The organism is Deltaproteobacteria bacterium (genome assembly GCA_013151915.1).
Taxonomy (GTDB): Bacteria; BMS3Abin14; BMS3Abin14; order BMS3Abin14; family BMS3Abin14; genus BMS3ABIN14.
In genome coordinates, this window is the sequence record JAADHJ010000032.1 from 1 (window position 1) to 56,151 (window position 56,151).

Annotated in this window: 52 protein-coding genes, 1 tRNA gene and 1 riboswitch; of the genes, 6 read left to right on the top strand and 47 right to left on the bottom strand. The window is 55.0% G+C overall.

The window, feature by feature from the left end; all coding sequences use genetic code 11:
* Window positions 1-322 precede the first annotated feature (322 nt).
* The 4 genes from GXP52_06405 to GXP52_06420 all read right to left on the bottom strand — a co-directional run bounded on the left by GXP52_06405 (window position 323) and on the right by GXP52_06420 (window position 4,594).
* Window positions 323-475, bottom strand: a complete 153-nt coding sequence (locus GXP52_06405) for a hypothetical protein (GenBank protein NOY86915.1) — start codon at window positions 473-475, stop codon at window positions 323-325.
* A 183-nt stretch (window positions 476-658) separates the two neighbouring features.
* On the bottom strand, window positions 659-2,389 hold the full coding sequence (gene ade / locus GXP52_06410) for an adenine deaminase (GenBank protein NOY86916.1): 1,731 nt from the start codon (window positions 2,387-2,389) through the stop codon (window positions 659-661).
* Window positions 2,389-3,411, bottom strand: coding sequence for an AmmeMemoRadiSam system radical SAM enzyme (gene amrS, locus GXP52_06415; GenBank protein NOY86917.1), 1,023 nt, complete (start codon window positions 3,409-3,411; stop codon window positions 2,389-2,391). Before amrS ends, ade begins: the two co-directional genes overlap by 1 nt.
* Before the next feature lie 13 nt (window positions 3,412-3,424).
* Complete coding sequence (locus tag GXP52_06420) at window positions 3,425-4,594, bottom strand: FHA domain-containing protein (GenBank protein NOY86918.1); 1,170 nt, start codon at window positions 4,592-4,594, stop codon at window positions 3,425-3,427.
* Window positions 4,595-4,677: 83 nt separating this feature from the next.
* Between GXP52_06420 and GXP52_06425 the strand changes: the two genes are divergently transcribed.
* Entirely contained in the window at window positions 4,678-5,769 is a 1,092-nt protein-coding gene (locus GXP52_06425) for a pentapeptide repeat-containing protein (protein ID NOY86919.1), read from the top strand.
* 258 nt (window positions 5,770-6,027) lie between these two features.
* Here GXP52_06425 and GXP52_06430 read toward each other — a convergent pair whose 3' ends face one another.
* The 37 genes from GXP52_06430 to mtnP form a co-directional block, all read right to left on the bottom strand.
* Complete coding sequence (locus GXP52_06430) at window positions 6,028-8,466, bottom strand: protein kinase (GenBank protein NOY86920.1); 2,439 nt, start codon at window positions 8,464-8,466, stop codon at window positions 6,028-6,030.
* 516 nt (window positions 8,467-8,982) lie between these two features.
* A complete protein-coding gene (locus GXP52_06435; GenBank protein ID NOY86921.1) occupies window positions 8,983-9,666 on the bottom strand; it encodes a PHP domain-containing protein in 684 nt (227 codons plus the stop codon).
* A gap of 92 nt (window positions 9,667-9,758) precedes the next feature.
* Window positions 9,759-10,268, bottom strand: a complete 510-nt coding sequence (locus GXP52_06440; GenBank protein NOY86922.1) for an SH3 domain-containing protein — start codon at window positions 10,266-10,268, stop codon at window positions 9,759-9,761.
* Window positions 10,269-10,281: 13 nt separating this feature from the next.
* Window positions 10,282-11,484 carry an MFS transporter gene (locus tag GXP52_06445; protein ID NOY86923.1) on the bottom strand — a complete coding sequence of 401 codons (1,203 nt, stop codon included), beginning with the start codon at window positions 11,482-11,484 and terminating at the stop codon, window positions 10,282-10,284.
* 5 nt (window positions 11,485-11,489) lie between these two features.
* Entirely contained in the window at window positions 11,490-12,215 is a 726-nt protein-coding gene (locus tag GXP52_06450; GenBank protein NOY86924.1) for a 1-acyl-sn-glycerol-3-phosphate acyltransferase, read from the bottom strand.
* Between the two features lie 64 nt (window positions 12,216-12,279).
* Window positions 12,280-12,645, bottom strand: coding sequence for a response regulator (locus GXP52_06455; protein NOY86925.1), 366 nt, complete (start codon window positions 12,643-12,645; stop codon window positions 12,280-12,282).
* 211 nt (window positions 12,646-12,856) lie between these two features.
* On the bottom strand, window positions 12,857-13,801 hold the full coding sequence (locus tag GXP52_06460; protein ID NOY86926.1) for a hypothetical protein: 945 nt from the start codon (window positions 13,799-13,801) through the stop codon (window positions 12,857-12,859).
* A gap of 255 nt (window positions 13,802-14,056) precedes the next feature.
* Window positions 14,057-14,440, bottom strand: a complete 384-nt coding sequence (locus GXP52_06465) for a response regulator (GenBank protein ID NOY86927.1) — start codon at window positions 14,438-14,440, stop codon at window positions 14,057-14,059.
* On the bottom strand, window positions 14,437-15,927 hold the full coding sequence (locus GXP52_06470; GenBank protein NOY86928.1) for a response regulator: 1,491 nt from the start codon (window positions 15,925-15,927) through the stop codon (window positions 14,437-14,439). Before GXP52_06470 ends, GXP52_06465 begins: the two co-directional genes overlap by 4 nt.
* Window positions 15,927-17,366, bottom strand: coding sequence for a diguanylate cyclase (locus tag GXP52_06475; GenBank protein NOY86929.1), 1,440 nt, complete (start codon window positions 17,364-17,366; stop codon window positions 15,927-15,929). Before GXP52_06475 ends, GXP52_06470 begins: the two co-directional genes overlap by 1 nt.
* Window positions 17,363-17,788 (bottom strand): VanZ family protein, encoded by a 426-nt coding sequence (locus GXP52_06480; GenBank protein NOY86930.1) that lies wholly within the window; start codon window positions 17,786-17,788, stop codon window positions 17,363-17,365. The genes GXP52_06475 and GXP52_06480 overlap by 4 nt, the downstream gene beginning before the upstream one ends.
* Window positions 17,789-17,882: 94 nt before the next feature.
* Window positions 17,883-18,389, bottom strand: coding sequence for a bifunctional nuclease family protein (locus tag GXP52_06485; protein NOY86931.1), 507 nt, complete (start codon window positions 18,387-18,389; stop codon window positions 17,883-17,885).
* Entirely contained in the window at window positions 18,389-19,738 is a 1,350-nt protein-coding gene (gene miaB, locus GXP52_06490; protein ID NOY86932.1) for a tRNA (N6-isopentenyl adenosine(37)-C2)-methylthiotransferase MiaB, read from the bottom strand. Before miaB ends, GXP52_06485 begins: the two co-directional genes overlap by 1 nt.
* Window positions 19,739-19,749: 11 nt before the next feature.
* Window positions 19,750-20,214, bottom strand: a complete 465-nt coding sequence (locus tag GXP52_06495; GenBank protein NOY86933.1) for a TIGR00725 family protein — start codon at window positions 20,212-20,214, stop codon at window positions 19,750-19,752.
* Between the two features lie 3 nt (window positions 20,215-20,217).
* The gene (locus GXP52_06500) at window positions 20,218-20,307 is read right to left on the bottom strand and encodes an AURKAIP1/COX24 domain-containing protein (protein NOY86934.1); all 90 of its coding nucleotides are present in this window, start codon (window positions 20,305-20,307) and stop codon (window positions 20,218-20,220) included.
* Between the two features lie 309 nt (window positions 20,308-20,616).
* Entirely contained in the window at window positions 20,617-21,450 is an 834-nt protein-coding gene (locus tag GXP52_06505; protein NOY86935.1) for a hydroxymethylpyrimidine/phosphomethylpyrimidine kinase, read from the bottom strand.
* Window positions 21,428-22,438, bottom strand: coding sequence for a thiamine-phosphate kinase (thiL, locus tag GXP52_06510; GenBank protein ID NOY86936.1), 1,011 nt, complete (start codon window positions 22,436-22,438; stop codon window positions 21,428-21,430). Before thiL ends, GXP52_06505 begins: the two co-directional genes overlap by 23 nt.
* A complete protein-coding gene (gene thiE / locus GXP52_06515; GenBank protein ID NOY86937.1) occupies window positions 22,435-23,088 on the bottom strand; it encodes a thiamine phosphate synthase in 654 nt (217 codons plus the stop codon). The genes thiL and thiE overlap by 4 nt, the downstream gene beginning before the upstream one ends.
* 19 nt (window positions 23,089-23,107) lie before the next feature.
* Window positions 23,108-23,917, bottom strand: coding sequence for a hydroxyethylthiazole kinase (gene thiM / locus GXP52_06520; GenBank protein NOY86938.1), 810 nt, complete (start codon window positions 23,915-23,917; stop codon window positions 23,108-23,110).
* A gap of 60 nt (window positions 23,918-23,977) precedes the next feature.
* A riboswitch (TPP riboswitch) is annotated at window positions 23,978-24,076 on the bottom strand.
* 195 nt (window positions 24,077-24,271) lie between these two features.
* Window positions 24,272-25,291, bottom strand: coding sequence for a hydrogenase expression/formation protein HypE (gene hypE / locus GXP52_06525; protein ID NOY86939.1), 1,020 nt, complete (start codon window positions 25,289-25,291; stop codon window positions 24,272-24,274).
* Between the two features lie 122 nt (window positions 25,292-25,413).
* A complete protein-coding gene (gene hypD, locus GXP52_06530; GenBank protein NOY86940.1) occupies window positions 25,414-26,523 on the bottom strand; it encodes a hydrogenase formation protein HypD in 1,110 nt (369 codons plus the stop codon).
* Window positions 26,524-26,672: 149 nt separating this feature from the next.
* The gene (locus GXP52_06535; protein ID NOY86941.1) at window positions 26,673-26,894 is read right to left on the bottom strand and encodes a HypC/HybG/HupF family hydrogenase formation chaperone; all 222 of its coding nucleotides are present in this window, start codon (window positions 26,892-26,894) and stop codon (window positions 26,673-26,675) included.
* A 1-nt stretch (window position 26,895) separates the two neighbouring features.
* Window positions 26,896-29,232: a carbamoyltransferase HypF gene (gene hypF, locus GXP52_06540; GenBank protein ID NOY86942.1), complete on the bottom strand. Its 2,337-nt coding sequence runs from the start codon at window positions 29,230-29,232 to the stop codon at window positions 26,896-26,898.
* 3 nt (window positions 29,233-29,235) lie between these two features.
* The gene (hypB, locus tag GXP52_06545) at window positions 29,236-29,886 is read right to left on the bottom strand and encodes a hydrogenase nickel incorporation protein HypB (GenBank protein ID NOY86943.1); all 651 of its coding nucleotides are present in this window, start codon (window positions 29,884-29,886) and stop codon (window positions 29,236-29,238) included.
* Window positions 29,887-29,928: 42 nt separating this feature from the next.
* Window positions 29,929-30,273, bottom strand: a complete 345-nt coding sequence (hypA, locus tag GXP52_06550) for a hydrogenase maturation nickel metallochaperone HypA (GenBank protein NOY86944.1) — start codon at window positions 30,271-30,273, stop codon at window positions 29,929-29,931.
* Window positions 30,274-30,296: 23 nt separating this feature from the next.
* Window positions 30,297-30,845: a hydrogenase maturation protease gene (locus GXP52_06555; GenBank protein ID NOY86945.1), complete on the bottom strand. Its 549-nt coding sequence runs from the start codon at window positions 30,843-30,845 to the stop codon at window positions 30,297-30,299.
* A 35-nt stretch (window positions 30,846-30,880) separates the two neighbouring features.
* Window positions 30,881-31,501, bottom strand: a complete 621-nt coding sequence (locus tag GXP52_06560; GenBank protein NOY86946.1) for a hypothetical protein — start codon at window positions 31,499-31,501, stop codon at window positions 30,881-30,883.
* Window positions 31,502-31,516: 15 nt separating this feature from the next.
* Window positions 31,517-33,076, bottom strand: coding sequence for a nickel-dependent hydrogenase large subunit (locus GXP52_06565; GenBank protein ID NOY86947.1), 1,560 nt, complete (start codon window positions 33,074-33,076; stop codon window positions 31,517-31,519).
* Window positions 33,076-34,134, bottom strand: a complete 1,059-nt coding sequence (locus GXP52_06570; protein NOY86948.1) for a hydrogenase small subunit — start codon at window positions 34,132-34,134, stop codon at window positions 33,076-33,078. The genes GXP52_06565 and GXP52_06570 overlap by 1 nt, the downstream gene beginning before the upstream one ends.
* 284 nt (window positions 34,135-34,418) lie before the next feature.
* Window positions 34,419-35,144, bottom strand: a complete 726-nt coding sequence (locus GXP52_06575; GenBank protein ID NOY86949.1) for an rRNA pseudouridine synthase — start codon at window positions 35,142-35,144, stop codon at window positions 34,419-34,421.
* 83 nt (window positions 35,145-35,227) lie between these two features.
* The gene (gene scpB, locus GXP52_06580) at window positions 35,228-35,776 is read right to left on the bottom strand and encodes an SMC-Scp complex subunit ScpB (GenBank protein NOY86950.1); all 549 of its coding nucleotides are present in this window, start codon (window positions 35,774-35,776) and stop codon (window positions 35,228-35,230) included.
* A complete protein-coding gene (locus GXP52_06585; GenBank protein NOY86951.1) occupies window positions 35,769-36,572 on the bottom strand; it encodes a segregation/condensation protein A in 804 nt (267 codons plus the stop codon). The genes scpB and GXP52_06585 overlap by 8 nt, the downstream gene beginning before the upstream one ends.
* 3 nt (window positions 36,573-36,575) lie before the next feature.
* Entirely contained in the window at window positions 36,576-37,595 is a 1,020-nt protein-coding gene (gene trpS / locus GXP52_06590; GenBank protein NOY86952.1) for a tryptophan--tRNA ligase, read from the bottom strand.
* 14 nt (window positions 37,596-37,609) lie between these two features.
* A complete protein-coding gene (locus GXP52_06595) occupies window positions 37,610-38,275 on the bottom strand; it encodes a site-2 protease family protein (protein NOY86953.1) in 666 nt (221 codons plus the stop codon).
* A 164-nt stretch (window positions 38,276-38,439) separates the two neighbouring features.
* Entirely contained in the window at window positions 38,440-41,082 is a 2,643-nt protein-coding gene (locus GXP52_06600) for a CBS domain-containing protein (GenBank protein NOY86954.1), read from the bottom strand.
* A gap of 2 nt (window positions 41,083-41,084) precedes the next feature.
* A complete protein-coding gene (xerD, locus tag GXP52_06605) occupies window positions 41,085-41,975 on the bottom strand; it encodes a site-specific tyrosine recombinase XerD (protein NOY86955.1) in 891 nt (296 codons plus the stop codon).
* A 33-nt stretch (window positions 41,976-42,008) separates the two neighbouring features.
* Window positions 42,009-42,869, bottom strand: a complete 861-nt coding sequence (gene mtnP / locus GXP52_06610) for an S-methyl-5'-thioadenosine phosphorylase (protein ID NOY86956.1) — start codon at window positions 42,867-42,869, stop codon at window positions 42,009-42,011.
* A gap of 437 nt (window positions 42,870-43,306) precedes the next feature.
* On the opposite strand from mtnP, the gene GXP52_06615 reads away from it, so the two are divergent.
* Genes GXP52_06615 through GXP52_06625 form a run of 3 tightly spaced genes read left to right on the top strand, consistent with a single transcriptional unit; the run spans window position 43,307 to window position 44,773 of the window.
* Window positions 43,307-43,741: a PaaI family thioesterase gene (locus GXP52_06615; protein NOY86957.1), complete on the top strand. Its 435-nt coding sequence runs from the start codon at window positions 43,307-43,309 to the stop codon at window positions 43,739-43,741.
* A gap of 1 nt (window position 43,742) precedes the next feature.
* Window positions 43,743-44,192 (top strand): PaaI family thioesterase, encoded by a 450-nt coding sequence (locus GXP52_06620; GenBank protein NOY86958.1) that lies wholly within the window; start codon window positions 43,743-43,745, stop codon window positions 44,190-44,192.
* Window positions 44,193-44,194: 2 nt separating this feature from the next.
* Complete coding sequence (locus tag GXP52_06625; protein ID NOY86959.1) at window positions 44,195-44,773, top strand: QueT transporter family protein; 579 nt, start codon at window positions 44,195-44,197, stop codon at window positions 44,771-44,773.
* 137 nt (window positions 44,774-44,910) lie between these two features.
* On the opposite strand, the gene GXP52_06630 is transcribed toward GXP52_06625, so the two are convergent.
* Window positions 44,911-45,183, bottom strand: coding sequence for an HU family DNA-binding protein (locus tag GXP52_06630; protein ID NOY86960.1), 273 nt, complete (start codon window positions 45,181-45,183; stop codon window positions 44,911-44,913).
* A gap of 220 nt (window positions 45,184-45,403) precedes the next feature.
* On the opposite strand from GXP52_06630, the gene GXP52_06635 reads away from it, so the two are divergent.
* Complete coding sequence (locus GXP52_06635) at window positions 45,404-46,924, top strand: cell wall metabolism sensor histidine kinase WalK (protein NOY86961.1); 1,521 nt, start codon at window positions 45,404-45,406, stop codon at window positions 46,922-46,924.
* Window positions 46,925-47,260: 336 nt separating this feature from the next.
* On the opposite strand, the gene GXP52_06640 is transcribed toward GXP52_06635, so the two are convergent.
* The 5 genes from GXP52_06640 to pckA form a co-directional block, all read right to left on the bottom strand.
* On the bottom strand, window positions 47,261-49,546 hold the full coding sequence (locus GXP52_06640; protein NOY86962.1) for a pyruvate synthase: 2,286 nt from the start codon (window positions 49,544-49,546) through the stop codon (window positions 47,261-47,263).
* A complete protein-coding gene (locus tag GXP52_06645; GenBank protein ID NOY86963.1) occupies window positions 49,543-50,544 on the bottom strand; it encodes a 4Fe-4S dicluster domain-containing protein in 1,002 nt (333 codons plus the stop codon). Before GXP52_06645 ends, GXP52_06640 begins: the two co-directional genes overlap by 4 nt.
* 156 nt (window positions 50,545-50,700) lie before the next feature.
* Window positions 50,701-50,787: transfer RNA gene (locus tag GXP52_06650), tRNA-Leu, on the bottom strand.
* A 126-nt stretch (window positions 50,788-50,913) separates the two neighbouring features.
* On the bottom strand, window positions 50,914-51,810 hold the full coding sequence (locus GXP52_06655) for a lysophospholipid acyltransferase family protein (GenBank protein NOY86964.1): 897 nt from the start codon (window positions 51,808-51,810) through the stop codon (window positions 50,914-50,916).
* A 7-nt stretch (window positions 51,811-51,817) separates the two neighbouring features.
* Window positions 51,818-53,422, bottom strand: a complete 1,605-nt coding sequence (gene pckA / locus GXP52_06660; GenBank protein NOY86965.1) for a phosphoenolpyruvate carboxykinase (ATP) — start codon at window positions 53,420-53,422, stop codon at window positions 51,818-51,820.
* Between the two features lie 358 nt (window positions 53,423-53,780).
* On the opposite strand from pckA, the gene GXP52_06665 reads away from it, so the two are divergent.
* Window positions 53,781-56,006 carry a response regulator gene (locus GXP52_06665; GenBank protein NOY86966.1) on the top strand — a complete coding sequence of 742 codons (2,226 nt, stop codon included), beginning with the start codon at window positions 53,781-53,783 and terminating at the stop codon, window positions 56,004-56,006.
* Window positions 56,007-56,151: the final 145 nt, after the last annotated feature.

Genomic DNA, 56,151 nt, shown 5'->3' on the forward strand with positions numbered 1-56,151 from the left:
CAGGTCAGGTGGTAAGGATATTCAGTCTGGAGTATACGAAGCGGTCTTCCCATACACGGGTACTATCACAATTCGTGCCAACTGCTCCGTGTGGGAAGAAAAGAAAAAAGGTGTCAGAGACAGGGGTGGGGGGTTCTTTTGTAAGTGTGAGGGAATCCAAGACCGTATGTCTGAACAGATTTTTGTTCGCATAAGATATATTATGTAAAGTCAAAGACACGTTCGCTGAGAAAACCTTAAGTTCTTGGGTTCATCCTGTATGAGTACCAGGATAAGAACCATACCCCACCATTCGTCATCGCGAACCGTATCCCGCCATCTGTCATCGTGCCTGTCCGCCATAGCCCGTAGGGCGACGGCGGAAGCGATCCCATGGGCGGCCGGCGGGCGCTGCTATGACCCTTTCGGCTCCGCCCGGGATTGCCGCGTCACTCTCGTCTATCTCGATGTTCCTCGCAATGACTTCGCTGGTCATTGAACGTTGAACATTGAACCTTGAACCTGTTTTACCTTATAGCCCATAGCCTATTGTCCGCTCTTCCCCTCTGGACACTGGACTCTGGACTGCTCTTCTTCTCTGGACACTGGACTGACGACTTACCGCGTTGAACATTGAACGTTGAACGTTGGACCTGTTTCATCCCGTTGAACCTTTTTATTATTCCCTCACTTCCAATTCCACCGGGGAAAAGGCCGTGACGTCAAAGAGACCCCTATCGGTGAGTTTCAGCTCCGGAATTACCGGCAGGGCGAGAAAAGACAGGATCATGAAAGGGTCTTCAAGCCGACACCCGGTTTTTCGTGCCCCCGATTTTACCTCCTTCAGTTCCATCATAAGGGAATCGGCATTCCCGTCGTAAAGAAGCCCCGATATGGGCAAAGGAAGCACGGTCACAGAGTCCCCATCAACCGCGACGGACAATCCGCCTCCATTATCGATAAGCGCGTTCACGGCCGCAGCAGCGCTGTGTGAATCAGCTGATACACAGATGATGTTGTGGGAGTCGTGTGCCACGCTGGACGCGATGGCCCCTCTCCTGAGGCCAAAACCCCTTACGAGTCCCATACCGCATCTGCCGCTGCCGTGGTGCCTTTCAAGGACAAACAATGACGCAAGGTCTTTTGAGGAATCGTGAAGAAAGAACCGATCCTGATCGGTCCTTATCTCTTCTATGGAACCTTTTGTCAGGAGCGAACCCGGGACAACCTCCATAACCCGTGCCATTGGGTTGGGGACTGAGAATAAAATCCTTAAATAATCATTGGTTATCATCTTTAAATTAATGGAGTTTCTCAATTTACTCCGGACCGATGCCTGCTCCATGGCGGGGAAAAACTCCCCATCCGATGACACCTGCTTACCGGACTTGAATACGGTCTTTATCTGGAATGATTTCATATCATCGAAAACCACCAGATCCGCCAGGTATCCCGGCGCCACCGCCCCCCGGTCACTTAAACCGAAGTGCTCCGCCGGATTAATGGTGATCATCCTTATTGCCTCAACCGGGTCGAGCCCACATTTGACGGCCTTTCTTAATAAAAGGTCCATATGTCCCGACTCCATGAGTTCATCCGGGTGACGGTCGTCCGTGACCAGCATGAAACGGTTGAAGTTTAGCGGCGTAACGGCTGGAAGAAGGTTTTCAAGGTCATGGGCGCTTGTTCCCTCTCTCATCATGATCCGTAATCCCAGGCGGACCTTCTCCCGGGCTTCCTCCGCATTTGTACATTCGTGGTCAGACCGTATCCCCGCGGCGGCGTAGGCGTTCAGAGGTTTGCCTGAGAGCATGGGGGCATGGCCGTCGATTGGTCTCCCTGCACTGGAAAGGATCTTTGCGATAACCGAATCATCGCCGTTGACCACACCTGGGAAATTCATGACCTCCGCCAATCCAATGACCCTTGGATGGTTGAAAAGGCGTTTTATTTCCCTGACGCCGATTACGGCGCCTGATGTTTCGAAGGTGGTTGCCGGAACGCACGAGGGGGCCATGAGATAAAGGTCAAGAGGGATCCCCTCACTGTCGGCCAGGATAAATTTGATCCCTTCCAGGCCCGATACATTGGCGATTTCATGGGGGTCCGCCACCATGCAGGTGGTTCCCCGCGGGACGATCAGCCTGGCCAACTCGCTTGGCCTGAGCATGGTGCTTTCGATGTGGAAGTGAGCCTCGATGAACCCGGGGGCAACGTACGAGCCTTCGAGGTCGATGACCTCATCCGCATCATATTCACCCAGACCGGCAATCCTGTCGTCCATAACAGCGATATCCGTTTTTTGGATCTCGCCCGTGAAGGTATTGATTAACCTTGCGTTTTTCAGGAGCAGGTGTGCCGGTTCATCCCCGCGGGAAACAGCCAGGAGTTTTTTCAGAAAGTCATCCATCAACTCCCCTCCCCCGGCACGCCGTAAAATGCCGTACCGCATTTTGGGCAGGCGCCGTCCTGTGAAAGGTTCGAGCTTATGAGGGTAAAACCGCTTCGTTCAAGGAGAAGATGACCGCAGTTGTGACATAAGGTCTGGTCGTTTCCCTGGGAGATATTCCCCAGGTAGGTGTATTTCAGGCCTTCGTTTCTTCCGGCCCTCTCAGCCCTCCGGAGGGAGCCCATAGGTGTTGGAGGACGATCCGTCATCTTATACGTCGGGAAAAACCGGGATATGTGCCACGGGATGAGCGGATCGATCGAGGCGATGAATTCCGCAATAAATCCAAGGGACCGCTCATCATCGTTCAGCCCTGGAATCAGGAGAGTCGTCACCTCTATCCAGACACCCGCCTCGTAAAGGGCCCTGATCGTCTCGAGGACAGGCTCCAGACGAGCGCCACAGACCTGATGATAGAAGTCATCCGTGGCTCCCTTCAGATCCACATTCGCCGCGTCAAGACAAGGTGTAACCATGTCAATGGCCTCTGGAGTCATGAAGCCGTTGGTTATGAAGACATTCTTCAGCCCTGCTTCCCTGCCCTGCCGACAGCAGTCCAGAGCATATTCCAGAAATATGGTCGGTTCGGTGTATGTATATGATATGGATCGGCATCCGGATGCCAGGGCCTTGTTTACAACTTCGTCAACTGTCCTGAATTGCCCCGGGATCGAGGTGTCATTGGGTGACAGGATGCTTATCTCGTAATTCTGGCAATGCCGACAGGACAGGTTGCAGCCGGCGGTTGCCACGGAGTATGAAACGCTTCCGGGAAGAAAATGATAAAGGGGTTTCTTCTCGATGGGATCGACATGTTCGGCAACCAGTTTCCCGTAAACCAGGGTGTAAAGGGTTCCCCCCCTGTTCTCACGGACCCGGCATATTCCCCTTTTCCCGGGCAATATCCTGCATCTGTGGGCGCACATCCGGCAATGGACCTGGTTGTCATCCCCTTTTTCGTAGAGAATCGCCTCGTGCTGCATTCCAGGAATACCCCTAGATCCCAACCGGTTCGAACCCCCGGCCGCATTTTGGACACCTGAAGCGAACCCTCTTTTTCCTGTAGATCTTCGCCACATCCACGGTGCCGACGGTTCCACATTTCGGGCAGGCCACCTTGAGGCGGGCGTTCCTGTCCATTGCCATTGTAGCGTCCCCGGGGGTGGAGGCAAAAAGGCTCACATCCTCCGCAGGCGACCTGGGAAGGACGATCTGCAATATGTGGCTTCCCAAGGTTATCGTGTCCCCATCCTTCAGGGTAAATTCCCTTGTATACTGGTTGTTTACGAGGATGCCATTGAGGCTGCCCATGTCCATGATAAATATTTTTCCGTCCCTCTCATCCAGGGAAGCGTGTTTTCTGGAAACACCGGGATCGTTGAGGAAAAGATCGGATCCGGGATCCCGGCCAACGACAAACGGGTATGAGGTAACACTGACTCTTTTCAAGGTTCTGGTCTGGTCGCGGACGATAATCTCGGGCATTGGCCTGGTATAATGTTTGAAGACGCCACCCTGATAGGCCGGCGGTCCCTCAAGATAGTCAGCGGCAGGCGTGGTTTGCAGGTTCTCGAAGACCCGGATCCTGATGGAATTGCCCTTTATCTGGCTGATCTCGATCCTTTTAAAAAGGTCCATCCAGTCCATCCCTGTCGAGGATTGGACGACCTGGTCGGAGAAATAGGCCTTTATGGCCTTTCCACCCTTGACGAAAGCCAAGCTGAAGCGGCCATCCTGGATCAGCGCTACGAGCGAATCCTTTCGTCCTTCCATGAGACCCACCACCAGGTGTTCTATCTTTATGTGTTCGGCGGCTCCTTCCGTTTCAGGGGAGCGTTCCTGAAGGACAAGGATCGACTTCATCAGCACAGGATCGGTCTGAATGAAGGAAAGGCGGGTCTGTGAATTCTGCGCGAGGTAAACAAAGAACTCCCTTATCCCGGTCCCCTGAAGATCCCCGACCGGTGATATCTTCCCGGCAGCATAGGGTTTTCTCTGAAAAAACAGGACATATCTACGGAATGAATCACCGGGGGAAACTGATGTGATGCAGAAACCATACTCCATCAGGGACATTATCCCCTCCCCTTTTAGTATTCGGTCGAACACGTCGGGGTCCGGATGAACGTCCTTAAGCAGTGCGGATGCGAACGGGAAAGGAATCATCTTGCCCACATTAGCCCACAGTACGGCTGTTGACAAGGGTCGGCTCGACCCTTAGAATGCCGGCCTGATGGAGGATATGTCTATTGGCCGATTTTACACCTGAGGAGGTTTTACAGAAGAAGGGATCAGGCGAAAGCCTGGCGGGCCTGAATCTGGTCAGGATCTCCCTGAAGGGGAAAGATCTGGCCGGGGTGGACCTGCACGAAGCCAATCTGCAGTATGCCGACCTTTCCAACGTTGACCTGAGCCGGGCCAACCTCTCAGGCGCGGATCTTTCTTATGCCAACCTGAGTGGGGCCAGGCTCAGGGGCGCTAACATGGAGAAGGCCCGTATGGTCGCCGCAGAGATGATCAATACCGACCTCAGAGAGTCGAACCTTTCCGGCACGGTGGTGGACGACGCCAGATTACCCGGGTGCGACCTATCAGCCTCCAACCTTTCAGGGGCTACCATGAGACGCTCCGAGGCACGGGATATCAATGCCAACGGCGCCGTTATGGATGGTGTTGACATGGAGGAATCCCGGTTGGACGGCGCCTCCTTGAGAGGCGCTTCCCTTATTGGAGCAAACCTTACGGGCGCAGTCCTGACCGGGGCCGACCTGTCGGGAGCGGACCTGAAAAAAGGGACCCTCATCCGTGTGGATTTCAGTAAATCGAGGCTTTGCTCGACCGGGTTTGTGGAGGCGAATCTCATGAATTCCACTCTTAAAGCGGTCCAGGCACCGGCCGCCGATTTCTCCCTCGCAAACCTTACGGGGGTGAACCTCACGGATGCCGGCGTCCAGAAGGCCATTTTTCGAAGTGCCGAGATGACCCATGCAGAACTTTCCAATGCAGATTGTGCCGAGAGTGATTTCAGCTACTCCAGAATGTCCTACGTCACCGCGGAAGGGGCGAACCTGACAAAGTGTTTCTTCGTTGGAACTACGCTCACCGATGCCAGGATGAAGAAGTGCCGGATGGGGGGAGCTGACATGAGAGATGCCATCGTAGCCGGGTGCAGCCTCTTAGGCTCGGATCTTTCAGGCGCAAACCTTCAAAACGCCGACCTCTCGAGGGCTATTGTGACAGGGGCCGATTTTTCAAGGGCCGACATGACCGGGGCCAACATTGTGGGTACCGATCTGCGGGATGCCAAGCTTGAAGGGACACGACACCCGGGAGCCGGCTAAAACACGTATCCCAGTCCAGAGTCTAGCGTCCAGAGTCCAAAGTGGAAAAGCAGGCTATAGGCTGTAGGGTAAAGCAAGTTCAACGTCTAACGAGAGAAAAACGTTCAACGTTCAATGTCCAAAGGGGAAAAGCAGACACGGTGACGCAGTCCAAGTGTCAAAGTATGGAAGTATCGAGGTGCCCAGACCCAAGATCCCAGATCCCAAGCCCTGCACTCTGGACTTTCGACTCTGGACTCTGGACTATAACTCTTAGCCCTACTGTTTCAGTACTGTTTTAAGTTCCATCAGGGCCGTTCCCACATCCTGGAAACGGTTATTCACGTCTTTCTCCATACACTTGAGAATGAATCCTGACAACGCCGGCGGAATCGAGGGGTTGAATTTTTCAGGCGGCGGGGGTGCTGTGTGAACGTGATGGTACATGACGTCCCCCTCCTTGAACGGAACGGTGCCCGTAAGAAATTCATAGATGGTGACGCCGACAGCATACAGGTCGGCCCGGTGGTCGACCTGTCCGCCAAGGATCTGTTCCGGCGACATGTAGAAAGGGGTTCCGGCCATCTGCGTATGGGTCTTTCTACCCTCCGCGATGGCCCTTGCAAGTCCGAAATCGGTGATCTTCACGAGTTTTTCATCCCTTGACCAGAGGAGGTTGGCGGGTTTGATGTCCCTGTGGACGATGCCCTTGCTGTGGGCGTATGCCAACGCACGCAGGACCTGACCCGCGATGACAAGCGCCGGTTTCAATTCGAACATTCCCTGTTTTTCAAGAATCTCCTTAAGGGAGTCGCCATCGACAAACTCCATGACAATATAGTACTCGCCTCTTTTCTGATCGGCATCGTAGATGACAACGATGTTGGGATGGGAGAGCCTGGCCGCTGATTTCGCCTCCCTCAGGAACATCTCCAGAACCCTCTGGTTTCTCTGAGCCTGCGGCGGCAATATCTTATAGGCCACGATCCTGTCGAGCAGGGTATCCCTCGCCTTGTAAACAACTCCCATCCCCCCCCTGCCGACCTCCTCGACGATCTCGTATCGACCGTCTTTTGCCGACGTCCCGGATCCACCGGCGACCATGGTAGCGTCTGGGGGGGGGGACTGGTCGCCGATAAGCCTGCCCTGTCCCGGGGAAGAGGCCCCCAGGAGGGCTTTCATGGAGGTCACCTGGTCCTTTACGTCCCTGTAATGGTAATCCACAAGAAGGATCTTTTCCAGAATCGATACCGCCCCATGGAGTTGACCGTCTTCCTTCAGGGACGCGGCGTACCTGTAAAAGGAATCCAGATTATCCCGCCGGGGATTCTCATCCGCGATGGCCTTCTGGTAGGCGGCAATGGCCAGGGACCACATCCTCTGGCCGAAAAAGAGTTCTCCCAGGAGGCGGTTGGCTTCGGCGTAATCCGGGCTGGTCTTTTCAACCTTCTGCAGAGCCTCCGTGGCATCCTCTTCCTTGCCCAAAGATATGAGGGATCGTGCAGCCTGAAAGAAGGCGCCGGCATCAAGAAGCGCCCGGGCCTCCTGTTCCGTTTCCCCCAAGTCCCGAAAAATCCGGGCCGCATCCTCGGCCCGGCCGCCGGCCAGAAGGAGATTCGCCGCATCGGAAGATTTTCCCAACTCGATGAGAAGATCCGCGGCCGAACGATGATCATCCGCTTTTCCGAAAGCTTCAACCGCCCTTTCTTTCTCCCCGGCGGCGACGAAAATCTCAGCGGCTCTCCTCCACTCTCCAATACGCCCGAGCAGCTCCGCGGCCTTGATTGTCTGGCCTTCATCCAGAAGGGCTTGGGCAACATCCAGCCCTCCTTCTTCTGGTGTGTCGGATGATCCCAGGATGCGGGCAGCCGATGCCGCGTCCTTGGCCTTCATGTAGAGTTCAGACGCCTTTCGACCCTTACCCAATTCCTCATAGAGTCTGGCAGCCTGCTTGAAGTGCCCACCGGTTTCAAGAACCTTTGCGGCTTTTCCTCTCTGGTTGGCCTGAAGGAGGCTAAAGGAGGCAAGGGCGGCCAGGTTTTTAGAGACACGGTCCTCCTCAGGGGCGACGGATGGATCCCTTCGGCTCACCCTTTCCTGCAGGGCCCTGACCATGCGGGGCGCGGCCCTGGAATGCTCACCAGCCTCGGCCAGAAGTTCTCCCGCTTTCTGGTGATGACCTGTCTTGGAGTAAAACTCAGCCGCCCGCGGGGAGTTTCCCCCTTTTTCGAAAAGAAGGGCCGCCTCATGGAAACGATCAACCTTAACCAGGTTTTCCGCGGCCTGAATGAAGTCCTTTGTTCTTGCGAAAAATTCGGCCGCCTGGCCATAGGCGCCTATCCTCACCAGACATTCCGCCGCGTTGGCATAGTCGTTCATGGCCACACAGGACTCGGAAGCCTTTTCATATTCGCCCACTTTGACAAAAGCCTCGGCCGATTCCCTGAAGCGCCCGGCAGAGGCGTAGAGGGCCCCGGCCTCGGCGTGATTCCCCTTTTTCTCGGCTTTTTTTGCTTTTTTGATAAAAAAACGGGCGGGACGGTCCGCCGGAGGTTTGTCCTCACGGTTCCTGAATGCAAAGAGGATGAGGCAGAGAAGCGAAAGCCCCCCCGCGGTCACCGCGATTGTGTCCGTGGGCCCAAGTGCCCAGGGTGAGGGAATGGAATGTCGGGCGAGAAAGGCCTCGATCGCGGCTTGATAGCTGGAAATAGCGGACATGGGCTGGGATTATAGGATAAAACAGGTCCAACGTCCAACGAGGAAAATAACGTTCAAGGTTCAATGTGAAAAACAAGCTGTAAGCTGTAGGCTATAGGTGTAGGTAAGGGCAGTATGGGTATCGAAGAACCTCAAATCTCAAACTTTATTTTTTGGTTCATCCGGTTAATGCGTACCTTATATTATTATTTTGCCGTCATTGCGAGGAGCATCGAGGGAGACGAGAGTGACGCGGCAATCCCGGGCGACTTGTCGCGGCGAAGTTCGAAGAACGAAGACGGAAGCCGAAAAGGTCATTGCGGCGCCCTCCGGCCGCTATGGGATCGCTTCGCATGGGTTACAGCTCGCGATGACAAATGGCGGGATACGGTTCGCGATGACAAATTGGGGTATGGTCCTCATCCAGGTACTCATTTCCAGGATGAATCTTACTTTAAAACCCTTCTTTGCAACCCCGTGGTGCAGCCTGCGAGGGGCTGTACTGTGGTGGAATAAGGGGGTTTGCGGGCGGAAATTCTACCGGAACAGATGCAGCATGAGGAATGTTCCGAACAGCTGAAGTCCTACCAGGCTGCTGGTATAGATTTTGGCAGGCCGGGTCACAATGGACGTTTTCCTCTCCCGGATCGCGGCGAAAATGCTTTCCTGGTCGGGGTCGGATTCAATGACAGTGAAAGTATAGTCGAGCTGTTTGAGGGAATGAGCGTCTGAAAGGCCCAGGATGGGGAGATTATTTTTAGAGGCAAAGGACTGGGCTTTATGGTTGAAGTTGACCTTTTTCGTGTATAGATGTGAATACTCCACCGCATCGAACAGGCTCGAAAAACGCTCAAGAAGGGTTCCAATGCAGTTATAGTTGGGATAGAAAGGATGCGGTGCGACAACAAACGCCCCATCAGCCCTGATCCTCTTCAGGTCGAAGAAGGTCATTCTGTCCCACTTTGTATCCATTTTATCCACGCCGTAAATGAGAACATGTTTTCCCATTACAGTGGCCTCAACACCGGGGATCAAAAGTATCCCACGCGTGAAGGCATACTGCGCCAACCGCTCGCTGTAGGTAACGATGTTATGATTGGTAATGGAGATGACCTGGTAGCCTTTTTCCGCGGCCCTGTCTATCAGCTCCTCAGCCGTATAATTCAGCTGATGCCTGGGATCTTCCCTGGTATGAATGTGCAAATCGCATTTAAGTCGCATTGTGTGTTGGTGACCTCGTTTAGTCCAAAGTGTTGAGCCCGAAGTTCATAAAAAAACGCCTAGTCAATAACAAATCCGGAATGGGTTGTCAATCAAAGTTCCCACCGGTCTTTTTCAGGAGGGCGTTCGTCATATCGAAACGGCTTTTCCCTTCTGTATCCTGCAATATCACCCATCTTTCGGGTCCAGTATCCAACAATCTTTTTTCTTTTCCATACAAGGATCATCCCCAGAACAAGCAGCCCGGCCAGCGGAAAGTATTGACCGATCCCATCCTTTCCAGCTTTTGTCGGGCCTCCATCGACGTGTTTTCCGGCGCCCGGCATAGTCCCTCGCAACACGGCTACCAGCCTGCGAAAAACCCATGCCTCACGTCCGTCATCCAGGGTGATGCGGCACCAGAGGCCCTCAAGACTCACGAGCGGATATTCCTCACCCGCCTCTGCCTGGAAGAGAACGGGAAATGTTGTGCCCGGGCCTTGCCTTACGTTGACGACACTGCCTTCGATCCGGATGTAATCAGCCTGGACGACACTTGGGTAGATGAGGGTTGTCAGGAGGAATAACAGCAGCAGAAACCTTTGGGATCTAAAGTTAAACATCTGGTTATGAAATCTAGTATTTAGGATGCCCATTGTCAAGGGAATGAGTTGAAGGAGTTTCTCTCCACAGCGCAAGCAGGGCCAGGTATCCTGCAATCCCTACGGCGCCTCCAAAGGGGAAGACACTCCTTATGCCCCATCTATCCGCCATGAAACCGCCTATGATGGGTCCCAGCATGGTGCCAAGGCTCAGTGATGTGTTGTATAACCCCATGACGGATCCCATACCCCTTTCATGCCCTATCCTTACCGCCAGGGCCGATCCCGCCGGTACAATGAAAGCTCCTGCAAGCCCCATGGCAAGGAAGATGATGATCATCTCCCTGAAGCTGTGAGCCCATGAGATGCCGGCAACTGCCAAGGCGGCGGTGACGCTTCCGAAAAAGATACTCTTCAGATGGCCGAAACGGTCCGACAGATGTCCCAATGGGGCCTGGAGCAAGGTTGTAATGACGGTGTTCACTGAAAGGAGCACTCCCACCTGAAAGGAGGACAGGTGAAGCTCCCCGATGGCGAAGAGGGGCATAAGGACCCACGCAAAACCGATGCCGATGGCTCGACTGAAACGGAAGATCAAAAGGCCCGCCAGGTCCGCTGTCCGGAACCGTTGGTGTTCTCCGGACGGGCCCTTTTTAACTTTTCGCATTCCAGGCCATGGGTGCTCGTCGGCGGGAAGAGTTACTATGACGACAATGAGGGCCGTCAGGGACAGAATACCCATTCCATAAAAAGCGGCGTCCATGGAGTAGCGGTCCCTGAGGTACCCACCGATAAGCGGTCCGCCCCCAAGACCGGCGAAGAATGCTGATGTAAAGGTCCCCATAACGAACCCTTCCTTGCCGTTGGGGGCAAGATCTCCGATGTAGGACAGGGCCACGGGCAGTATCATGGCGGCGGCGATGCCCTGGAGAAAACGCACAAGCATCAGCTGGACCATTCCGTCTGCGGCAGCGTAAAGAGGGGAGACTGCAGTAAAGAGGACCAGCCCGGTAACGATGAACACCTTTCTGCCTATGCGGTCGGACAGATATCCGACGGGCGTCATAAAAATGGTCCTCGATGCGGAGTAGGCCCCGAACACAATACCGAGGGTCAGCGCGCTCGTGGCAAAACGGTCCACATAGGAGGGCAGTATCGGGCTCAGAATCCCCAGGCCCAGGGACGATATGAAGATGGAAGCGTAAAGTGAGAGAAAAATCCTTTTGAATGGGGACATTCTTATCAGGGCAGGTTCCTCACGATGATTCCCTTTACCTCCTCCAGGAGCCTGTCACGGTCATTGTAGGTCATTTGGGAAGTGGCGACCGGCTTATCAATGATAACCTCGGCCACCCCACCCCATGAGGTTGAACCGGCCTTGGGCATGGCATCCCGGGTCCCCCTTACGGTAACCGGCAGTACCGGCAAACCGGCCTGAATGGCAAGGACAAAGGCCCCCTTTTTAAATGGAAGCAGTTTGCCGTCCGGGGATCTGGTGCCCTCCGGGGCGATAACCACCGAAACGCCCGTACGGGTCATCATGTCACCCGCCATCGTAAAAGCGGCTGTGGCGACGGCGTGGTCTTTCCGGTCGATGAAGAAATGCCCCATTCTTTTTGCGGCCTGCCCGAAAATGGGAATTCTGCTCAGCTCGACCTTCCCGACAAGCCGGAGCTGAAGAGGAAGGGCAAAAATAATCAGGGGTATATCCAACTGACTCTGATGGTTCATGACCACGACGAAAGGGCCGGTTTCCCCTGAGAGGATCTCCAATCCTCTTATGAAAACCCTTATACCCGCGATCCTGAGGACGGTCCTGGCCCAGGTCCGGGTGCACACCCTGTGGATCATGAACCCACCCCTGTCGAAAAAACTGAATACGATGGCGACGGCGGAAATAAGAAGGGTAAATGGATAGATGAACAGCAGGGAACGGATGGCGACCATGTAACTGGATACAGCACGCATGGGGCAAATCTATCACCACCACGATGCGGAGTAAAGCGGGGAGGATCGGGTGTCGCCCCGGAAGCTACACGAGCATCTGAATGGTTCCGGTGAGTTCTCTGAACGGAATGGGTTTCGTGAAGGTCTTAAACGCTCCCGCGTCCTCTGCCGCCCGGACCATGTTCGAAGAGTCGTTTGCCGTAATAACGAGAACAATGAGAGCGGGGTAACGTTTGATTGCCTTTCTTATGAGTTCCACCCCATCCATTCCCGGCATCATCAGGTCGGTTATGAGAATACAGATGGGTTCCGCCTCCAGGATCTCCAGAGCACGCACACCGCCGTTCGCCTCGAAAGCCTCAAATCCCTCAGCCTCAAGGTATCGGCGCACAGACCAACGCACCAGTTGTTCGTCATCGACAACCAGTATTTTCCTGCTGAGATGGCACATCCCGGACTGCTCTCCAGCAAGAAGTGCGCCATTTTCTGCAACGGACAGTATAAATATTCTTATTGTTTTTAATGGCTTACGAACAATACAAAATTGAAATAACGGTCGGTAAGCGTCAAATGACCCTGTTATGGGGTTATCACCCACAATTTGCGGAAATTATTGATGACTTCGCAAAAAGCCATTCATGGACTTTTTACGACCACGTCAACTATTGCAGCTTCAGGATATCTCCCCTCTTGAAGCCGGACCCCTCCAGGGTCTTGGCCACGGAGAACTTTTCCATGACCTGGGTGACCCTGATGGTCCCTGCCCTGGACTGGACACTCCCAAGGCTCAAGCCCGTATCAGGGTCAAACAGCTCATCTCCCCTGGAATATACGGAAAGAATAGTCCCGGTCGTGATGTTCATATTCGTTCCACCGTTGATGTAGACCTTCTCACCATCGGTCTTGACGACCCTGCCTTCCCAGGGGCGGGCATCCATGGTGTTCACGATATAACTCACAGCGTTTTGAACGGCCTGCCTCGTTGCCTTGCCAAGCGCAGTTTTATTGTACGCCGCACCGCCGAAGGCCAACCCGTGAAAGAAGGCGATGCCCCCAAATCCAGTACTCTTGATCTTACCTTCTGCGCGGTGGGACTGTTGAACCTGTCCGGTTGTGGAGTCGATCAGCCTGATGTCGATGGCTACATGCCCGGTATCTGTCTTCCCCACAATGCCGATTCCGTGAAAGACCACGCCGCCCACGCCGCCACTCTCCTTCTGAGTGAATTCCGTGACGGCCCCTTTAATCAGGACCTGAGCGCCCAGGAGTTCCCCAACTTTTGCCGCGGTTTCCCGGCGAACCCTCCCGGAAGAACCTAGATCCTGTTCCGCAAGTACTTCGTCCAGAGCGCCTCTTTCCACAATGATGAAGCGGTTGGTCTTCATCAGTTCCGTGGTGACCATATCCGTAAGTCTTCTCTCGATATTCCAGCTTCTGTCCCACCAGTGCCCCTGGATATCGTTATCAAATTCCAGCACCGCTATCCTTTTTTTGGGACCATCATACGGTGGATAGACAATTTTGTCGGGTACGGCGGATTCCCGGCCCGGCCCGCCATAGGTCGCGCAACCGGCAATCGCCATCAGAACGGCCGACACCAATGTCATAGCTAATGTCATAGTTAACGTTCGACTTTTAAACATGACAGTTCTACCTCCCGCTGATCCAATACTTTACAGGGTCGTAAAAAGTCCTTACATGGCTTTTTACTCCACGGAAAGCGAAAAGTGTCATCTTCACTTTCCTTAGCTCATTTACCACGACGTGACCGATCGAAGATCACACCACATTAAAACCCCGTGGAGCAGCCTGCGAGCGGCTGTACTGTGGTGAAACAACGTGTCCTATCGCGGCGCGAGCCCCTATCTACCCAGAAGTTTCTCAACTGCGTCAAGGAGTTGTCTCTGAGTGAAGGGTTTGGAAAGGAACGCATCGGCTCCACAGCGCTCCGCGTTATCCCGGTTTCCCTGATCGTCATAAAATGCACTGACCATGAGGATGGGAGTTTTCCTGCCCTCCCTTTCCTTACTCCGAATGAGGATAGCCACATTGAACCCATCCCCTTTGGGCATGGAGATATCGCTGATAACAAGATCAGGCTCAACCTCCAGAAACCTGTCTATCGCCTTCTCTCCATCTTCGGCAATATGCACACGATAGCCTTGCTTTTCCAGGACGATTCTAAGGATCTCCTGGATACCCGGGTCATCGTCAACGACGAGTATGTTGGTTTGTCCACCGTTCATGTAGGTCTGGTCTCCTGCTTGTTCGCCTCCTTTGACAGGAGGGCGAAAAGTGAGTGGAATACCTCGGATGCTGAAACCCGGTCCTCTCCGTCCACCTCGATCTGCCAATGAACAAGAGGATGCTGGAGGGATTTGGAAACAAATTCACCCACAAGGGTCAGGTCCTTCCCGTCACTTTCATCTCCGTGAGTGAGAAGGATGGACCCGATGGAGCCCTCGGAGAAAGGCTTCCAAAGCGGCTGAGAAACATCCCCGGAGGGCAGAACGAACAGTTGGAGGCGTGTTTTGTCACTTATCTCCAACGACCCCAACGAGCCGAAGGACGCGTTGAGTATCTCCTGGTTGGAGAAATTATCCCTGGAAAGTTGGAACTCGTCAAGGTTTCCCGCATCGGCAAGGAAAACTTTGATGAGATCGGGTGATGAAGCGAAAAGAAGGATTTTGCCCCATCCCGGGCCCATGGACGCCCCCTCTCCCAGGCTCAGGATCTTACGGATAAGAAGGGCCTGTTCGGCTGTCACCAGCGGCGTCTCATCACGGATGACCGATCGACGTTCCTGTATGGGAGTCAGGATCCCTTTCTGTATGAGCCCCAATATTGATTTGCAGATTTCGTAGTCGGTGTAGGAGGACTTTTCGATAATGTCGGCAACGGAGCTGTAGAATTCAAGAAGGAGGAGAACCTCCTCGGTTACCGGTCTCAGGTCCCTTGGCATATCATCCTGGTTTTTGTTCAATTTCAGAACCGCCGAACCTGGGGGCATCTGGTCCTGAATGGAATCCCACTCATCCAGCTGGCGCATCCCCTCCATGAGGAGGGCGTCAATCGAGCGGGCGATGTTTCTTGATACGGTGAACTCAATCGGTTGATAATGAAAGGCCCCATCGTCCCATTGCAGAATTCTGTAAAGGGCTTTTTCTCCCTTTGTTTCTCCGAGGACCGTACTGACCACATCCCCTTTTTTCAGGTAAACCTTTCCCTCAGATCCATCGTGGGTCAGCGTCACCACTCCTGTCCGTCTGTTCAGGGAAAAGATCTGAAGAAGGTCAACGAGGGATACCTCCCGAAGGCTTCCCTCGATACCTGAACCGATCTCCCTCATGGAATCCCTGCGGTCCCCGGTCTTTTCAAATGCCTGGGTGATCTTGGCGCTGATATCCGCCCAACGGAAGGGCTTTACAAGAAAAGGGTCCGGTCCTATGGAAGCCAGCGTTGAGTCCTTTTCATTGCCGTTGTCCACAAGGAAGATTATTGGAATATGGAATGTGGTGGGGTTATTTCTAAGAAAAGCGCGAAGGCGTTCACCGCTGAAAATGGGGAGGTGGTAGTTGGTGATGAGAAGGTCGGGTTTGCCGACAACGGCCTCCTCCAGGGCGCCGGTGCCGTCTGAGGCTGTTTTAACCACGAACCGGGCTTCTGTAAGACGTCTGCCCAACTTTTTCAACAATGTAGGATCGGCGTCAACGAGGAGAATCTTCTGGGTCATTATATCTGGTCCTGGAGGGAATACTCTTCCTTGAGCTTAAAAACCAGCCTCTCGATGAGTTTATCGTGAGATGAATGAACGCTCTGCCATGTATCCTCTTTTTTCTGTACGGCCACGAGCCCGTAGGCGTTCAGATCAGTAAGGTACAGGATGAACTGAAAGGCCGATGCCAATTCAGGAGAAAGGGGGATTGTGTTGATGTTCAGGTTTCTCAATGTCTGGACGCCGGACATATCCCCGAAAACGCTGATCCGGGTGGCTGCTTTTGCTATGGCGACGTTCCTTTGCAAAAGCGCTTCGGTGATATAAATGTTGTCGGTACCAATGAACAGCAGTCCCCGTCTCCCTGGGTGCAGTACGATATCGTTCGTGATGGTCTCCTGCAGAAGATATGTAAATCCTGTATGGAACTCGGTGAACTTGGTGTCCCGAATATGGGCCAGTTCCCGCTTTCCCGCGGGCCCCGTAAAATCCTCGACCAGGTTCCAGAAGGGCCTGTTTTTCCACTGAATTACGTTGAAGGGATCTCTGCGATTTTCTTCGGTCCGTTCGAGGGCGGTCATCAGGAGTGAATCAACATCCGACCCATCTTCCGGGAAGCACGCGAATCCGAAGTGAGGTTCAAGGGCGTACCGTGCAAAACGTTCACCAAGGAAATCAAGCTTTTCAAAACCTTTCCTTATCCTTTCGATGGCGAACCGGCACCCGAGACTGTCACCGTCGGGCAAGGCCATCAGGAAGCGGAAATTTCCGACATGGGAAACCACATCGTAGTCCCTGACAATGCCTCTCAGGGTTTCCGATATGTCCCGGAGCATGACCTGGACCAGCCGGTATGACCGCTTTTTCTTGAAAGCTTCCACCCCATCGAAGTCGAGGCTGATCAGGCCGAGCCTGCGATGATATCTTTTGTTGATGGTGAGTTGGCGGGCCAGAAAATCCAGGATGAACGGTTCATTATAACTTTCCGAGTCCAGATCCATCAGGGGAGTGCGCCGGATCCTGTCCAGGGTCAGGGCACTGTTAAGAAAGGGAGCAAACTCCTGGACTGTTTCGCGGGCGGCATGAAGAATCTCCTCCTCAAGGGCCCTTTCCTTTGAAGAACCCTTCAGTTGGAGATGAACCACTCCCGTGAGGAGGTCATGATGGAGGATAGGCAGAAAAACGCTGTCAAGAATGATTTTTCCATTTCGCCGTTCGAAGAACGGTGAACCGCTTGAAACCTGGCCGTGTCTTTGCAAAACATCCGCTACATCGATTCGCCTTGGTGTTTGAGACGCCTCCCCTTTTGAGAGCACTTTACGAAAGGCTCTCTCCTGATCGTGGACCCACACGGTACCGGAGACACCGTCGAGCTTGTCCATGAGGTTCGAAACAAGACGGTCGGACATCCTGGCCAGATCCAGTATGTCCTCGGCCTTTCGAACAATCTGCGTCACCGATTCCCCTTTTCAACGGACGATATATTATCCTTTTCGTCCGTATTGAGGTCTGAACCACCGGTTCGGCGAAGATAGATCACCAAGGCAACCGATCCGGCCAGGGCTCCAAGGGCATCCACCGTGATATCCATAGTATCAAAGACACGGTTAGGTATGGCGAACTGGTGCAACTCATCGAGAAAACCGTAACCTAAACAGGCTACTACGGAGTACAGAATGGTGTCAATCGTTCCGGTAGTCACGCCTGTTTGCCTGAAGGCCTTGGCGAGAAGGAACGCAAGGATAGCGAACTCCGTAAAGTGAGCGACGATGTTGGCGATTTCAGGGTGGCTCGGATAGTCGTTGCCCGGGATGGAAGACAGGGTGAATATGATACCCGCAACCAATGCGGCCGGCCCCCAGATACGCACCAGTCCCATGAATTTGCCCGTGTTCGCGGATGCAGGTGATTTTGTGATAACACCGCCCCCCTTCCGGAATCACATCCTGCTTGATGGACTTTTTACGGGTCCATCACATCTTGTATTTACTGAAATCTTTTGGATCTAATTTTTTCAACAATTCCGTCCAGCCATCATCCCCCACATCCTGTTTTTCGTCAATGGATGAGAGTTCGATGGCGGATTGGGCGAATAACTCCTCATTGACACGAATAGGACACCCCATGCGTACAGCCAGGGCGATGGCGTCGGAAGGCCTGGAATCCACAGTAAATTCTCTCTCCCCCCGTTTCAGATAAATTGCGGCATAGAAAATATTGTCCTTAAGATCCGTGACGGCCACGCTGTCCACGCTGACTTCGGCGACTTCGAGAAGCGACTTGGCAAGATCATGGGTCATGGGACGCGGTGGCTCAATGTTACCCAGGTTCATGGCGATTGCGTTAGCCTCGAAGATACCTATCCAGATGGGCATTACCTTTTTCCCTTCCTGGTCCTTCAGAAGAATGACGGGGCTGCTGTTGTTGGAATCCATGGTCAGGCCATGGACCGTAACCTCGATAAAGTCTCTTTCCTTCATCACAATACCTTCCCCTCGAGGTGTATGCCGTGGGACCGGAATATCCTGACCTCTGCCAGGTTTCCGACCAGGGTTTCAGAACCCTGAAAGTGAACGATGTAGTTGTTCCGGGTTCTTCCCTCAAGGCTTGCGTGTTCCCGCCGGCCATTACCCTCAACGAGCACCTCGACAACTTTCCCGACCATGGAACCGTGCTTCTGAGATGTGATGATGTTCTGAACCCCCTGGAGCTCCGGAAGCCATGGTCGTTTTTCCTCCTGTGGGACGTGATCCTCCATTTCGGCTGCCGCCGTGCCGGGACGGGGGGAAAACCTGAAAGAGAATACATTCTGGTAACGGACCTCTTCCAGCAATGAAATGGTCTGCAGAAAATCCTCTCTCTCTTCCCCCGGGAAGCCGACGATGATGTCCGTAGTGATCTCCACACCCGGGACCAGTTCCCTCAGGACGGAAACCTTGTCCAGATACTCGGCCGTGGTGTAGCGCCGCAGCATGGCTTTCAGAACCTTGTCCGAACCGGCCTGGACGGGAAGATGGAGATGCTCGCAGACGCTCGGGAGACCCGCAATGGCCTGGGCCGTTTCTTTTGAAAAGTCTTTCGGGTGTGAGGTGACGAAACGGAGCCTTTCCAGGGAATCAAAGGAGTCCAGTTTTTCCAGGAGCTCCAGAAAACCGGACCCGGTTTCAGGATCCTGGTAGGAGTTGACGTTCTGCCCGAGCAGGGTTATCTCCCTGACCCCGCTGTCCACCAGATGCCGCGCCTCATCGATGATCCCGGACATACCACGGCTGATTTCGCGGCCACGGACCATGGGTACAATACAGTAGGCACAAAAATTATCGCACCCCTTCATAATGGTCAGAAGTGCGGTAGGCCCCTGGGTCCGGACGACCTTGGGGGCCGCAGCGGCGGTGACTTTGAACCTGTCTTCCCCAACGTGGCAGACCCTTCGCCCCGTGGATATCCGCTCATCTATGATCCGGGTCAGTTCGTGGATATTGTGGGTACCGAAAACAAGGTCAACCAGAGGCGATCGCCGGAGTATCCGTTCACCCTCCTGCTGCGCTACGCAGCCCCCTACCCCGATGAGGAGGTCGGGATTGTTTTCCTTCAGCGAACGAAGCCGTCCAAGAAGGCTGTAGACCTTCTGCTCAGCCTTGTCGCGAATGGAACAGGTATTCAGGACAATGAGATCGGCATCCTCCTTTGAAGCAGTCGGAAGGTAACGGTCCTGGAGAAAGGCCAGGATCTTCTCCGAATCGTAAACATTCATCTGGCATCCGAAGGTTCGAATATAAACCCGGCCCGGCGTTTTTATGGTGTCAGGAAGCTGATGGGAAGTGGGCATGACTGGCAGCCTTACTCCGCGGACGTACAACCGGCAAGTGAGAGTGCGAGACGAACGGCTTCCTCCGGCCCAGCCGCGCGTTTCGTCCCTTTGATTTTCCACCCCCCAAGATCAATTACCGGTTTTTCCAACTTAAGGGCAATGGCGATCTCGGAGAGGGTTCCTGACCCCCCGCCGAGTGCGATCAGGACATCTGACGTTTTGACAACCAGGACGTTCCGCGCTATCCCCATCCCTGTCGGTATGGGGATAGTCACATAGGGGTTCGCATCCGCCCTGTCGTCACCGGGCAGAATGCCGACGGCCCTCCCCCCGGGCAAGGAAGCACCGCGGCAGGCCGCCTCCATAACGCCCGAAAGCCCTCCGCAGACCAGTATGGCCTGAGATTCCGCGATCAACCGCCCCACCTGGAAGGCTGTTTCGTCATCCCTTTTGGATTGATTACCCGATCCGATGACCCCGATGAGCTTATTCAACTTCTACTTCCTCTTGTGACGGCTCTTCGCAAGAAGTTTCTTATGTTTGTGCCTTCTGATTTTTTTCCGACGCTTCTTAATGACGCTTCCCAATAGCTGACCCTCCTCTCCACGGATTTATTATAATAAATAAGGATGTTTGCTTATCAAGTTTGATGACTTCGCAAAAAGTCATCAATGCGCCCACTGAGGGGCGCCCAAATCAATGACTTGTCCCGCAGGTCATCGATTTGCGGGACAAGTGTTGTTGATTTGTGAGGAAAGTGAAAATGACACTTTTCGCTTTCCGTTGAGTAAAAAGCCATTCATGGACTTTTTACGACCCTACCAAGTTTGACCAGCAAATACGGAGCGAAAGTAGAGTGTTGCAAGATATTATAGGGTGTTTAAAAAGGCAAGGCGTTAATCCGAACGATCCCCGGGGAACAAAAGCCTCTGCCTGCCTACCATCGTGGAACTTTCGATGAGGCCGGCAACCATGTCGATTGATGTGTGGACCGCCTTTTCAAGCGGAAACCCAACTGCCGCATGAGCGGCAAAGGCGGAGGAAAGGGCGCACCCGGTACCCCTGGGAACAGGGCCTTTGACCCTGGGATGTTGGAAGGCAACAGTATCCCCGGAGGGGAGGTACAGCGTGTCCGTACAAGCTTCCCCTGTCCCCTCTCCCCCTGTAACCAGGACTGCTCCAACCCCCAGCGCCAGGAGAAAGGCGGCGGCATCCTCCTCATTGTCCGTTATTATTCCCCGTCGCTCCGCAAGGGCAAGCGCTTCCTCCCGGTTAGGGGTCGCCAGTGAACACATGGGAAGGAGCTTGTGGAGGAGGACATCCAGCCCGTCGTCATCTATCAGCGGCGAACCGGAAGTGGACCGGACAACAGGGTCGACAACGATGGGCACTTTGGATCGTGCGATGGGTTCCAGCGATTCCGCGACAGCAAAGGCGGTTGCAGCGTCGGCGAGCATACCGATCTTTACGCCGGCTATCCCCGGGGCGTCGGTGAAGGCGGTGCGGATTGTCAGGCGGATAAGGGCGGGAGGTAAAGGCCTTACATCCACCACTCCATCGTCACCTTGGATGGTCACGGCCGTGAGGGCACAACGTACGGCAAAATGCAGGCTTTCAATGACCCTGACATCGAGGGCCATTCCGGCAGCGCCGCTGCTGTCCATGGCTGAAACGATCAGGATGGGGGCCCCTTTACGCCCGGCGTGGTCATTCGTCCCGGAAATGGTCATATCCCCCCTCGTCGGGCAAAGTGTAGCGCTTTGCCCCCCTTAAAAGTTCGATACCCTCCCCCTTTACGATCTCCCCGACCCTGCACACCCCTGTTATCCCTTCATCCGTCACCAGCTTCTCCAGGCTTTTTGCATTATCTCTGGAGATAGTGAAGATCAGGCTGTAGTCCTCCCCGCCGGTCAGGGGCCAATAGAAGGGGTCAACACCGCTCCAACGAGCGGCCTCAGCCATCTGCGGGCTGATGGGGAGCAGTTCCATCTCGATTTTCGCACCGACCCGAGAGGATTCGCAGATGTGGCCGAGGTCCTGAAGGAAGCCGTCGCTTATGTCTATGGCACAGGAGGACAGACCGGAGGCGGACAGTGCCCTTCCCAAGGCCGTCTGCGGCTGGGGATGATTGTGAGAATGGATGAGAAACTCAGCCGTCGACCCATTCATAATTACCGATTTGTCCAGGATCAGGGCAAGGCCCGCCGCAGAATCACCCAGCGGACCTGAGAGGAAAACAGTGTCTCCCGGCCTCGCTGCGTCCCTTCTAAGCGCTTTCCCGGCGGGAACCTGACCGATAGCCGTCACGGAGATGATCCATCCTGGAGGGGACGAAACGGTATCCCCCCCTGAAATCTGCATGTCCGGTCCGGCGGCATCCAGAAGCCCTGAGTAAAAAAGATCCACATCCTCGACCTTGGTCCCCGGCGGCAAGCCGATGGACACAAAAGCCTGGATGGGGGCGGCGCCCATGGCGGCCAGGTCGCTGATATTGACGGCCAGGGCTTTGAAGCCGAGATCACGTGGAGGCGTGTGTTCGCGCTGAAAGTGTACGCCCTCCACAAGCATATCGGTCGTGGTGACGATCTGGTGCCCAGGTGACGGTTGAAGAAGAGACGCGTCATCTCCCACACCCAGCACAACCGGCTCTCGAGCTCTCCCGACACGCCCTGCGATCATCTCTATAAGGCCGAACTCACCCAACTCGGAGATTTTCATTGAACCCTTCCCTCTGCAGCCGCCGAAAGGAGGACACCGCAACGCCTCTCTATGTCCTCATGGTGGACGACATAGGAAACAACGGCTACCCCGGACGCCCCCGCCCGGATGATATCTCCCGCGTTGGAAGCGTCGATGCCGCCTATGGCGACCAGGGGCAGGTCCGTGGCCGCCGCCAGTGTCCTCAACCCTTCGAGACCGAGAGGAGAGGTTCCCAGATCAGTCTTCGTTGCCGTAGGGAAGACGCCGTTGGCGGCAAGATAATCAGCTCCCTCGTCACGGGCCCTGAGGGCCTCATCCCGGGTCGTAACCGAGACACCGATGATAAAGTCCTCGCCGGCTATTTTTCTTGCGTCGCGGGGATTCAGATCATCCTGCCCCAGGTGAACCCCGTCCGCTCCGCATGCCAGGGCAACATCAAGGCGATCATTGATGATAAGGGGCACGCCGCCTGACCGGCAGATCCGGGCCAATTCCCTGCCCTTCCTTACCATCTCTCCCCCGGGGGCGCCCTTGTCACGGTACTGTATGACGGTGGCCCCGCCCGCGACGGCCCGCCGAACGACCTCCTGGTCGGTGCGTCCCAGGGAAAGGCCCCGATCGGTCACGACGTACAGGGTCAGGTCGAGTGCCCGTGTTTTAGACTTCATCGACTCTGATTGATGGACCTTATGCAGGTCCCTCAATCCTGAGCCGCGATCCCAGGCCCTGTGAAGGGGCGTTGTAGAGCGCGTCGAGCAGCGCGACCTGGAACCCCCCCGGACCGGAGGAGTTTTCCGCCGCCACCTCGCCGCATGCGCCGAAAACGGAAAGTCCAAGGGAACAGGACTCAACCGGGGGAAGGCCCGAAGTACTGTAAACCGCCACCGCGGTAGATGACGAGCATCCGGTTCCCGTCACGTTTGACATCATGGGATGCCCGTTATGGACCTTGAAAGTCCGTTTGCCGTCGGTCACCCAGTCCACCTCCCCTGTAACGCAGACCACCGATCCGGTTTTTATGGCAAGCTCCCTGAACAGGTCAATGGGCGCTGCACCGGTCTCAAGGGAATCGACACCCTGGATTCTGGCCGTTCCTCCCGCCAGTGTCGCCACCTCCGCCTGGTTGCCGCGGATGATGCTTGGACCAACTTCATTGAGGATACGCATGGAAACATCCGTTCGAAGCCTGGTGGCCCCTGCGCCTACCGGATCGAGGATAATGGGGATGCCCTTTTCCCGGGCCTTTTTTCCCACCTTGACCATTGCCTCTACCCAGTGAGGCGACAGCGTCCCGATGTTCAGGACCAGGGCCGATGCGAAGTTGACCAGTTCCTCGACCTCACGGGCATCATGGGCCATTACCGGGGAAGCGCCCATGGACAGCGTGACGTTGGCTGTGACGTTCATGACGACGTAGTTGGTGATGTGGTGAACCATGGGGCGATTTGTCCTTATGTCCCGGTCCGTTTCCTCCCATATTTTATCCCATTTTTTCATATGCCGATTCCTCCCGCAGCAAAAAAAAACCCCCGGACGCCTCTCCAGGGGCTTGATTAATCAGGGCCCGGCAGATCTTCTTACGCTGGAATGATCCAGATCAAGTTCGAAGGGTGTTGTCTCAGGCCTCGATATGTCCGACCTCCCCCGACCTGCCCCTGTGAAAAGCAGTTTAAAGTTAAAAACAAAAAGTTTCAAGTTTGATGACTTTATAAAAAGTCATCAACGCGCCCGTTTTTTCCCTCTGGACACTGGACTCTGGACTGATTTACCCCGTTGAACATTGAACGTTGAACGTTATTATTTGGACCTTGGACGTTGGACGTTCTTTATTGGACGTTCTCCCGCCGATTTTCAGCATATCCTCGGAAGCATTTCCCCCGAGAGCCTGTCGACCAGCCTATGGCCTCCAAGCGGGGTATTCATGACAACTGTACGGGGGTGGTCCCGTACGACTTCTCCTATGATCGCCGCCTCACCCCCAAGAGGATCGGAACGAATCACCCGGAGCGCATTATCCGCGGCTTCCGGGGCGACAATGGCCACCAGTTTGCCCTCATTGGCAAGGTATAAAGGGTCGTATCCCAACAGTTCACAGGCTCCCTTCACCCCTTCCCGCACAGGGATGGCCTCTTCGTTGATTCGAATGCCGACATTCGATTGCACTGATATCTCGTTCAGTACGGTTGCCAACCCTCCCCTTGTGGGATCCCGGAGAACGTGGACCTGGTCGCCAAGCGCCCTGACGAGGGCGGAGACCATACTGTTGAGCGAGGCGCTGTCGCTCGAAACGACCGTTGAAAACCGAATCCCCTCCCTCGATGACGCTACAGCTATCCCATGGTCCCCGATGGTCCCCGAGAGAAGGATCACGTCACCCGGTTTCGCCTCCTGCCCGCCAATGACGCAACCTGCGGGAATAATTCCGATTCCCGTGGTGTTGATAAAGATCCTGTCGGCCGACCCCCTGGGGACGACCTTGGTATCGGCGGTGACGATCCGGACTCCAGCCGTTCCGGCCGCAGCGGACATGGAACCTGCGATTATTTCCAGATCTTCCAGGAGTAAACCCTCCTCGAGGATGAACCCAGTGCTAATGGCAATCGGGATTGCCCCCGACATGGCCACGTCGTTGACGGTACCGTGTACGGCAAGGCTCCCGATATCGCCGCCGGGAAAGAAGATCGGGTCTATGGTATAGGTGTCGGTACTCATGGCGATGCGGCCTCCCGGCACCTCGAAAACGGCATAATCATTGAGCATCAACAGCGCCGGATCGTCGAAATATTTCAGAAAAATCCGTTCCGTCAGGGCCTGACTCATCTTGCCGCCGGCCCCGTGGGCCAGCAGTACCCGATCGGTCTTCAAATTCATTCCTCCAACGTGAGAGTCCAGGGGGGTTAAAGAAGGTTCAACGTTCAATGTTCAACGTGGAAAAGCCAGACGTCAGCTTTCTCTGGACACTGGACTTTGGACTCTGGACTTTAATATCCGGTTCAACCCCCACCGGAATACTTGAACCAGGCGGCACAGGATCCCTCCGAGGACACCATGCACGATCCAATAGGCATGTCCGGGGTGCAGCCCAAACCAAACAGGGGACATTCCGGAGGTGAGGTTACACCGCGCAGAACCTCCCCGCAGGCGCATTCCGGAGGGTCGGACCCGGTGGGAACAGCGGCAAGGCCGAACCGTTCAACGGCGTCAAAGGCCATGAAGGCATCGTTGAAACCCAGGCCGGAAGAGGGTATGACCCCCAACCCCCTCCACGGGGCATCGCACGGCTGAAAAACCTCGAGGAGAAGGGACATGGCATTCTGATTTCCATCCTCGGAAACCGCCCGTGAATAGGCGTTGCCAACCTCATGTTTATCATTAAGTAATTGATCTAAAATCATTGATATTCCTAATAAAATATCCAGTGGTTCGAAACCGGCAACAACACACGGCTTTTGATATTTCGAACTGAATGGGCGGTAGGCAGCCGCTCCTAACATGATGCTGACATGGCCCGGACACAGGAAACCGTCAATGGCGACATCCCCGCCGTCGAGAAGGGCTTCAAGGGCTGGGGGAAGAAGCTTGAAAGCGGGATAGACGGAAAAATTGGCAAGCCCGGCGGTTTTCGCCCTCTTTACAACCGCGGCAACGGTGGGCGAGGTGGTCTCGAACCCCACGCCCAGGAAAACAATCTCCTTTTCCGGGTTCTCCTCGGCCCAAAGGAGTGAATCGAGAGGCGATGTGGTCACCCGGACGTCCGCGCCCGAGGCCATTTCCCTCTCCAGGCTGGTCACGGTGCCGGGAACCCGGATCATGTCCCCGAAGGTGGCTATGATGTGGCTATCCCGTTCCTCCCCACAGGCAAGGGAGATCATCCGGTCCATATCCTCCATGGCTGTGACACACACGGGACACCCCGGTCCGGAAATCATTGTGACGTTCGGCGGAAGAACGCTCTTGATGCCTGATCTGAAGATGGAAACCGTGTGGCTTCCGCAGATCTCCATGATCTTGACCGACCGTGAAAGCCGCGATGCGGATGATCGGATCCTACCTATCAGCGCCTTCGCTATTGAAGGATCCCTGAACTCGTCAAGATACTTCATCGTCAATGAGCTGCCTTTGATAGGGTCGTAAAAAATCCATTCGTGGTTTTTTACTCCGCGGAAAGCGAAAAATGTCATTTTCACTTTCCTTGCAAATCTTCGATTTGAGCACCCTTAAGAGGGCGCGATGATGACTTTTTATAAAGTCATTACAAAGTCATCATGTATTCCTCAAAAAGTTTGATGGTTTCCATGGCCTCCTCCTCATCGAGGCGGTTGATGGCGAACCCGGCATGGACCAGGACATAGTCCCCTACCTCCACCTCGGGCAGCAGGTCCAGGGACGCCGCTTTCGTAGTCCCGCCATAATCCACAATGGCCATGTTGATGTCGTCAATTGAGATTATCTTCCCGGGTACCGCGATGCACATTCTAAACACCTTCCTGAAGCGCTCTGATGGCGAAAACCGCCTGGCCGAGGGAAATTCCACCGTCGTTGGTTGGGACTGTTCGATGCAGGATCGGCTTTTGGGACCGGCGGGAAAGCTCCTGCCGGATCATTTCGGAGAATACGACGTTCTGGAACACCCCGCCGGCCATAGGGAGCACCCCGGATCCCCTCTCCGGGGCCGTCAGGGCCTCTCCACAGCTCGAAAGGGCCTGTGCCAGGGCCACGGCAAGGGTCCTGTGAAACATCCCCCCTACCCTTTCCACCGGCTCCCGGTCCAGGCGAAGGTCCAGGGCGGCGTCGAAAGCGGGAAGCATGTCAATGGTTGCCATTCCATCCTGGTCGAACCCCACCGAAAACGGGAGAGTATCCTTAACCGAAGTATCCGTCAACATCTCCAGCTCGATGGCGGCCTGGCCCTCATAGCGCGAACGGAGGCAAACACCCAGCATGGCCGAGAAGGCGTCGAAGAGCCTGCCGCAGCTGGAGGTCATTATGCCATGGGTCCTCCTCTCGACGAAACCCGCTAGAACCTCCAGGTCGTTCTCCAGAATCCCGGGAAAAAGCACCGGCGCAAGCTTAATGGCCTCTTTCGGCCCCCGACACTCAACGAGGCAGGAAAGGGCCATCCGGTAGGGCTCCCGGATGGCCTGATCGCCGCCGGGCATCCAGACTGTTCTCAGGTGTCCAAGCCGGCGCATACGGGTTCCGTCGACCCAAAGTATCTCCCCCCCCCATATGGTTCCGTCCGTACCGTACCCGGTGCCGTCCAGGGCAAGGCCGAGGGCAGGTCCGTCCACCCCGTTTTCGGCCATGCAGCTGAGAATATGCGCCTGGTGATGTTGGACCCGATACACCGGAAGGTCCTCTCCCCATGGATTTTTCTCCCCCTCCTCAACCAGGCGGGAGGTCAGGTAATCAGGGTGCATGTCGCAGGCCACAGCCCTGGGCGAAACCTGGAGGATGTCCATAAGATGGGTGACCACCTCCCGGAGGAACAAAAGCGTCTCCATGTTCTTCAGATCCCCGAGATGCTGACCTATGAAGGCCTGGTTCCCCCTGGTCAGGCAAACCGTGCCCTTAAGTTCCGGCCCCAGGGCCAGCACCGGGTCCCCTGACATGGGCAGCGGGACGGGGGCAGGCACGAAACCCCTCGCCCGCCGGAGAACCACGGGACCTTTTGCCGGATCATCCCTGTTCGGCATGACGATGGAGTCATCGCATCTCAGGACGATTTCCCTGTCATGCATCAGGTAGATGTCCGCGATTCCCGAAAGCCGTCTTTGCGCCTCCTCGTTGTCGGCGGAAAGGGGTTCTTCAGCGATGTTGGCGCTGGTCATGACCAGGGCGTCGAACTCCTCCATCAGAACGGTATGAAGAGGGGTGTAGGGCAGCATGAGGCCGAAATAGCGGCTTTTCGGGGCCACCTCCGCAGCGATAGCCAGTCCGGGATCCGGGCGTTTGTTCAGCAGGACGATGGGGCTCTCCGTACTTGTCAGCAGGTCCTCCGATCCTTCTTTGAGAACGCAAAGCTTTCCGGCTGTCTCCATGTCCCTGACCATGACGGCAAAAGGCTTTTCCTCCCTCCCCTTAAGGGATCGGAGCCTCCTGACCGCCCCTCCGTTGAAGGGGTCAACAGCCAGATGGAAGCCACCAAGGCCTTTTATGGCCGCGATCCTTCCCTGCCTGATGGCCTTGACCGTGAGCCGCAGCGGGTCTCCGGACCGGCTGGAGCCATCCACCGGCCGGAATTGCAGTCGGGGACCGCACTCCTCGCACGCATTGGGCTGTGCGTGAAACCTCCTGTCGGCAGGGTCGTCATATTCAGCCCGGCACCGGGGGCACATGGTAAATCGGGCCATGGAGGTATTGGGGCGGTCATAGGGAATGGAGTTGATGATGGTATAGCGTGGGCCACAGTTTGTGCAGTTTATGAAGGGGTAGCCGTGGCGGCGGTCGTCAGGATCGAGGAGTTCCCTTCTGCAATCGGGGCAGATGGCGGTGTCCGGGGAGACGAGAACCTTTCTGTCCGGCCGGGCGATGCTGCCCCTGATGGTGAAATCCCTGTAGCCGGCGGGTGGGAGATGGCGGCCTGCTACCGAGGTGATGGCCGAAAGGGGCGGGGCCTCCCTCTCCAGGCGACCGGTGAACATTTCAACGCCCTCCCCGGGGCCTTCCACCTCGATGAGGACCCCGTCGGAGGTGTTGGTCACCCACCCGGTGAGGCCGATTTCCTCCGCCAGGCGGTATACGAAGGGTCTGAAACCGACCCCCTGGACGATCCCCTCGATCTCGATGCGGTATCTGGTTCGAATCCTCACGATTCATCCCGCGGCGAAGGATCTCACGAATTCCATCCACCCATCCAGGCCCTTCCCCGTGCGGCAGGACGTCTGGAGGATATTGATGGAGGGGTTCGCGGACCTGGCGTTCTCGATGACGGAATCCACGGAAAAATCTGTAAACGGCAGGAGGTCCATCTTGTTGATGACCATCAGATCGGACGTATGGAACATGGCGGGGTATTTCAGCGGCTTGTCGTCCCCTTCCGTGACGCTGATAATCGTCACCCTGGCCCCTTCCCCGAGGTCGAAGGCGGAAGGACATACCAGGTTTCCCACATTTTCGATGAAGAGAAGATCGAGGGCATCCAGGTCGAAATGGGCGAGAGCATCCCTGATCATGGCTGCCTCCAGGTGGCATGCGCCGCCGGTGTTGATCTGGTGGACCGGAACCCCGGTCATGGCGATACGCCGGGCGTCGTTTTCCGTCAGGATATCCCCCTCGATGACGCCGACGGCCAGTTCAGTGGACAGGGGTCCCAGGGTTTTTTCCAGGAGGGAGGTCTTGCCCGAGCCGGGGGAACTGACCATGTTGATGACGGACACACCAGAGGACCGGAACCGATCCCTGATCTCGGCGGCGATATGGTCGTTCCTGGTGAGGATTTTTTTCTTAAGCTTTATCGGGTCCATTGCCTGCCTCTTCCCCGTTGAACTTTGAACTTTGAACGTGCTTTATTCCACTTCAAAATCAAGTATATTCAACTCATCGCCCTCAAGCAGTTCCGTCTCGAGACCTCCGCAGGAAGGACAGCGGAGGAGATGGCCCTCACCCTCGAACTCCCCCGCGCATGGCGCGCATCTAATCCTCACGGGGACCCTCATGATGATGAGGTCCGCGTCCCGAGTTGCATCCTTCTCACCCCGGATGGCCTCGAAGCAGAACCTCAGACTTTCCGTTTCCACGCCGGACAGATCCCCTATCCTGAGACGGATGTTTATTACCCGACCGGCGCCGTGGTCTGACGCCTCCCTTTCCACGATGTCGAGGATCTCCATGGCGATGGAGAGTTCATGCACGATTCGTCTCTCCCGGGGGAAAATCAGGTGGGAAGCAGCGCCCGGTGGTCGGGACCGGGTTTTATGAATGGCGGTTTCAGGTAATGGCTGTATTCCGCGGGGTCGACCCCCGCGGCCTCGATCGCCAATTCCATAACCCTCGGCAGCTTGTCCAGTACGCGCGGCGACAGTTCCATGGACATGGACACTTCGGCCGGCTCGATGCCAATGATCGTGGTACGGGGCGGCTTCCGGAAGGCGCCCGTCAGGGAGATTACCTCCTCGATGCTGATCTGGTGCACCGATGTTTTATAGACGTCCGGAAAATGTTGGTAATCGTCGATATCAAAGCTGTAAATGGAAGCAGGCTCACCACCGCCTTTAACGCAATCGACGACGATGAGCCTGTCGGTTTCAAGAATGAGGTTGAACAGGCCGAATCCGTCGGTGCCTCCCTCGACGACCTCTATGTTATCGGGGAGCGGAAGTTCCACGAGGTTGACGGCGGCATGTACGCCGACCCCCTCGTCCCTTAACAGAAGGTTCCCTACCCCAAGGATCATCGTTTTGCAGGGATTCTGTGTTTCGGCCATCTCCTTTTCGGTCGCCGCCTTTCCCCGCCGCGAGGTCAGACTACCTCCTTCGGCTGCGCGGGTTCCACGGATTCTATCCCACAAAACATGAGCTTACACGATTTGAAGTCCTCGAACAGGACCAGGTAAACATGAACCATTGTGGTCACGATAAAGACCCACATGGTCAGGTAGTGGATCATGTGCATGTTGTTCAACCCGCCCACGGAATCCACCAGAGAGGCCCAGCCGGGCTTCATGTTCCAGAGCAGCGCAAAACCGGTAATCGCCTGGAAGATCAGGAGCAAAAACCAGAATACGTAGGTGGATTTCTGAAGTGTGTTGTATTTCGCCGTAGTGGGACGGCTCCTTCTCATGAACGTATAGTAGGCGAGCAGTTGAAAAAACTTGCCCCGGTTTTCTTTCCTGGGCAGAAAGTCCCCTATATCCCTGGCAGCGCCGAAAATGGACCAGTAGAAACGGGCCGCCAGATTGAGAACGATTATGAAACCGGCGTAGAAATGGATAACCCTGGCCGTGTGCATGCTGAGCCCGAGGAGGCTGAAGTTGGGCTTGTAGATGAAAAAGCCCGTGGCTATGAGGGCTATCATGGACAGGAGATGTACGAGATGCATAGCCCTTGCGGGAACGGGATGATCAGCTTTGGTTGCAGCCATCGGTACGCCCCCTTTCTACTCTACCCTGAATTTCAGGATCTCGTTGGTCCTGGGGTGGATAACGTGGACGGCGCACGCGAGGCATGGATCGAAGGACCGGATCACCCGAACAATGTTGATGGGGTTCTCCGGGTCGGGTATAGGAACACCGATGAGGGATTCCTCATACTGCCCCCGCTGCCCCTTCTCGTCCCTGGGTGAAGCGTTCCAGGTCGAGGGAACCACCGCCTGGTAGTTTGCGATCTTCTTATCCTTGATCCTGATCCAGTGCCCCAACGCCCCTCGAGGAGCCTCGTAAAAGCCGGAGCCTTCCGCTGACACGGGCGGCTCGTAATGGGCGGAATCGTGAATCCTGAAGCCCGGTTTGCCGGCAAGCTCAATAAGCTGCCCGAGCCAGACCTGCATCCTGTCGGCCATCATGACCGTTTCCAGCATCCTGGCGGCATGTCTCGCAACGGCTCCCGGTTTAACCCCATGGTTGGTAATAAGGCCCATCAGGTTAGGCTCCTTCATGATAAGCATGCGGGCCAGAGGACCGACCTCCATGGGCATATTCTCGTACCTGGGCGCTTTTACGAAGCTGTAGGCGTCCTTCTTGCCCAGATCGAAGATCTGTTCGCCATCGGATGGATGGACAGGCTCGTTGGGCTTATACCAGGCGTGCTTGACGGATTCTGTTATGAGTTTCTGGTCGAACGGTTCAACCTTGCCCAGATTCCCGTTCCTGATGACGCCCGGCTTGAGGAAAAGTGCCTTGCCGGTGGAATCCTCGGGGAACGCCCCGTAGGCCAGGTAGTTCAGATGTCCGCCGCCAATCCCGGCCTGCGCCAGGGGGAGGAGCGGTCCCGTGCCGAACAGAAGAACGTCCTTCATGTATACGTTCTTGATAAACGCGGTGACCTCTTCGAGCATGGTCTTGAATTTGATGATCAGATCGGCGTCGGGCATCTGTGTGATGCCTCCCACAACGATGCTCTGGTAGTGGGGCGCCCGGCCTCCGAAGATGGCCCCCATGTTCCTGGCCGTCACCTGAACCTTCAGCGCGTCGAGGTAGTGCTTTACGGCCATTGTAACGATCTCCGGATCGTTGACGGAGAACTGGTCGGGTTCATATCTGGGTGTTAGGGGATAGGTATCTCCCCTTTTTACCAGACCGACAATCTTATCCTTGACCGCCAGGAGCTCCTTGTCCGAGCCATTGTATCGGGCCACGGCCATGATATCCAGGTAATCAAGGGCGCTGAGCTGGTAGAAGTGGACAACATGGTCGTACAGGTACTCGGCTCCCATGACGAGGTTCCGGAGGATTCGTCCTCCGTCCGGTACTTCAGCTCCGAAGGCATCGTCCAAGGCGGCCACTGAGGCCATGGTGTGAACTGAAAAACACACGCCGCAAAAACGGCTGGTCACGTAGCTGGCGTCCCTTGGATCCTTACCGGTAAGAAGGGCCTCGAATCCCCGGGCCATGGTTCCGCTGCTCCATGCGTTTTTGACCTTTCCGTTTTCGACCTCGACCTCAATCTTCAGGTGTCCTTCAATACGGGTAATGGGGTCGACAACTATTCTCTGGCCCATCAGTTCTCACCTCCTTCTTCCTCCGGCCCACCCTTTCCGAGCCTCCCCGTCACGGCCTGACCGATGAAATGCCCCGCCAGACCCGCCGCCACAACGCCTCCCATTACCGCTCCCACGGTCTCTATTCTGAGTCCGGCGATCTCCTTCGTCTTGACGTAAAGGGGCGCCATGCCGGTGTAGAATTCAGGTTCGGCGCATCCCTGACACGGGGCGCTGGACCCGATACACCAATTGAGCCCATCGTTCCAGCGGCGTTTGGGACAGTCCGAATGGGTGAACGGCCCCTTGCAGCCCTGAAGGTACATACACCAGTTTCTCTGGGAAAACTCGTTCCAGTCGGTGAGGAACTCGCCGTTTTCGAAGTGGCCGCGCCTCTCGCAGTTGTCATGGATAAGCTTGTCGAAGAACATGACGGGCCTGCCCAGGCTGTCCATGGGGGGCGGCTTCCCGTAGAGGAGATAGTATACGATTGTCCCGACGAGGTGATCCGGGTGAACCGGACAGAGGGGGATGTTGATGAGGGGCTTTTTGGGAACGAGGCCCTTCTCCATGGCAGCGCCTATGCCCATGCCTTTGGACGGCGTGCCCGCGGGAATACCGCCGTAGGTGGCGCACGCTCCGATGGCGATTACAGCGGCGGCTTTGGCGGCCGATTCGCTGACGCTCTGGACGAAAGGCTCGCCGGCCACCTTACAGAACCGTTCGTCGGCCCCGGGAATGGACCCTTCAACGATGAGGACGTACCCTCCCTCCTTGATGGCTTCCCTTCGGGCCTGTTCAGCCTGATAGCCGGATGCGGCCATGATCGTCTCGTGGTACCTGAGCGAGATGGTATCAAGGATGATCTCGGCCGTTCCCGGGTTGGAAGAATTGATGAAGGAAATACTGCATCCGGCGCAGTCCTGGCCCTCCAGCCATACTACGGGCGGTTTCCTGGCCGCAGCCTCCATAGCTCTGGCGACCCTGGGTACGGCCGCCTCTGAAAGACCCAGCAACGATGCCGTGCCGGCGCAAAATTTGAGAAAATCACGTCTGCTTACGTTACCAAATAACGTCATCGAATCGACTCCCCCTTTCAGTGAACAATAACCCTACCTATAACAACACCAACCTACATTTTCTCAAAAGACAGGCCCACGAATAAGGTGAGCCGCTTTTGTGAATCCCAACTAAGTCCCCGCATACTATATGATTACCGGGTTTGAAGTCAAACCATAACTTATGAAAAATACTGTACTAATTCAGCCTGCAACATGATGTTCCTCTTTGATTGAATCTTATGACCCATCGAGAGCTGACGAACAGGGTAATCCCACTCAATTGAAAGGGGTTATTGGAATGTTCAGATGTAAAGGTTCCTGATTTCGGGCGGGGCCAGTTTGCGGAATGTTCCCGGCCTCATGCGCCCGGTCACTTCAATGGGACCGATGGCGATACGCATGATCCTGAGGACCGGGTGACCTACGGCGGCGGCCATACGCTTGATCTGGTTCTTTCTTCCTTCCCGTAAAGTTATCCTGATCCATGAATTTTTCCTGGATCCTTCCGATTTGATGATAGATACCCTGGCGGGAAGCGTTTTCCCGTCATCCAGATCCAGGCCGGTTTTCAGGCTCTTAATGGACTGGGGGCTTATTTTGCCCTTCAGCTTTACCAGGTATGTTTTAGGAACGTGGTTTTTCGGATGTGTCAGATGTAACGTGAGGGCGCCGTCATTTGTGAGGATGATAAGTCCCTCGGCGTCGTAATCCAGACGCCCGGCGCTGTGGAGGCCCTCCCGGAGGTCTTCGGGAAGAAGGTCGAAAACCGTCCTGCGTCCCTGCGGATCGTGCCTGGTGCATATTACGTTTTTAGGCTTGTATACCAGGTAGGTCCTCTTTTTCCCGGGACCTTTCAGAGGAACGCCGTCAATGGTGATGGAATCGGACCGCGGATCGACCATGAACCCCATGGTCGTAACGGTCTGATCGTTGACTACGACCTTCCCCTCGGCGATCATCTTTTCAGCCGCACGCCTCGAAGCGATTCCCGCATCGGCAATAGCCTTATGAAGACGTATCTTATCCACGTTGACTCTATTATTGCCTTTTTATTTGGGGTTCATCCTGGTAATGAGTGCCTGGATGAAGACCTGAAGGTTGAAAAGCTGACTTAACTTTCCCTCTCAGGTGAACCGATTTCCCCGAGGTCCGCGATCTCCTCAAGGCTGGGCAGTGATTCGATATCCCTGAGTTCAAAGTACTCAAGAAATTCCCTCGTTGTTCCGTAGAGCATGGGCCGTCCGGGGGACTCCTTTCTTCCAAGAATACGGATCATCCCCTGGACCAGAAGAGTCTTCATGACGGCCCCCGAGTCGACGCCACGTATGTTCTCGATCTCCGACCTCGTTACGGGTTGCCTGTACGCCACGATGGCCAGTGCCTCGAGGCTCAACCTGGACAGGCGCCTCCTCGGCCGAGACTGATACATCGCGCTGATCTGCCTGGAAAATTCCGGTTTCGTCCTTATCTGAAATCCTCCGGCAACCTCTTTTAATGCTATTCCCCTTCCCTGGGCATCGTACTCCCCGGCGAGCGCCAGAAGCGCTTCCCGGACGGTCCTGTCGGGAAGCCCCGTAACATCCTGGAGGACATCCACGGGCACGGGTTTGGACGATGCGAACAGTAGGGCCTCTATGAGAGCTTTTCCGTTTTTATCCATCATCGACCTGCTTCCTCGGGTTTTCCCGCCCTGAACCGTTGGGATCATCTGGGACCCGGATCAGCCTGAGCGGGGCATGCCGGTCCTTCTGGACCGGCTGAAGCCATCCCCTTTTGATGAGTTCCAGAACTGCCAGGAAGATGGTGACGATCCTCCTTCTGCCGGCATTCATTTCAAACAGATCCACAAACCTGGCGCTGCTCCTTTCCGAGAGGAGGGCTTCAATGTGTCCTATACCGTCCTCGACGGTGAAGCGCTCCCTGGTAACCTCATGGGGTTTCCTCTTTTCGGCCTCGGTGAGGACCCTGCTGAAGGCATCCATGAGCTGGAACATATTAGCCTCGATGAACCTTGCCTCACCTTCAGCGGAGATCTTTTCCTCGGGTCTCGAGAAGACATCCATGCCCAGAAACGGACGGGCCGAGAACTCCTCCGCGGCCCTCTTGTACTTCTGGTATTCGATGAGCCTCCGGACCAACTCCTCCCTGGGGTCCTCCTTTTCTTCCTCACCCTCCTCCTCTTCAAAGGGCAGGAGCATCCGGGATTTCAGGTGAATAAGGGTGGACGCCATTACGAGGAACTCGCTGGCGACGTCAAGGTCAAGTTCCCTCATCAGGTCCAGGTATTCAACATATTGGCTGGTGATCCGGGCGACGGGGATATCATAGATATCCACCTCATTTTTCTTGATGAGGTGCAGGAGGAGATCCAGGGGCCCTTGAAAGTTGTCCAGTTCGATGCGATAGTCGTCCAGTGAACCGGTATCGAAGTCCCTGAGAAACCCATCGGAAGTCATGGGTTATCCCTTCAGGCCCCCTGCGGGCAGGGGATAAAGCTGAATTGCCTTCCTGACGGCGTCCATGGTCCTCCCGCACTCCATCCGGGCCTTTTTGCTCCCATCGGCAAGGATCTCCCCAACGAGGCCGGGTTTATCCTCGTAAATCCTTCTTTTCTCGCGAAGCGGACCGAGGATCCTCTCCATCTCCCCGTAAAGGATCTTTTTGCAGTCGATGCACCCGATAGAGGCCTTCCGACACCCCTCGGCCGCCTCATCCCGTAGGTTCTCAGGGGTAAAAAAAGTGTGGAGCTCGAACACGGGGCATTTCTCAGGATCTCCCGGATCGGTTCTTCTGACCCTCGCCGGATCCGTGACCATGGGACGGAGCTTGTCCCAAACCACCTCCGCCGCATCCTTCAGGAAGATGGCGTTGCCGTAGCTCTTGCTCATCTTTCTCCCATCGGTTCCGGGGACCTTGGGAGCCTCCGTCAGCAGGTGCAGGGGCTCGGGAAAGATCTCTTTCCCGCCGGGGGCATACATATTGTTGAAACGCCTCACGATTTCCCGTGACAGCTCCAGGTGAGGAAGCTGATCGATACCTACGGGGACGAAGTTGGCCCTGTAGATGATGATGTCGGACGTCTGGAGGAGCGGGTACCCCAGAAAACCGAGGGTGGAGAGGTCCTTGTGGGAGAGCTGCCGACGGGTCTCCTTATAGGACGGCACCCTTTCGAGCCACGAAAGGGGCGTTATCATGGAGAGCAGGACGAAAAGTTCCGCGTGCTCCAGGATGGCCGACTGGAGGAAAAGAGTCGAGCGCTCCGGATCGAGGCCGACGCTTAGCCAATCCATGACGATGTCGAGTGTGAACTCCTCGATCGAGGCCGGATCGTCGTACATGGTGGAAAGAGCATGCCAGTCGGCGACAAAATAGAAACACTCGTACTCATTCTGGAGATCGATCCAATTGCTCAGCGCTCCCAGGTAGTGCCCGATGTGCAGCGGTCCCGTGGGCCGCATGCCGGAGAGAACCCGTTTCATTCGATGACCTCCATTCAGATTCCGAATATGGCGCGGATCATCAGGTAGATCACGCGGTAGAAAGGAACGATGATCTGATTGAGTACCCCTGTGAAAAGGAGCGCCAGGAGGATGATCCACCCGTAGCTCGCCATACGGGAATAGGCCATGGCCTGTTGGGCAGGGAGGAGGCCCTCGAGTATATGGCTCCCGTCCAGAGGGTGAATGGGAAGAAGGTTGAATACCCCAAGGTAGATGGATATCTTGATGCCGACAATCAACATGCCGGCCAGCGGTCCCAAGACGGGCGAGTTCCAGACGGCGTTTGCCCCCGGGAACCAGAGCATAATTCTGAACAGGAACGCGAACACCATGGCGAGGAGCAGGTTGCTCGCCGGGCCGGCAAGGGAGACACTCACCATGTCTTTCCGGGGAGACTTGAAATTGAAGGAGTTGACCGGGACGGGCTTGGCCCACCCGAAGATTATTCCCGTCCCGGACATGGCCAGTATAAGGGGGAAGAGGACGGACCCGATGGGGTCGAGGTGCCTGATGGGATTAAGGGTGATCCTCCCCATGAGCCGCGCCGTGTGATCCCCCTTGCGGTAGGCTATGTAGCCATGGGCCACCTCGTGGACAGTTATGGCCAGGAGAAACGGCGGAAGACTGATGATGTAGGGCAAAAGTTGTCTGGCGGTCATTATGGATGCCTCTTGATCAGCGTGAAAGTCATCAACGCGCCGCGAATGGACTTTTTACGTCCTTATCAATGTCAAACCGGATGGCTTTTCTGAGTAACACGCGGTCGGCGCCGGGTCAAGCCTTGCCTGACGAAGGTTTGACCCTGACCATCGAGGCACATCGTTTACTTGAGAGGAAAATGACTTCTCACCCACTCCTTCTCCTCCGCCAGGGTTTTAACCTCACCGTCCACCCTGGCGTCCTGTGCCGCCTGCAGGATACTTTTGAAAATCGGTCCGGACTCATATCCCATGTCCTGCAATACCTTCCCGTCCAGCTCGCTTTTCAAGGTTCGAAGCCGGGAAAGGTAGAGGGATACCGCCCTGGCGGTTCCCTCCCTTCGAGTCAGAGCCATGATGACGAGGAGGTCCTCCGTATTCAGATTGGCCAGAAGGCGTGCGATCCTGCTGTGTCGGATACTGGATTCATCTTCCCTGGCAAGCGCTTTGAGGGTGGATGTTATCTTCATCCACCTTTCCCTGAAAGTGTCCTGCCGATGTCCCTCAATCTGAAATACCTTCATGATCCCGTCCCTGTCCGCCGGTGGTCTGAGCAGAAGAATCGTGTTGAAGTAGATGTCGGAGATATCGGGTTCCTCATCCAGGTAGAGATATTTAAACCAGGTGTGGATCTTCTCCACCTGCTCGAAGTTTTCACTGATTTTACGGTCGAATACCAGCGCGGGATGGATGGCGGAAAGGATTCCAAGCCGGTTCATCCTTTCAAAGGCCCTTTCCGGCCGGCCTTCCCTGAGGATTGCCATCAGTTCGGAAAATATCCGATGTCCCTGTGCCCTGGATAGATACCCCCTCCTGACCGCTCCTTTCAGAAGATACTGGGTGTGTTTTCCGATCTTGAATCCAAACTTCTGCTCAAATCGTACGGCTCTGATGACCCTCGTCGGGTCATCGACGAAGCTGAGGTTATGAAGGATGCGGATCGTTCTCTCCTTGAGGTCGCGCTGTCCGCCGAAAAAATCCACAACCTGTCCGAACGACCCGGGATTGAGTCTGATGGCCAGCGCGTTGATGGAAAAATCGCGCCGGTAAAGATCCAGTTTGATGGAACCCCTCTCCACCATGGGGTAGGCGCCGGGAAATTCGTAGTACTCCGTGCGGGCGGTGGCGACGTCCATCTTGAAGCCCCCTTCCATGATTAAGACCGCGGTCTTGAACTTCCTGTGGGTCCTTATCCTCGCCTTCAGCCGTCTGGCAAGTCTGCGCCCGAATTCGATCCCGTCGCCCTCCACCACCAGGTCCACATCGTGGTTCCGGTTCCGAAGGATGATGTCGCGAACAAGGCCCCCGACCAGATATGTTCTGAAACCCATGGACTTTGAAATTTCTCCGGCTGTAACCAGGATCTTAAGGGTCCCGGCCGTTAAAGTCTCCTTCATGAGTTCACGGATGTTCCTGCCCCTCTCCGCTTTTGCGGCCTCGATCCCTTTGAAATCCTCGTAGGCACGTGTCTTTTTGAAATCCTCGTGCATGGCTTCCAGCAGATCGGTTCTCGTGATGACGCCTATGACCTTCCGTCCATCCATTACGGGCAGCATCCGCTGATGCTTTTCGATAATGTATTCCTGGACGAGTTCGAGCGGAGCGTCCTCTCCCACCCACTGGAATTCAGTAAGCATGTATTCCCTGACGGGCGATTCGGACAGGTGATGCAGAATGGCCCTTTCCACCACACCTCTGGTAATTATCCCCTCCAGGTTGCCATCCATGCCGTTCACCGGAAGGGAATTGATATTGAACCTCGACATCGTTTCCGCGGCCTGGGAGATAGGTGTATCGAGGGCGATGTCCAGCACCGGGGATGACATGATGGCACCGGCATTGAACTTCTCGCCGATCATCCGGGACAGAATCTTCAACAGTTCCTCTCTGACCTGAACCAGGGTCAGTTCTCTGACGGTTGCGGAAGCGGCGGTGGGATGCCCTCCTCCGCCGAACTCCTCGGCGATCTTCCCGACATCAACCTCCGGGACCCTGCTCCTGCAGACAAGAACAACCCGTTCCTCCATCCTGGCCAGGGTGAAAAGAACATCGAGTTTTTCCATTTCCATTATCTGATGTACGAGGAGAGCCAGTTCTCCCAGGTATTCCTCAGAGGTCCCCACCGTGATTGCCACGTGCAGGCCGTGGATATCGTGGATCTCGAGGGAATTAAGGAGATCGTTTAAGAGCTGCACCTGCTTTGCGTCCAGATCCCTCCTTATGGAGGACGACACGAGATCGAGCCTGGCCCCCTTCTCCAGGAGGAAGGCCACTGCATGGAGGTCCCTGGGAGTGGTTGATGAAAAGGTCAATAACCCCGTGTCCTCATAGATTCCATGGGCCATGACGGTTGCTTCCGCGGGGGTGATTCTTATCCTTTTCCTTCTGATCTGTTCAACCAGCAGGGTTGTCGTCGCTCCAACGTCGTCAAGGACCTCGATTTTCCCGGAGTAGTCCCGATTGGTGCCGGGGTGGTGATCGTAGATAATCAGTTCCATGTCCCCTCTTCCGGCCACCGCGTCAAGAGGTCCAAGCCTTCCCCGGATCTTGATGTCCACCAGTATCATCCTGGTGACAGAGTCAAGATCAATATCCTTGATCCGGTGGAAGGTGATCCCGGGAGGGGGTGTTTTGGCCAGGTATTCCCTGAGGTTCTTCTCCTGAGAACCCGGGAACACCATCAGGGCGTCCGGATAGAGCTTCTTCGCTGCTACCATTGAGGCCATGGCGTCGAAGTCGGCATTCAGATGGGTGGTTATTATTTCCATCCCTATCCCCTCGGATGGAATCGACGGTGCATCTCACGAAGATGTTCGCGGGATACATGGGTGTAGATCTGGGTCGTGACTATACTGGCGTGGCCAAGCAGGATCTGGACGCTTCTCAGATCCGCCCCGCCCTCCAGCATGTGGGTGGCAAAGCTGTGGCGGAAGGTGTGCGGTGATATCGCCGTGGTCAGGCCGGCCGTCTGAGCGTATGCCTTGACCTTCTGCCAGACGGCCTGCCGGCTTATTGCGCCGCGGCCGCCACGACCCGGGAAGAGGAACGGTGAAAGGTTCTTTTTCAGGAGGTCGGGACGGACCTCCAAACGGTACTTCTGCAGCCAAAGGATGGCAACCGCTCCCAAGGGAGCCAGCCTTTCCCTGGACCCTTTCCCGGTCACCCTGACATAACCGGCATCAAAGCTTATTTCCTCATCCTTGATCCGGGTCAGTTCGGAAACCCTTAGGCCGGCGGCATAAAGGGTTTCGAGTATGGCCCGGTCCCGGATACCGGAACCCGTCGTTGTGTCAGGTTGATTGAGAAGGTTCTCCACATCCCGGATGCTCAGGACCCCGGGGAGGTGCCTGGGAACCTGCATGGCGCCCATATTTTCAGTGGGGTTGGCCTCGGAGGCCCCTTCCGCCACGAGATGTCTGTGAAACCCGCGAATGGAGACGACCATTCTCCGTATGCTTCGGGGTGAACGGCCTGACCGGCGCATTTCGGAAATGAAGGACATTACGTCCCCTGAACGCACCTTTCCCGGCTCGATGACATCCCGGCCTTTCAGAAATCCGGCATAGGATTGAAGATCGTGGCGATAGGCCGAAAGGGTATTATCCGACAGACCTTTCTCTATGAGAAGATAATCCAGGTAAGTGTCGATGTATGGCTGCATATCTCTTCAACCTCACCTTGGCTGGTTCCGCCATCAAACATACTTCCCGATAATAGGCCGCAGTTCGGCCTTTGTCTCCTCGGAAATTGCTGCGGGATCGGTTACAATGGCAAACCTGAGCGATTCCGAACATCCGCACGGGACCTTTTCAGAAATCGTTCTCGACACCCGGACCAGCACCCTTCTGGCTGCCTCCACGTTCCGGTGCATGACCTGAAGGATCGCCTCCACGGAAACATCCTCCTCCGTCTCATGCCAGCAGTCGTAGTCTGTCGCAAGGGCCAGGGTCGCGTAACAGACCCCGGCCTCCCGTGCAAGCTTCGCCTCCGGAATATTCGTCATCCCTATGATATCCACCCCCCACGACCGATAGAGGAGAGACTCGGCCCGTGTGGAAAATTGGGGGCCCTCCATGCACAGGTAGGTCCCTCCACGGTGAACCGCCTCACCGTCATCCGCAACGCAGGTGAAAAGTATGTCTGCGAGAGGATGACAGACAGGGTCGGCGAAAGCCACGTGAGCGACAATCCCCTTCCCGAAGAACGTGGAGGGCCGCCCTCTGGTTCTGTCAATAAACTGAAAGGGAACAACCATGTCGCCCGGCTTAATCTCCTCCTTCATGCTGCCGACGGCCGAAACGGAGATGATAGTGTCCACTCCGAGGGCCTTAAGAGCGAAGATGTTGGCCCGATAGTTGATCTCGGATGGAAGGATGCGGTGCCCTTTGCCGTGACGGGGCAAAAATGCCATCCTCACCCCGTTAAGCACCCCAGTAATAATATCATCCGACGGGTTTCCGAAAGGCGTCGAAATCTGTCTGGATTCAATACCGGTCAGCCCCTCCATTTCGTATAGGCCGCTGCCGCCGATAATGCCAAGATATTTGTCCATCATTCTCCTCCGATAATAAGGTTCATCCGGTTCTTATATTATTATTTTGCTGTCATTGCGAGGAGCATCGAGTGAGACGAGAGTGACGCGGCAATCCCGTGCGGAGCTGAAAAGCTCGTCACGGCGCCCTCCGGCCGCTATGGGATCGCTTCGCATGGGTTACACGATGACGAATGGTGGGGTATGATCCACTCCACATCCAGGTACTCGTTTCCCGGATGATCCAAAAAGTATAGCCTGAATAAGTAAGGTTCTCCACCCCTACCCCAGGATATGCGTTCTACGCACATCCTGCTTGGTGGACTTTTCGCAAGTCCATCAATAATGAGTTGCTGATTTTCAGGGTGAATTTATGTTAACGTTTCCGCATTGTCAAAGCGACAGTAAAAAGCATAAACGTACAAGGGCGCTGTATGGTTCCGGTGCGGAGGGAGAATATCATGGAACAGGTGCTTTTCGATGGATGCTTCGTATGCGGACCGGACACCAGGTGCGGTTTAAAGGCAACCTTTAAAAACCTCCCCGGCGGGGAGGTTGAGGGTGTATTTACCCCCGATGAACAGCATAGTGGATATGAAGGTGTCGTCCATACAGGCGTTATAGTGGGATTTCTTGACGAAACGATGGGCCGTGTCTGTTTTTCCATGGACAAGTACTACCTGACCCAATCCCTTAACGTTACCTTCAAGTGCGCAGCATCATCAAACATCCGCCTCCGTGCATTCGCGAAGCTCAGGAGGTCAACCAGAAGGCATTTTACCGCTGAGGGAAAGGTGTTCGGTCCGTCTGGAGAAGTCATCGCCGAGGCGGAGGGCAGGTTCGTTCTCATGGACGGTGCCGTTGTAAAGAAAATCGCCAAGGACATGGAGATATAAAATGGAGCAGGTTTCTTTCGATGGTTGTTTCGTATGCGGCCCGGACAATCGATGTGGTCTTAACGCTACCTTCCGGACCCTTGAAAATGGCGAGGTGGAGGGCATTTTTACTCCAAAAGACGTTCATTGCGGTTACGGGGACATAGTTCATGGGGGCGTTATCATGGGATTCCTCGACGAGACCCTGGGGCGCCTGTCTTTCCAGAAGGATCGTCTGTTCCTTACACACACCCTGGAGGTGTCGTTTCGCCGGGCGGCATCCCCGGATGTACCGTTGAAAGCCGTTGCACGCCTTAAGGAGTGGAAGAAAAGGCAGTTTATCACCGAAGGCACGATCTTTGATCCGGATGGCGAGGTGATCGCTACCGCAAAGGGCCGCTTCCTGGTCATGAGTGAAAAGATGGAAAGGGATCTTTTGCCCGAGGCAAGACGGCTTAAGGAGGAACTTTAGATTTGCAGGCGCACAGGCTTTCCCGCCTTTCCCTTGTGGCTGCCCTTTATGTTGTCCTGACCTACCTGGCCAACATTCTCGGACCGGGGTTGAACCTCGGTTACGGTCCCATCCAGATCCGCATATCTGAAGGCCTGGCCATGTTGGCCCTCTTCGATCCACTCATGCCCCTTGCTCTTTACGCCGGCTGCCTGATCGCCAACGTCATCGGTGGGCTGGGCCTCCCGGATATCATCTTCGGTCCCCTCCTGACCCTTGCGGCGGGATATGCCACATGGGCCACCCGCCGCATCCCGGTGGTACCCTTTGTCCCTCCCATCCTTTTCAACGCTTTGGGGGTGGCCGGCTACCTTTACTTCCTCCTGGGAATCGATTTCGGCTTTGCCCCTGTTCACGGAACCGGAGCTGGAACCTGGATTATCAATCTGGCCGCTTCCCACCCATACTGGGCCATGGTGTTCTCCATCGGGGTCGGTCAGACAATCTCGGTTGTTCTCTTCGGGCTGCTCTTCATGAAGATCTGGAAGCGGTCCGGCGGTCTGACTTCCGACGGCGGAATGAAACGGCTGAACGAACGATAGAACAGATCCAAATAACAACGTTCAACGTCCAAGTAATAATGTTCAACGTTCAACGTTCAACGTGAAACAGCAGACGCACCACAAAAAAGCCGGCCAAAAGGCCGGCTTGAATCAAACACAAGGAGAAAGATGAAGTACTACTTGATGGCGTCCTTCAGGCCCTTGCCGGGCTTGAACCTTGGAACTTTGGAGGCCGGGATGTCAATCGTGGCGCCGGTCCTGGGATTTCGCCCCGTCCTTGCAGCACGGTAGCTTACACTGAAAGTTCCAAAACCGACCAGAGAAACCTTCTCTCCGGCTTTCAGGGTTTCCCCAACCCCATCAACAAAAGCATTAAGAGCCCTTTCAGCTGCTGCTTTGCTAATCCCGGCGTCGGCCGCAATCTTGGCAATCAGATCACTTCTATTCATCTTTCCCTCCTCCTGGTCAATGGTCAACTGGTCCAAATAAAAAGGCAGGTTTAATATCCTAGTAGAAATTGAGATAACAGATGAACCATGCCGTGTCAAGGGCAATCAGGTCACAGCCCGCATAAATATGAGGTTTCCGGGGGAATAACGCTTGAAACGGAGAACGGATAAGAGTAAGATTTCACATACCGTATTATGGTCTCTTTTGCTTAGGAAAAAAATGCCTTTCAGAAATGTCCCCCATAAAAAGCAGATTCTTTTTTCCCTTTTCCTTTTCTTTATAGCCGCTCTCGTATTGACAGCGAGCGATTATATGGCGGCGCAGAAGACCATAATGAAGGAATATGGGGAATATGCAGGGAAAATCGCGGATTACCTCAGCGGCATGCTGCCGGTTCACTCATCCTCCGACGCAGGTGTTTTCTTGCCGGCGGAAAGCTTCCCCGCCTATGGCGAGAAAATACGGAATGTCATTTCAAGCTTTCATCTGGACAACGTAAATGTCTATTCCGTTGACAGAAAGCTCCTCTTCTCCCTGGATTCCGAAATGATCGGAAAAACTGTTGAAAAATACCCGGCGTTGGACCAGGCCATTGAAGGGGTTGGGTCTTCCCGTGTGGCCACACCCTCCTATCACCAACAGGCCTACGGACGCGACTTAGACCACCCATTGCTCGAAACCTACATTCCGATTCATGATCGCACCACCGGGAAAATCCTCGGTGTGTTCGAGATATACCAGGACTACCGTCCCATGAGGTCCCACGTCAGAAAGGAGACTCTTCGATCGAGCATCGCCCACAACATCCTCCTTGGGGTCTTTGTCCTACTCTTTTTCAGTTACGGGCGAACCACCTCCCGAATACTGGAGGGTGAACGGGTTGAAATGATCAATGATCTTGAAGACCGCATTAAGGAGAGGACCCTCGAATTGACGGTGTCAAAGAAAAAAATCGATGATCTGCTCGAACGGACAGCCCGGATGTATAGGGAACTGAAAATTGCAGACGAATACCAGAAAAATTTTATCGGTCTGGTCAGCCATGAATTAAGGACCCCTCTCACCGTTATCAAGGGTTACCTTTCTCTACTCGAAGAAGGGGTATTGAAACCGGGCCATCCCGAGACCATGGCGGCTTTGGAGACCAGCCTGGATGAAGTCGGAAACCTTGAGTCGATCGTAAACAACATCATTGAGCTGTCCCAGCTTGATAAGAATGTACAACAGATCTTCAGGGAAGAGATTGAAGTCAAGGCCCTTCTGGACGAGGCAGTCTCATCGGTAGCGAAAGAGATCAAGAACCAGGGAGTTGAAGCCGTTATCAGCGTTCCGCCCGAAGCTGGAGTGGTCCATTCCGACCGTATGAAAGTCCTTCAGGTTCTCAATCAGCTTGTCTCAAACGCCGTTAAATTTTCAAAAAGCGGCGGGAAGATCACCATCACAGCCGCTCCAAGCCACCGAGGTCTGCTCCTTTCGGTAAGTGATGAAGGCGTGGGGATACCCGAATCCCAGCTGAAGGAGATTTTCAATCGCTTTTATCAGGTGGATATCACCATGACAAGGAACTATGAGGGATCAGGTCTGGGATTGGCCATCGTCCGTAAAGTAACGGGGCTTCTCGGAGGAAGGGTCTGGGTTGACAGCCAGGAAGGGATTGGCAGCACGTTTTTCTTCGAGATACCCGAGATGAAAAAAGGGGAAACGGCTGAAATGGAACCGTTCCCCCCGACTGTTGACTGACAATCACTTCCAAAGCTGATTTACCACCGCGCGACTCAGGCCGGGGGAGTCCAGAGTTGAGAGTCCAGAGTCCAGAGGGACGCGGTCAGAACATAAGGTAACACTTCATTACCCCAATACTTCCATACCTCGACACGCCCTTACTCTCCGCGTTCGTTTTTCTTCTCTCTGGACACTGGACTGACTTACCACATTGAACGTTTTTTAACCCTGTTGAACCTTTGAACGTTCTTTAATCCCGTTGAACCTTTGAACGTTCTTTTTTGGACCCGCTCTTCTCCTCTGGACACTGGACTCTGGACTGCTTTACCCCATTGGACATTGGACGCTCTTTTTTTAAAGGAGCGGGTTGTTGTGCATCTCCTTGATGCGTTCCCACCTGCGGTCCACCTCCCTCTGAAATTCCTCGACGATATGCGCGTTTTCCGATTTGGTCAGGTGGCGCGTCTTTCCCATGGTCTTGAGCCAATCCAATGTGGGTATCTTGTTTCCCTTATCCTCGGGGTTATAGGTAATGCTGGTAATCCCGTGGCTGATTTCGTAGAGCGGGAAGAAACACGAATCCACAGCTTTCTGGATGATGCTTACTGACTGTCTCTCAACCGTCCTCCAGCCCAGGGGACATATGGAAAGGATCTTGCCGAAAACGAACCCTTCCTCTCCGGCCACCTTCTGGGCTATGGCCGCCTTGCGCAGCATATCCCGGGGCTGTGATTCAACGGCGGTGAAAACATAGGGAATGTGGCATGCGGCCATGATCTGCACGGTGTCCTTGTGATGGAAGGACTTTCCCTTCTCCGCCGGCCCCACGTTGGATGTGGAGGTACGGTGCCCCAGGGGCGTTGTGAAGGACAACTGGGCGCCGGTATTCATGTATCCCTCGTTGTCATACTCAAGGAGAATCATCCTGTGGCCCCTCAGGGCGGTTCCGATGCTCGGACCCTGCCCGATGTCGTGTCCACCGTCACCGGTAACCATGAGAAAGGTAAAGTCCTCACCGCCCGGCAGTTCTCCCCTCTTAACCCTGGTGTGATAGGCCTCCACCAACCCGCTCATGGTGGGGGCTCCATTCTGGAAGAGGTTGTGAATATACGTCACCCGGTGGGAACTGTACGGATACCCGGTGGTAACCACCATTCCGCAGCCTGTGGCAAAAAGCACCACCACGTTCCCCTCGATTCCTTTTAGGAAAATGTTCAGGTTGGGAAAGATCCCGCATCCAGGACAGGCACCATGTCCGGGGAGTATCCTTTTGGGTTTGGCGGCAAGCTTTCTCTTGTTGAAGCCCTTCAGCAGAATCCCGCCGTCCTTTTCCTCCAACCGGAAGATCCCGGGAGATGTCCTTTCCTTTGTCAACGGGTCGAGCAGCCTCTCCATGGGCGCATCGGGGTCGCCGGGATTTGCCCCATGGTATTCGAAGGGGACCTGGACTTTTCCGGTTTTCGCTGTCTCCAGTGCCTCTCCAAGCATCTCAATGGCATCCTCGACGTAAAAGTCCCTGCCGCCCAGTCCGTAAACTCTCGATATTACACGAGTTTTATTGTCGGGGTCGTCCTTGAGGGCCGCCTTGACCTCCATGGCCATGTTTCCGTTCCAGGCCCCGTAGCTGTCGGACCTGTCGCCCACCAGAAGGCCCTTTGTCCTGGAGAAAAGCCGGATGACCTCCTCCTTGGGAAATGGCCGGATTACGTTGGGAGCCACGATGCCGACCTTTTTGCCTTCGGCACGGAGCATGTCGACGGCGATCTTGGCCGTGTCGTAGGCTGAGTTCAGTACAAACAGGGCGGCATCCGCGTCCTCCATCTGGTATGTATTCATAAACGAATAGGTACGCCCCGACATGGCTCCATATTCCTGGAATATCTCGGGGAGCACTCTGTAGGCGGCCTCCATGGCCATAGACTGCTGTTTCTTGTTGTTGATGAGGTCCGGCTCGTTCATATAGGGCCCGATGGTAACCGGATTGTTCGGGTCAAGGGCGTGGTTCTCCTGGACTTTCTTCCCGAGCCAGTCCCGGACGACCTGGGGGTCCTCGAAATAGTGAACCCGCCTTTTCTGATGGCTGGTGAAGAAGCCGTCGTAGGCGACCATGACCGGAAGCCTCACATCAGGATGTTCCCCGAGCTTGACCGCTACAAGGTCCATGTCGTAGACCATCTGAGGGTCTTTGGCCAGGAGCATGATCCAACCCGTGTTCAGGGCCATCATGATGTCGCTGTGGTCGCCCTTGATATTCAGCGGCCCGGAAACCGTGCGGGTGGCGACATTCAGGACCATGGGAAACCGGCACCCGGATTGGACCGGAAGCTGTTCCATGGAAAAGAGAAGGCCGTTGGCGGATGTGGCGTTAAAAACACGGGCACCGCCGGCTGTCGCCCCGAAGCAGATACCTGCCGCCCCATGTTCGCCGTCTCCGGGGATCATGGTAATATCGTGCATGCCCTCAGCCTTCATGGCATCCAGGGCTTCGGCAACCTGGGTGGACGGGGTAATGGGATAGTAGCCCATAATCGTAAAATCGATGTGGAGTGCGGCGATGGCGCCTATGTGATTGCCGTCCTGGAGGTCCACCTTCTGAGGGTATGGTGTGGTGATCTTCATGGCCTTTTTTGCTGTGCTCATAGAACCCTCCTGAGATCTGCTCTCTTGCTTTGAACGTCCACGCCGGACTCCTCCTCGGCGGTCAGTGCTTCCACCGGACAGATCTCCACACATCGCAGACATCCCTTGCAGTATTGGTAATCAACGCCAAGCATGAAGGCGGTCTCGCGTCCCTTTTCATCCTTTCCCATCTCGAAAACCATGCAGTAATCAGGACAGGTAATGTCGCAGTCGCCGCAGTGAATACACTTGTCCTCATGCCATAGGGGGAAATACCCCACGCGGGAGGCGTGATTGTTCTTGAGAATAGTATTGCCCGGGTTTGTGATTACCCCGCCCATCGGCTCGGTCAGGTAACCAAGAGCCGGCTGAGGCCTGTGGCTCTCAAGGGCCGGGAATTTATCCACTGAACTGAAATCCTGTGTTTCAATATCACTGTAGCCCCTGTCGAAGGCCCGCATGTTTCCATCGATCAGGTGTGGGTAGCGTTTGCCTATCTTGCCCTTGATGATGCTTTTTATCGCTTCCGGATCAAGGAAGCCGGATGCCCTGCTGATGGCGCCCAGCATGGCCGTGTTAAGGGGGACCTTCTCCTCCATGGAGATTTTCATGGCATCCACACAGAAGACCTTGCATCCGGTTATCTCCATAAGGGCCAGGGCGTCCTCAGGGGACCGTTGGGTATTGATCACCACTACCCCACCCCTGGAAAAACCCTGTGTTATGGGGACGGATCCAATGAGTTGTTCCGTGAAGACGGCCAGAAGATGCGGTTCCTCCACAGGGGAATTGTTGGTAATAGCCTTCTCGCCGGAGCATATCCTGATAAATGCCTTTACCGGCGTGCCTTTTTTCTCGGATCCATAACTGGAGAAGTTGACCGCGTTCAATCCAATTTCCAGGATAACGGCCTCGGCGAGGATCTGACCGGCAAGGTTGGCGCCCATTCCCCCGATGCTCTCCATGCGGATCTCGTAGTAACCCAGTTCATTGGTGATGGGTATCTTGGTTTCCGACATTCCCTGTTCTCCTTTCCTGCGGTACTGAACCATCAGTCTGGAATTAATAAATTAAAGAAAGGGGAGAAAAATCCCCCCTTTTAAACTCTACATGGGAAGCTGATACTTATAATGGATGCGATTGTCCTGTCAAGATGAAATGGGGTTTTAGGATGGTGGTGGGGGAGACGGGAATCGAACCCGTACGCCGTTACCGGCCCGGGATTTTAAGTCCCGTGCGTCTACCAGTTCCGCCACTCCCCCATATCGTATGTTATTCAATATATTAACTATGCATTGTTAATGTAAAAATTGAAGTTTTGAACCCCGTGTTCGCGAAAATTATTGATACTTTGCGTGAAAGACATTTTAACAGGAATCGGGTGCAGGTCAATGATGATAAATTTCCCTGTTATCCCCCTCAGGCCGCGTTTTGAACCGCTTGTAGCTCCATAGGTATTGCCCGGGAACCTCACGGACGCAGCCTTCCACCGCTTTGTTAAGGACGGCGGCTGATATCGCCTTATCGACGCTCTTTATCTCCTCCGGGACTTTCCGCACGAAAATATCGTAGCCGCCCCCGCGGGGAAGCCGCAATGCGTAGGTTGCAACCACCTCGGATCCGGATCTCCTTGCAAGCCTTGAAACCAGGAGCATGGTGCTCGCCTGAACCCCGAAGAACGGGGCGAAGGCGCTCCCATCCCGGCCAGGGTCCTGATCGGGGAGAATAGCAACGAGTTCCCTGTTCTGGAGAGCACGAAACAAGGAACGAATCCCGGCAGGCGTTGTAGGTACCAGCCTGGCCCCCGCACGTTGGCGGCCGGCCAGAACGAACCCGTGAAGGGAAGGCATCCTGAGGGGCCTGAAGAGGCCGGTGAGGGGATAGTTCAGAGCGAGATAGTGTGCCAGAAACTCCCAGGAGCCAAGGTGCGGCACGAGTACGATGACTCCCCTACCGGCCTTGAAGGCTGAATCGAGGATCTCCCCGCCATTTACCTGCCGGACAAATTTTCCGGAGTCGGGTCTCTTGCGCCCCCAGAAAACGGCCAGTTCCATGAACCCCTTGCAGGTCTCTTTCAGGCTGTCACGTTCCAGTTCTCTAAGGCGGCCCGCATCAAATCCGGGGAAGCAGATCCTGAGGTTCGAGCGGGTGATTTCCCTCAGTTCATCAGGAAAAACAGCCAGGATCCATCCAATGCCTGAGCCTATCCCATGCAGGGCCCGGAGAGGCAGAACGGATGCGGTTTTAAGAAAGATGATGATGAATCGGGCAAAAAGGGTATGCACCTTCCTGTCAATCGAGGTGCGGTCCCGCTGCCTTGACCTCCGGAATGAGGTTGGCATCGAAATCCTTGAAGTTATCAATGAACAGCCCGGCCAGCTCCCTGGCCTTCGCGTCATATGCCCTCTTATCCGGCCAACTCTCCCGGGGGTCGAGGATCTCTGGTGGGACCCCCTCACAGATGGTCGGGACGTCAAAACCGAAGACGGGATCCCGGCGCATGGGAACATCCTCTATTTTTCCCGCGAGAGCGGCGTTGAGCAGGGCGCGGGTGTGCAAAATGGAGATCCTCTCCCCCACGCCGTATGGTCCTCCGATCCATCCGGTATTGACCAGCCAGCATTTCGAGCCATAGCGGGTTATCTTGTCTCTCAGGAGCTCAGCGTAGATCGATGGAGGAAGAGCCATGAAGGGAGCGCCGAAACAGGCACTGAAGGTTGCCACCGGTTCAGCCCCCATACCGGCAACAGTTCCGCTGACCACGGCGGTGTATCCGGAAAGAAAATAGTATTTGGCCTGTATGGGGGTGAGACGGGCGATAGGCGGCATGATCCCGAAGGCGTCAGCCGTCAGCATGACAACGTTCTCGGGGTGCCCTGCGATACCCGGGAAAATGGAGTTGGGAATCCGGTCGATATTGTAGGCTGCCCTTGTATTTTCGGTCAGGGTATTATCGTCCAGATCGACCCGATGGGTTTTTCCATCGAGGGCGACGTTCTCAAGGATGGTTCCGAACTTCCTGGTGGCCTCGTATATCGCAGGTTCGGCTTCCCTGGACAGGCGGATGACCTTGGCGTAGCACCCTCCCTCGAAGTTGAAAATACCTTCATCGCTCCACCCGTGCTCATCATCACCGATGAGATTCCTGTCGGGGTCCGACGAGAGAGTTGTTTTCCCGGTGCCTGACAGCCCGAAAAAAACGGCCACGTCCCCATCTTTTCCCACATTGGCGCTGCAATGCATGGAGAGGACTTTCCTCTGAGGCAAAAGATAGTTCAAAATTGTGAATATGGATTTTTTCATCTCCCCGGCATAGCTGGTCCCGCCTATGAGGACCAGTTTCCTGGCGAAATTGACGAGGATGAACGCCTCCGAGTTAGTGCCGTCAAGTTCGGGAACCGCATGGAACTTGGGCATGTGGATTACGGTGAACTCCGGGACGAAGCCCTTCAGTTTTTCCCGGTCCGTTATCCGGATAAACATGTTCCTCGCAAAGAGGCTGAGCCAGGCCTTTTCGGTGATGATCCTGATAGGAATGCTGTAGCGTGGGTCTGCTCCGGCGTAACAGTCCTGAATAAAGACATCCTCGCCCTGAAGGTATCCCAGGAGCCTGTAATAGAGCGCCTGGAAGCGTTCAGCCTCGAAGGGCCGGTTGACCTTGCCCCACCAGATCTTGTCCTGGCTGGACGGTTCTCTTACGAGAAACTTATCGTTAGCCGCCCTGCCTGTGTAATGCCCCGTCCTGACCAGCAAGGGTCCCATGTGTCCCAGGAGACCTTCGCGCCTTCTGATGGCCTCCTCGTATAATGTGGGGGTTGGAGATGTCCAAAAGACATTGCCGACATTCCTGATCCCATGTTCTTCGATGGGGTAATATCCATCCGGCATTCCTTCCATGAAAATTCCTCCTGATTGCTGAAACACGTTCTACGTTCCACACGGAACGGTATTGAACAGGTGCAATAGGGTACGCATTATTGTGATGAATCTCAAGATGAAAATGTGACAAGGATTGTCACATTTATCATTAATGTTGCGTTATGGGAAGTAAAAGCCTGACGCTGTTTTTTTTTCGTTTCTATCCATCAAATCCCGTTTAGGCTTTAAAACCAAGGTGTTGCATGGATTCAAAGAAGAAATATGGTAAATTTAATAGCATTTTAAACATTTCTCTTGTGGTATAATAATTGCTATATTTTTTAGGTGGTTACAGCCTTGGTTATCAGTAGTTGTTTAAGAATGGAGAGGAAACAGCGTGACCTGGAAACCTCGCATCATAGTCATAACGGCAGATCCTGAGGAGCTACTGACCCTTTCGGCCCAGCTCCTTGGGGCCGATTACGACGTGGTCCAGGGGATGAACATCCTGGAAGCCGAAAACGAGCTTGGCCACACGGTACCCCACCTGATTATCATGGACCCTGCTTTAAAAGGGTTTTCCGTCGAATCCCTCGATCACATGCTCAAACGGTTCAGCGGGCACGCCCAGGTTCCCATGCTGTATCTTATCGGGAGAAACGGACAGCCCGAGGTGGCTGACATAATTCGGGAAGGGGTGGATGACACCATTATGAGGCCCGTTTCCTCCCTTGAGCTCCTTACACGGTGCCGTTCTCTTCTCAGAAACCGGCAGCTTCTCGGGCAGATCCGCCTCCAGGAAATATTTCTCAGAAGAAAGGGATTAAAGCCTTTCTCCCCTCATGGAAAAGCCCCGGCCGTACTCGTATTGGAGGACGCGGGTGAACACCGCAACCGCATTGTGGAGACACTCACGGCGCTGAGATGCTCCATGACAAAGGTGGACACCGCCCGTGAGGCCCTGGAACAGGTGACCATCTCCACACCCGACATGGTAATTCTCGATATTCTGTTCCCGGAGAAGGATGGATTTGACCTCTGCCGCTATCTGAATGGCAACCCCGCTACCAGGAACATTCCGCTGCTGATGTTAACCTCGGTTCCTGAACTCGATAACCGGATCCTCGGGCTTGACTTCGGACCGGACGATTATCTGGTTAAACCGGCCCCGGATCTGGAGATCCAGACCAGGATCAGGCGGCTGTTGATCCGGAAATCCGGCTACGATCGGATTCACGGCAATCATCAGATCCTTATTCGCGAGGACCTTGCCGACCCGTTTTCCGGCTACGCAAAGAGGGAGTATTTCAACTTCTACCTTCCGGAAACGCTTCAGTGGAACCAGGCTGCCGCCCTCCCGCTCACCATTTCCGTTCTCAAATTTCGATCGGTCGCTGATCTGCAGAAAGCGGCGCAGACCCTCAATAGATCGCTAAGGAGCCTGGACAGCGTTTTCAGGACAGGAGACCTGGATCTGGTGCTGGCATTTCCTGAGACCCCATTTTCCAAGGCAAAACATGTCCATCAACGCATCCTCTCCCTCCTGGAAAACGAGGGACTTTCCAGGGAGACTTTCCTCCTGGGGAGCGTTTCCACCCCCGAGGATGGATGGGATCCCCGGAAGCTTATCGCCACCATGAACCGCCGCGCCACGGTGGAAGAAATCGGACCGAACCTGAAAAAACGTTCCGCAAAGGGGAAGGTCCTTGTCCTGAGCAACAACGGCTCAGCCGCAGGTCTGGCGAGAACACTGGCATCCTTCGGCCTGTATGGGAGCGAAGCTGTAACAATGGATGATCTCAAAGAAGCGGGGGTTTCCTCCGCTGACCTTCTTGTTCTGGAAGGTGATCAGGATCAGGCACAGGAAATTTTGAAAGTTATCAGATCGCTTCCCCGTGGAAAGGATCTTCCCGTTCTCTGGAAGCTGCTGAACCCGTGCACCATTGACGAAAAAACTCTGGGACGGCTGGCGGACGATTACGTTCCACATGGCGTCGAGGGGGCGTATCTCGTCCATCGCGCCAGACAACTCATGGCAAAGCATGAGGACAGAAACAACAGGGCCCGGATCGAAGGGGTTTTGAACCAACTGGTTACAATGTCGGAATCCGGCGATCCAACCATGAGGGGACATGCGAACAGGGTGGCCGGAGCAGCCGTAAAGCTGGGCATGCGTCTCAACCTGTCCGAGCAGGAACTTGACGCCCTGCGACGAGGCTCCCATCTTCACGATATAGGGAAAATCGTCGTGCCCGACAGCATTCTCAAAAAACGCGGAATGCTGAACCCCGAGGAATACGCAGTGATGAAATCGCATCCGAAGGTCGGTTGCACCATCGTCAGCGAAATACCTTTCCTGGCCGATTCGCTTCCCATTATAAAGCTTCATCACGAAAGGGCCGATGGCGGTGGATATCCGGAGGGGCTGGCCGGGGATCAGATTCCCCCCCTCGTACGTATCGTCACTATCGTGGATGTCTACGATTCACTGATAACACACCGCAGCTACCGCCCCCGTTTTTCCAGGGAAGAGGCGGCGGATATTCTCCTGAACGAGTCCGAAAGGGGTATGTGGGACGCCTACCTGGTGGACCAGTTTATGAGGATGATCAACATCCGCTGAAGAACGTGATAAAGAACGTCCAGGGTCCAAAGCTGACTCACCACAGCGTGACCACTTGCAGGTCACACCACAGGGTTAATTCAAATCAACCTGAATATCCATAACAGGCCGGGTTTTGGAAAAGCTGTAACGCAGAGTCACGCGG

What these genes read in the sequence shown, in the direction of transcription:
- GXP52_06405 (NOY86915.1), bottom strand. Translation starts at nt 475, where the DNA reads ATGACCAGCGAAGTCATTGCGAGGAACATCGAGATAGACGAGAGTGAC.
- ade (NOY86916.1), bottom strand. Translation starts at nt 2,389, where the DNA reads ATGGATGACTTTCTGAAAAAACTCCTGGCTGTTTCCCGCGGGGATGAA.
- amrS (NOY86917.1), bottom strand. Translation starts at nt 3,411, where the DNA reads ATGCAGCACGAGGCGATTCTCTACGAAAAAGGGGATGACAACCAGGTC.
- GXP52_06420 (NOY86918.1), bottom strand. Translation starts at nt 4,594, where the DNA reads ATGATTCCTTTCCCGTTCGCATCCGCACTGCTTAAGGACGTTCATCCG.
- GXP52_06430 (NOY86920.1), bottom strand. Translation starts at nt 8,466, where the DNA reads ATGTCCGCTATTTCCAGCTATCAAGCCGCGATCGAGGCCTTTCTCGCC.
- GXP52_06435 (NOY86921.1), bottom strand. Translation starts at nt 9,666, where the DNA reads ATGCGACTTAAATGCGATTTGCACATTCATACCAGGGAAGATCCCAGG.
- GXP52_06440 (NOY86922.1), bottom strand. Translation starts at nt 10,268, where the DNA reads ATGTTTAACTTTAGATCCCAAAGGTTTCTGCTGCTGTTATTCCTCCTG.
- GXP52_06445 (NOY86923.1), bottom strand. Translation starts at nt 11,484, where the DNA reads ATGTCCCCATTCAAAAGGATTTTTCTCTCACTTTACGCTTCCATCTTC.
- GXP52_06450 (NOY86924.1), bottom strand. Translation starts at nt 12,215, where the DNA reads ATGCGTGCTGTATCCAGTTACATGGTCGCCATCCGTTCCCTGCTGTTC.
- GXP52_06455 (NOY86925.1), bottom strand. Translation starts at nt 12,645, where the DNA reads ATGTGCCATCTCAGCAGGAAAATACTGGTTGTCGATGACGAACAACTG.
- GXP52_06460 (NOY86926.1), bottom strand. Translation starts at nt 13,801, where the DNA reads ATGACATTGGTGTCGGCCGTTCTGATGGCGATTGCCGGTTGCGCGACC.
- GXP52_06465 (NOY86927.1), bottom strand. Translation starts at nt 14,440, where the DNA reads ATGAACGGTGGACAAACCAACATACTCGTCGTTGACGATGACCCGGGT.
- GXP52_06470 (NOY86928.1), bottom strand. Translation starts at nt 15,927, where the DNA reads ATGACCCAGAAGATTCTCCTCGTTGACGCCGATCCTACATTGTTGAAA.
- GXP52_06480 (NOY86930.1), bottom strand. Translation starts at nt 17,788, where the DNA reads ATGGGACTGGTGCGTATCTGGGGGCCGGCCGCATTGGTTGCGGGTATC.
- GXP52_06485 (NOY86931.1), bottom strand. Translation starts at nt 18,389, where the DNA reads ATGAAGGAAAGAGACTTTATCGAGGTTACGGTCCATGGCCTGACCATG.
- miaB (NOY86932.1), bottom strand. Translation starts at nt 19,738, where the DNA reads ATGCCCACTTCCCATCAGCTTCCTGACACCATAAAAACGCCGGGCCGG.
- GXP52_06505 (NOY86935.1), bottom strand. Translation starts at nt 21,450, where the DNA reads ATGACCATTTCCGGGACGAATGACCACGCCGGGCGTAAAGGGGCCCCC.
- thiL (NOY86936.1), bottom strand. Translation starts at nt 22,438, where the DNA reads ATGAAAATCTCCGAGTTGGGTGAGTTCGGCCTTATAGAGATGATCGCA.
- thiE (NOY86937.1), bottom strand. Translation starts at nt 23,088, where the DNA reads ATGAAGTCTAAAACACGGGCACTCGACCTGACCCTGTACGTCGTGACC.
- thiM (NOY86938.1), bottom strand. Translation starts at nt 23,917, where the DNA reads ATGAAAAAATGGGATAAAATATGGGAGGAAACGGACCGGGACATAAGG.
- hypE (NOY86939.1), bottom strand. Translation starts at nt 25,291, where the DNA reads ATGAATTTGAAGACCGATCGGGTACTGCTGGCCCACGGGGCCGGCGGC.
- hypD (NOY86940.1), bottom strand. Translation starts at nt 26,523, where the DNA reads ATGAAGTATCTTGACGAGTTCAGGGATCCTTCAATAGCGAAGGCGCTG.
- GXP52_06535 (NOY86941.1), bottom strand. Translation starts at nt 26,894, where the DNA reads ATGTGCATCGCGGTACCCGGGAAGATAATCTCAATTGACGACATCAAC.
- hypB (NOY86943.1), bottom strand. Translation starts at nt 29,886, where the DNA reads ATGGACCCGATAAAGCTTAAGAAAAAAATCCTCACCAGGAACGACCAT.
- GXP52_06555 (NOY86945.1), bottom strand. Translation starts at nt 30,845, where the DNA reads ATGGCCGAAACACAGAATCCCTGCAAAACGATGATCCTTGGGGTAGGG.
- GXP52_06560 (NOY86946.1), bottom strand. Translation starts at nt 31,501, where the DNA reads ATGGCTGCAACCAAAGCTGATCATCCCGTTCCCGCAAGGGCTATGCAT.
- GXP52_06565 (NOY86947.1), bottom strand. Translation starts at nt 33,076, where the DNA reads ATGGGCCAGAGAATAGTTGTCGACCCCATTACCCGTATTGAAGGACAC.
- GXP52_06570 (NOY86948.1), bottom strand. Translation starts at nt 34,134, where the DNA reads ATGACGTTATTTGGTAACGTAAGCAGACGTGATTTTCTCAAATTTTGC.
- scpB (NOY86950.1), bottom strand. Translation starts at nt 35,776, where the DNA reads ATGGATAAAAACGGAAAAGCTCTCATAGAGGCCCTACTGTTCGCATCG.
- GXP52_06585 (NOY86951.1), bottom strand. Translation starts at nt 36,572, where the DNA reads ATGACTTCCGATGGGTTTCTCAGGGACTTCGATACCGGTTCACTGGAC.
- trpS (NOY86952.1), bottom strand. Translation starts at nt 37,595, where the DNA reads ATGAAACGGGTTCTCTCCGGCATGCGGCCCACGGGACCGCTGCACATC.
- GXP52_06595 (NOY86953.1), bottom strand. Translation starts at nt 38,275, where the DNA reads ATGACCGCCAGACAACTTTTGCCCTACATCATCAGTCTTCCGCCGTTT.
- GXP52_06600 (NOY86954.1), bottom strand. Translation starts at nt 41,082, where the DNA reads ATGGAAATAATAACCACCCATCTGAATGCCGACTTCGACGCCATGGCC.
- xerD (NOY86955.1), bottom strand. Translation starts at nt 41,975, where the DNA reads ATGCAGCCATACATCGACACTTACCTGGATTATCTTCTCATAGAGAAA.
- mtnP (NOY86956.1), bottom strand. Translation starts at nt 42,869, where the DNA reads ATGATGGACAAATATCTTGGCATTATCGGCGGCAGCGGCCTATACGAA.
- GXP52_06615 (NOY86957.1), top strand. Translation starts at nt 43,307, where the DNA reads ATGGAACAGGTGCTTTTCGATGGATGCTTCGTATGCGGACCGGACACC.
- GXP52_06620 (NOY86958.1), top strand. Translation starts at nt 43,743, where the DNA reads ATGGAGCAGGTTTCTTTCGATGGTTGTTTCGTATGCGGCCCGGACAAT.
- GXP52_06630 (NOY86960.1), bottom strand. Translation starts at nt 45,183, where the DNA reads ATGAATAGAAGTGATCTGATTGCCAAGATTGCGGCCGACGCCGGGATT.
- GXP52_06635 (NOY86961.1), top strand. Translation starts at nt 45,404, where the DNA reads ATGCCTTTCAGAAATGTCCCCCATAAAAAGCAGATTCTTTTTTCCCTT.
- GXP52_06640 (NOY86962.1), bottom strand. Translation starts at nt 49,546, where the DNA reads ATGAGCACAGCAAAAAAGGCCATGAAGATCACCACACCATACCCTCAG.
- GXP52_06645 (NOY86963.1), bottom strand. Translation starts at nt 50,544, where the DNA reads ATGTCGGAAACCAAGATACCCATCACCAATGAACTGGGTTACTACGAG.
- pckA (NOY86965.1), bottom strand. Translation starts at nt 53,422, where the DNA reads ATGGAAGGAATGCCGGATGGATATTACCCCATCGAAGAACATGGGATC.